This window comes from Pseudomonas sp. CC6-YY-74 (assembly GCF_002025205.1).
In the GTDB taxonomy this organism is placed as follows: domain Bacteria; phylum Pseudomonadota; class Gammaproteobacteria; order Pseudomonadales; family Pseudomonadaceae; genus Aquipseudomonas; species Aquipseudomonas paeninsulae.
This window is the reverse complement of record NZ_CP019947.1, coordinates 1,559,892-1,616,121: the sequence shown is the minus strand read 5'-3', so window position 1 is coordinate 1,616,121 and position 56,230 is coordinate 1,559,892. Positions and strand designations below refer to the sequence as shown.

49 protein-coding genes, 1 tRNA gene and 6 pseudogenes (2 of these 56 only partly in view) are annotated in these 56,230 nt (G+C 61.1%); 33 read left to right on the top strand and 23 right to left on the bottom strand.

Annotated elements, in window-relative coordinates:
- Positions 1 to 1,919, top strand: partial view of a 3-hydroxyacyl-CoA dehydrogenase NAD-binding domain-containing protein gene (locus B2D37_RS07520; RefSeq protein WP_079202123.1) — the 3' portion only. It extends 226 nt beyond the left edge of the window; 1,919 of the gene's 2,145 nt are visible here — the last part of the coding sequence; the start codon falls outside the window, past its left edge; it ends in the stop codon at positions 1,917 to 1,919.
- Positions 1,920 to 2,334: 415 nt separating this feature from the next.
- Here B2D37_RS07520 and ptrC read toward each other — a convergent pair whose 3' ends face one another.
- Positions 2,335 to 2,532, bottom strand: coding sequence for a type III secretion system co-regulatory protein PtrC (ptrC, locus tag B2D37_RS07515; protein ID WP_079202122.1), 198 nt, complete (start codon positions 2,530 to 2,532; stop codon positions 2,335 to 2,337).
- 368 nt (positions 2,533 to 2,900) lie between these two features.
- Between ptrC and B2D37_RS07510 the strand changes: the two genes are divergently transcribed.
- Positions 2,901 to 3,629 (top strand): amidotransferase, encoded by a 729-nt coding sequence (locus B2D37_RS07510; RefSeq protein ID WP_079202121.1) that lies wholly within the window; start codon positions 2,901 to 2,903, stop codon positions 3,627 to 3,629.
- A 67-nt stretch (positions 3,630 to 3,696) separates the two neighbouring features.
- Here B2D37_RS07510 and B2D37_RS07505 read toward each other — a convergent pair whose 3' ends face one another.
- The 4 genes and pseudogenes from B2D37_RS07505 to B2D37_RS07490 form a co-directional block, all read right to left on the bottom strand.
- Entirely contained in the window at positions 3,697 to 4,422 is a 726-nt protein-coding gene (locus tag B2D37_RS07505) for a 1-acylglycerol-3-phosphate O-acyltransferase (protein WP_079202120.1), read from the bottom strand.
- A 185-nt stretch (positions 4,423 to 4,607) separates the two neighbouring features.
- Entirely contained in the window at positions 4,608 to 5,435 is an 828-nt protein-coding gene (locus tag B2D37_RS24115; RefSeq protein ID WP_371915445.1) for a methyl-accepting chemotaxis protein, read from the bottom strand.
- A gap of 30 nt (positions 5,436 to 5,465) precedes the next feature.
- Positions 5,466 to 6,488 (bottom strand): annotated as a pseudogene (locus tag B2D37_RS24110) (cache domain-containing protein); the annotation flags it as partial.
- Between the two features lie 687 nt (positions 6,489 to 7,175).
- Positions 7,176 to 7,865, bottom strand: coding sequence for a crotonase/enoyl-CoA hydratase family protein (locus tag B2D37_RS07490; RefSeq protein ID WP_079202117.1), 690 nt, complete (start codon positions 7,863 to 7,865; stop codon positions 7,176 to 7,178).
- A 505-nt stretch (positions 7,866 to 8,370) separates the two neighbouring features.
- Here B2D37_RS07490 and B2D37_RS07485 point away from each other — a divergent pair.
- Positions 8,371 to 8,460, top strand: a tRNA-Ser gene (locus tag B2D37_RS07485).
- 100 nt (positions 8,461 to 8,560) lie between these two features.
- On the opposite strand, the gene B2D37_RS07480 is transcribed toward B2D37_RS07485, so the two are convergent.
- Entirely contained in the window at positions 8,561 to 9,106 is a 546-nt protein-coding gene (locus tag B2D37_RS07480) for an ATP-dependent zinc protease (protein ID WP_079202116.1), read from the bottom strand.
- Positions 9,107 to 9,372: 266 nt separating this feature from the next.
- On the opposite strand from B2D37_RS07480, the gene B2D37_RS07475 reads away from it, so the two are divergent.
- From B2D37_RS07475 to efp, 3 genes are all read left to right on the top strand, one after another.
- On the top strand, positions 9,373 to 9,582 hold the full coding sequence (locus B2D37_RS07475) for a hypothetical protein (RefSeq protein ID WP_079202115.1): 210 nt from the start codon (positions 9,373 to 9,375) through the stop codon (positions 9,580 to 9,582).
- Positions 9,583 to 9,764: 182 nt separating this feature from the next.
- Positions 9,765 to 10,892, top strand: a complete 1,128-nt coding sequence (earP, locus tag B2D37_RS07470) for an elongation factor P maturation arginine rhamnosyltransferase EarP (RefSeq protein WP_371915432.1) — start codon at positions 9,765 to 9,767, stop codon at positions 10,890 to 10,892.
- A gap of 46 nt (positions 10,893 to 10,938) precedes the next feature.
- On the top strand, positions 10,939 to 11,511 hold the full coding sequence (efp, locus tag B2D37_RS07465; RefSeq protein WP_079202113.1) for an elongation factor P: 573 nt from the start codon (positions 10,939 to 10,941) through the stop codon (positions 11,509 to 11,511).
- Between the two features lie 267 nt (positions 11,512 to 11,778).
- On the opposite strand, the gene B2D37_RS07460 is transcribed toward efp, so the two are convergent.
- Entirely contained in the window at positions 11,779 to 12,735 is a 957-nt protein-coding gene (locus B2D37_RS07460; RefSeq protein ID WP_079202112.1) for a LysR family transcriptional regulator, read from the bottom strand.
- Positions 12,736 to 12,839: 104 nt separating this feature from the next.
- On the opposite strand from B2D37_RS07460, the gene B2D37_RS07455 reads away from it, so the two are divergent.
- Positions 12,840 to 13,595 (top strand): sulfite exporter TauE/SafE family protein, encoded by a 756-nt coding sequence (locus tag B2D37_RS07455; RefSeq protein WP_079202111.1) that lies wholly within the window; start codon positions 12,840 to 12,842, stop codon positions 13,593 to 13,595.
- Here B2D37_RS07455 and B2D37_RS07450 read toward each other — a convergent pair.
- A complete protein-coding gene (locus B2D37_RS07450; protein ID WP_079202110.1) occupies positions 13,585 to 14,439 on the bottom strand; it encodes a LysR substrate-binding domain-containing protein in 855 nt (284 codons plus the stop codon). The two genes, B2D37_RS07455 and B2D37_RS07450, sit on opposite strands and share 11 nt — an antisense overlap.
- Before the next feature lie 96 nt (positions 14,440 to 14,535).
- Between B2D37_RS07450 and B2D37_RS07445 the strand changes: the two genes are divergently transcribed.
- The 4 genes from B2D37_RS07445 (at position 14,536) to queF (ending at position 17,474) form a co-directional block, all read left to right on the top strand.
- Entirely contained in the window at positions 14,536 to 14,796 is a 261-nt protein-coding gene (locus B2D37_RS07445; RefSeq protein WP_079202109.1) for a DUF1127 domain-containing protein, read from the top strand.
- Position 14,797: 1 nt separating this feature from the next.
- Positions 14,798 to 15,676, top strand: coding sequence for a PhzF family phenazine biosynthesis protein (locus tag B2D37_RS07440; protein ID WP_079202108.1), 879 nt, complete (start codon positions 14,798 to 14,800; stop codon positions 15,674 to 15,676).
- Between the two features lie 166 nt (positions 15,677 to 15,842).
- A complete protein-coding gene (pyrF, locus tag B2D37_RS07435; protein ID WP_079204928.1) occupies positions 15,843 to 16,541 on the top strand; it encodes an orotidine-5'-phosphate decarboxylase in 699 nt (232 codons plus the stop codon).
- Between the two features lie 102 nt (positions 16,542 to 16,643).
- Complete coding sequence (queF, locus tag B2D37_RS07430; RefSeq protein ID WP_079202107.1) at positions 16,644 to 17,474, top strand: NADPH-dependent 7-cyano-7-deazaguanine reductase QueF; 831 nt, start codon at positions 16,644 to 16,646, stop codon at positions 17,472 to 17,474.
- Between the two features lie 62 nt (positions 17,475 to 17,536).
- Here the strand turns inward: queF and B2D37_RS07425 are convergent, their stop codons facing one another.
- Positions 17,537 to 17,803, bottom strand: coding sequence for a DUF4404 family protein (locus B2D37_RS07425; protein WP_079202106.1), 267 nt, complete (start codon positions 17,801 to 17,803; stop codon positions 17,537 to 17,539).
- Positions 17,804 to 18,035: 232 nt separating this feature from the next.
- Positions 18,036 to 18,758: a phosphatase gene (locus B2D37_RS07420; protein WP_079202105.1), complete on the bottom strand. Its 723-nt coding sequence runs from the start codon at positions 18,756 to 18,758 to the stop codon at positions 18,036 to 18,038.
- Positions 18,759 to 19,060: 302 nt separating this feature from the next.
- On the opposite strand from B2D37_RS07420, the gene B2D37_RS07415 reads away from it, so the two are divergent.
- Positions 19,061 to 19,762, top strand: a complete 702-nt coding sequence (locus B2D37_RS07415) for a VacJ family lipoprotein (protein ID WP_079202104.1) — start codon at positions 19,061 to 19,063, stop codon at positions 19,760 to 19,762.
- 75 nt (positions 19,763 to 19,837) lie between these two features.
- On the opposite strand, the gene B2D37_RS07410 is transcribed toward B2D37_RS07415, so the two are convergent.
- Positions 19,838 to 20,137 (bottom strand): PilZ domain-containing protein, encoded by a 300-nt coding sequence (locus tag B2D37_RS07410; RefSeq protein ID WP_079202103.1) that lies wholly within the window; start codon positions 20,135 to 20,137, stop codon positions 19,838 to 19,840.
- A 217-nt stretch (positions 20,138 to 20,354) separates the two neighbouring features.
- On the opposite strand from B2D37_RS07410, the gene rssB reads away from it, so the two are divergent.
- Together rssB and rssC are read left to right on the top strand one after the other, a co-directional pair.
- Positions 20,355 to 21,539 (top strand): two-component system response regulator RssB, encoded by a 1,185-nt coding sequence (gene rssB / locus B2D37_RS07405; protein ID WP_079202102.1) that lies wholly within the window; start codon positions 20,355 to 20,357, stop codon positions 21,537 to 21,539.
- 8 nt (positions 21,540 to 21,547) lie between these two features.
- Positions 21,548 to 22,030 carry an anti-sigma factor antagonist RssC gene (gene rssC, locus B2D37_RS07400; protein WP_079204927.1) on the top strand — a complete coding sequence of 161 codons (483 nt, stop codon included), beginning with the start codon at positions 21,548 to 21,550 and terminating at the stop codon, positions 22,028 to 22,030.
- A 60-nt stretch (positions 22,031 to 22,090) separates the two neighbouring features.
- On the opposite strand, the gene tal is transcribed toward rssC, so the two are convergent.
- Both tal and dusA read right to left on the bottom strand, forming a co-directional pair.
- Positions 22,091 to 23,017, bottom strand: coding sequence for a transaldolase (tal, locus tag B2D37_RS07395; RefSeq protein WP_079202101.1), 927 nt, complete (start codon positions 23,015 to 23,017; stop codon positions 22,091 to 22,093).
- Positions 23,018 to 23,058: 41 nt separating this feature from the next.
- Positions 23,059 to 24,063 (bottom strand): tRNA dihydrouridine(20/20a) synthase DusA, encoded by a 1,005-nt coding sequence (gene dusA, locus B2D37_RS07390; RefSeq protein WP_079202100.1) that lies wholly within the window; start codon positions 24,061 to 24,063, stop codon positions 23,059 to 23,061.
- Positions 24,064 to 24,186: 123 nt separating this feature from the next.
- On the opposite strand from dusA, the pseudogene B2D37_RS23310 reads away from it, so the two are divergent.
- Positions 24,187 to 24,631: pseudogene (locus B2D37_RS23310) on the top strand (site-specific integrase); the annotation flags it as partial.
- A 144-nt stretch (positions 24,632 to 24,775) separates the two neighbouring features.
- On the opposite strand, the gene B2D37_RS07380 reads toward B2D37_RS23310, so the two are convergent.
- Positions 24,776 to 25,732: a LysR family transcriptional regulator gene (locus B2D37_RS07380; RefSeq protein WP_079202099.1), complete on the bottom strand. Its 957-nt coding sequence runs from the start codon at positions 25,730 to 25,732 to the stop codon at positions 24,776 to 24,778.
- Between the two features lie 151 nt (positions 25,733 to 25,883).
- Between B2D37_RS07380 and B2D37_RS07375 the strand changes: the two genes are divergently transcribed.
- The 8 genes from B2D37_RS07375 to B2D37_RS07340 all read left to right on the top strand — a co-directional run bounded on the left by B2D37_RS07375 (position 25,884) and on the right by B2D37_RS07340 (position 33,392).
- Positions 25,884 to 26,447: a TRAP transporter small permease gene (locus tag B2D37_RS07375; protein WP_079202098.1), complete on the top strand. Its 564-nt coding sequence runs from the start codon at positions 25,884 to 25,886 to the stop codon at positions 26,445 to 26,447.
- Positions 26,440 to 27,738: a TRAP transporter large permease gene (locus B2D37_RS07370; protein WP_079202097.1), complete on the top strand. Its 1,299-nt coding sequence runs from the start codon at positions 26,440 to 26,442 to the stop codon at positions 27,736 to 27,738. The genes B2D37_RS07375 and B2D37_RS07370 overlap by 8 nt, the downstream gene beginning before the upstream one ends.
- A gap of 45 nt (positions 27,739 to 27,783) precedes the next feature.
- The gene (gene dctP / locus B2D37_RS07365; RefSeq protein ID WP_079202096.1) at positions 27,784 to 28,785 is read left to right on the top strand and encodes a TRAP transporter substrate-binding protein DctP; all 1,002 of its coding nucleotides are present in this window, start codon (positions 27,784 to 27,786) and stop codon (positions 28,783 to 28,785) included.
- 107 nt (positions 28,786 to 28,892) lie between these two features.
- The gene (locus B2D37_RS07360; RefSeq protein WP_079202095.1) at positions 28,893 to 30,017 is read left to right on the top strand and encodes an FAD-binding oxidoreductase; all 1,125 of its coding nucleotides are present in this window, start codon (positions 28,893 to 28,895) and stop codon (positions 30,015 to 30,017) included.
- Positions 29,995 to 30,327 (top strand): (2Fe-2S)-binding protein, encoded by a 333-nt coding sequence (locus B2D37_RS07355; RefSeq protein ID WP_218190377.1) that lies wholly within the window; start codon positions 29,995 to 29,997, stop codon positions 30,325 to 30,327. Before B2D37_RS07360 ends, B2D37_RS07355 begins: the two co-directional genes overlap by 23 nt.
- Positions 30,324 to 31,727, top strand: a complete 1,404-nt coding sequence (locus B2D37_RS07350; protein ID WP_079202093.1) for an NAD(P)/FAD-dependent oxidoreductase — start codon at positions 30,324 to 30,326, stop codon at positions 31,725 to 31,727. The genes B2D37_RS07355 and B2D37_RS07350 overlap by 4 nt, the downstream gene beginning before the upstream one ends.
- Positions 31,728 to 31,764: 37 nt before the next feature.
- On the top strand, positions 31,765 to 32,118 hold the full coding sequence (locus B2D37_RS07345) for a RidA family protein (RefSeq protein ID WP_079202092.1): 354 nt from the start codon (positions 31,765 to 31,767) through the stop codon (positions 32,116 to 32,118).
- Between the two features lie 695 nt (positions 32,119 to 32,813).
- Positions 32,814 to 33,392 (top strand): NAD(P)H-dependent oxidoreductase, encoded by a 579-nt coding sequence (locus tag B2D37_RS07340; protein ID WP_079202091.1) that lies wholly within the window; start codon positions 32,814 to 32,816, stop codon positions 33,390 to 33,392.
- Positions 33,393 to 33,546: 154 nt separating this feature from the next.
- Here the strand turns inward: B2D37_RS07340 and B2D37_RS07335 are convergent.
- Positions 33,547 to 33,959: pseudogene (locus B2D37_RS07335) on the bottom strand (IS3 family transposase); the annotation flags it as partial.
- Between the two features lie 162 nt (positions 33,960 to 34,121).
- Between B2D37_RS07335 and pqqF the strand changes: the two are divergent.
- The 4 genes from pqqF (at position 34,122) to nahK (ending at position 42,416) form a co-directional block, all read left to right on the top strand.
- Positions 34,122 to 36,680, top strand: a complete 2,559-nt coding sequence (pqqF, locus tag B2D37_RS07330) for a pyrroloquinoline quinone biosynthesis protein PqqF (RefSeq protein ID WP_177345190.1) — start codon at positions 34,122 to 34,124, stop codon at positions 36,678 to 36,680.
- A gap of 269 nt (positions 36,681 to 36,949) precedes the next feature.
- On the top strand, positions 36,950 to 38,131 hold the full coding sequence (locus B2D37_RS07325; protein ID WP_079202088.1) for a porin: 1,182 nt from the start codon (positions 36,950 to 36,952) through the stop codon (positions 38,129 to 38,131).
- Positions 38,132 to 38,683: 552 nt separating this feature from the next.
- Entirely contained in the window at positions 38,684 to 39,838 is a 1,155-nt protein-coding gene (nosP, locus tag B2D37_RS07320; protein WP_079202087.1) for a nitric oxide-sensing protein NosP, read from the top strand.
- Entirely contained in the window at positions 39,777 to 42,416 is a 2,640-nt protein-coding gene (nahK, locus tag B2D37_RS07315; protein ID WP_079202086.1) for a hybrid sensor histidine kinase/response regulator NahK/ErcS', read from the top strand. The genes nosP and nahK overlap by 62 nt, the downstream gene beginning before the upstream one ends.
- A gap of 152 nt (positions 42,417 to 42,568) precedes the next feature.
- Here nahK and B2D37_RS07310 read toward each other — a convergent pair whose 3' ends face one another.
- The 6 genes and pseudogenes from B2D37_RS07310 to B2D37_RS07290 all read right to left on the bottom strand — a co-directional run bounded on the left by B2D37_RS07310 (position 42,569) and on the right by B2D37_RS07290 (position 47,826).
- Entirely contained in the window at positions 42,569 to 43,234 is a 666-nt protein-coding gene (locus tag B2D37_RS07310) for a response regulator transcription factor (RefSeq protein WP_079202085.1), read from the bottom strand.
- A 62-nt stretch (positions 43,235 to 43,296) separates the two neighbouring features.
- Positions 43,297 to 43,715: pseudogene (locus B2D37_RS24105) on the bottom strand (PQQ-dependent catabolism-associated CXXCW motif protein).
- A 217-nt stretch (positions 43,716 to 43,932) separates the two neighbouring features.
- A pseudogene (locus tag B2D37_RS07305) lies at positions 43,933 to 44,723 on the bottom strand (ABC transporter permease).
- A gap of 265 nt (positions 44,724 to 44,988) precedes the next feature.
- Positions 44,989 to 45,717 (bottom strand): ABC transporter ATP-binding protein, encoded by a 729-nt coding sequence (locus B2D37_RS07300; protein ID WP_079202084.1) that lies wholly within the window; start codon positions 45,715 to 45,717, stop codon positions 44,989 to 44,991.
- Complete coding sequence (locus B2D37_RS07295) at positions 45,714 to 46,679, bottom strand: YVTN family beta-propeller repeat protein (RefSeq protein WP_079202083.1); 966 nt, start codon at positions 46,677 to 46,679, stop codon at positions 45,714 to 45,716. The genes B2D37_RS07300 and B2D37_RS07295 overlap by 4 nt, the downstream gene beginning before the upstream one ends.
- A 19-nt stretch (positions 46,680 to 46,698) precedes the next feature.
- On the bottom strand, positions 46,699 to 47,826 hold the full coding sequence (locus tag B2D37_RS07290; protein ID WP_371915444.1) for an ABC transporter substrate-binding protein: 1,128 nt from the start codon (positions 47,824 to 47,826) through the stop codon (positions 46,699 to 46,701).
- Positions 47,827 to 48,043: 217 nt separating this feature from the next.
- On the opposite strand from B2D37_RS07290, the gene B2D37_RS07285 reads away from it, so the two are divergent.
- The 6 genes and pseudogenes from B2D37_RS07285 (at position 48,044) to B2D37_RS07255 (ending at position 55,067) form a co-directional block, all read left to right on the top strand.
- Complete coding sequence (locus B2D37_RS07285; protein WP_079202081.1) at positions 48,044 to 48,481, top strand: copper-binding protein; 438 nt, start codon at positions 48,044 to 48,046, stop codon at positions 48,479 to 48,481.
- A gap of 385 nt (positions 48,482 to 48,866) precedes the next feature.
- Entirely contained in the window at positions 48,867 to 49,286 is a 420-nt protein-coding gene (gene pedF / locus B2D37_RS07280; protein WP_079202080.1) for a cytochrome c-550 PedF, read from the top strand.
- 5 nt (positions 49,287 to 49,291) lie between these two features.
- Positions 49,292 to 50,194, top strand: a complete 903-nt coding sequence (locus B2D37_RS07275) for an ABC transporter substrate-binding protein (protein ID WP_079204926.1) — start codon at positions 49,292 to 49,294, stop codon at positions 50,192 to 50,194.
- A 440-nt stretch (positions 50,195 to 50,634) separates the two neighbouring features.
- A complete protein-coding gene (locus B2D37_RS07270; RefSeq protein WP_079202079.1) occupies positions 50,635 to 50,952 on the top strand; it encodes an EthD family reductase in 318 nt (105 codons plus the stop codon).
- Between the two features lie 549 nt (positions 50,953 to 51,501).
- A complete protein-coding gene (locus B2D37_RS07260; protein WP_079202077.1) occupies positions 51,502 to 53,277 on the top strand; it encodes a methanol/ethanol family PQQ-dependent dehydrogenase in 1,776 nt (591 codons plus the stop codon).
- A gap of 270 nt (positions 53,278 to 53,547) precedes the next feature.
- Positions 53,548 to 55,067, top strand: a pseudogene (locus B2D37_RS07255) (aldehyde dehydrogenase family protein).
- Positions 55,068 to 55,484: 417 nt separating this feature from the next.
- Here B2D37_RS07255 and B2D37_RS07250 read toward each other — a convergent pair.
- Together B2D37_RS07250 and B2D37_RS07245 are read right to left on the bottom strand one after the other, a co-directional pair.
- Positions 55,485 to 55,982 carry a DUF934 domain-containing protein gene (locus B2D37_RS07250; RefSeq protein WP_079202076.1) on the bottom strand — a complete coding sequence of 166 codons (498 nt, stop codon included), beginning with the start codon at positions 55,980 to 55,982 and terminating at the stop codon, positions 55,485 to 55,487.
- On the bottom strand, positions 55,966 to 56,230 hold the final stretch of the coding sequence (locus tag B2D37_RS07245) for a nitrite/sulfite reductase (RefSeq protein WP_079202075.1). The gene runs 1,394 nt beyond the window's last position; only the last 265 of its 1,659 coding nucleotides appear in the window; its start codon lies beyond the right edge, outside the window; it ends in the stop codon at positions 55,966 to 55,968. Before B2D37_RS07245 ends, B2D37_RS07250 begins: the two co-directional genes overlap by 17 nt.

Sequence of the window (56,230 nt, the reverse complement as noted above, 5' to 3'; positions counted from 1 at the left end):
CCAAGGCCGACGCCCAAGCCTTCTACGCGATGATCCTGAATATCAAAGGCCAACTGCGCCGCCTGGAAACCCTGGGCAAACCGGTGGTGGCGGCGATCAATGGCGCGGCCCTGGGTGGTGGTTGGGAAATCTGCCTGGCCTGTCATCACCGCATTGCCCTGGACAGTTCCAGCGTGCAACTCGGGCTGCCGGAAGTGACCCTCGGCCTGCTGCCCGGCGGCGGCGGGGTGGTGCGCATGGTGCGCCTGCTGGGGCTGGAAAAGGCCCTGCCGTATCTGCTCGAAGGCAAGAAGGTACGCCCGGATGCCGCGCTCAAGGCTGGCCTGATCCATGAGTTGGCCTCCGACAAGGAGGACCTGCTGGCCAAGGCCCGCGCCTGGATTGTCGCTAACCCGGCACCCAAGCAGCCATGGGATGTGACCGGCTACAAGATCCCCGGCGGCACGCCATCAAGCCCCTACGTGGCGCAGATGCTCGCCATCGCCCCGAGCGTGCTACGCGACAAGACCAAGGGCTGCTTCCCCGCACCGGAGAAGATCATGTGCGCCGCGGTCGAGGGCGCCCAGGTTGACTTCGACACCGCACAGATCATCGAGGCGCGCTACTTCACCGAGCTGACCACCGGGCAAGTGGCGAAGAACATGATTGGCACCTTCTGGTTCCAGCTCAATGAAATCAACGCCGGCGGTTCACGCCCGCAAGGCTTCGCGCCCTATGTGACCAAGAAGGTCGGCGTGCTCGGTGCCGGCATGATGGGGGCGGGCATCGCCTATGTGTCTGCTGCCGCTGGCATCGAGGTGGTGCTCAAGGACGTCTCGCTGGAAGCCGCAGAGAAGGGTAAGGCCTACTCGGCCAAGCTGCTGGAGAAGAAGGTCGGCCGTGGCCAGATGAGCGCCGAGAAACGCGACGCTTTTCTCGCGCGGATCACCCCGAGCGCCCGCGAGGCGGACTTCGAGGGCTGCGACCTGATCATCGAGGCGGTATTCGAGGACCGCGACCTCAAGGCTAAGGTCACCTCGGCGGCCGAAGCCGCGGCGCTGCCCGGTGCGCTGATCGCCTCGAACACCTCGACCCTGCCGATCACCGGCCTGGCCAGCGCGGTGCAGAACCAGGACAAGTTTATCGGCCTGCATTTCTTCAGCCCGGTGGAGAAGATGCCGCTGGTGGAAATCATCAAAGGCGAGCGCACCAGCGACGAAACCCTGGCCCGCGGTTTCGACTACGTCATGCAGATCAACAAGACCCCGATAGTGGTCAACGACAGCCGGGGTTTTTTCACCTCGCGGGTGTTCGGCACCTTCACCAATGAAGGCATTGCCATGCTCGGCGAGGGCGTGTCGGCGGCGATGATCGAAAACGAAGCGCGCAAGGCCGGCATGCCGGTCGGCCCGCTGGCGATCAGTGACGAAGTGTCCATGAGCCTGATGAACCACATTCGTCAGCAGACCCTCAAGGATCTGGCCGAAGAGGGCAAGAGCAGCGCGCAGCACCCGGCCTTCGCGGTGATCGAGCTGATGCTCAATGAATACAAACGTCCGGGCAAAGCGGCCGGTGCGGGTTTCTACGAGTACCCGGTCGGTGGCAAGAAGCACCTGTGGCCGAATCTCAAGGCTCGTTTCGAAAAACCTGACGCACAGATATCGCAGCAGGATGTGCGCGACCGTATCCTGTTCATCCAGGCCATCGAGACCGTGCGCTGCGTGGAGGAGGGTGTGCTCACGTCGGTGTCGGATGCCAACATCGGTTCGATCTTCGGCATCGGCTTCGCCGCCTGGACCGGTGGGGCGCTGCAGTTCATCAACCAGTACGGCATCCGCGATTTCGTTGGCCGCGCTCAGTACCTGGCCGAGCAGTATGGCGAGCGCTTCCTACCACCGGCCTTGCTGTTGGAGAAAGCTGCGAGGAACGAAAACTTCTGACCCTGTCAGTCGATGTGGAGATTCTGCTCGCGTAGCAACGTCGTAGCGAAATATGGGCTGCTGCGCGAGCTAGTTTCGCGCAAGCGTTCTGCTGCACGGCGCTGGCTTGGCTCTGTGCTTTCGCGTGGTTCAGACTCAGCAAGGGGATGGCGATCATCAGGTACAGCCCGATACTGGCCAGGGCGCCATTGCGTGTGTACTTGATGGTCAAACTGCTCATATCCCTGCTCCGTGATGCCGACGTTTGCTTGCGCTCAGTTGATTAGAGATTAAATTGATTTAAAAAAGCATTAATCACGCTTTAGTGATTAATGATTTAGATGTATCTGTGTGTAGAAACAGACCAAAAAACTGACATCACGCTGGGTAATGAGGTGCCGTTACCAACTCGGGTGTGCGCCCCGCCAATCGCTGCTCAGCATTCCTGGCGGCCGCATACCAGCCGCTGAATGGCCTGGCGCTCGCTTAACTGGGTCGGCATCTTCAGGGTGGTCAGGGTGCCGTCGCTCAAATGGATGACCAGTTCGCTCTCGAAGTGAATGACGCTTTGATCGACGCTGGCGTAGGTGATGGCGTACACGTTCTGCTCCGAGACCAGTTTGCTGTTACTCATGGCGGCAATTCTTGGATGTCGGCGCTGCCCTGCGGCAACGTCGGCTGGCTTAGTTATGGGTGGTTTTTTTGGCACTGCCGACAAAGGCGGAGGCGGCAAGCAAGCTGGCAATAGCGGCGAAATTGTTCATGGCGATTATCCTTCTGCGATGGTTGGGCGATGCCCGATGAACAGATCATCCTCGCGTGGTGTCAGCGGCAGAAGTGAATGGGCGTTATGGTGACTATCGAACGCGCTGATACAGGCGCAGACTGGGTTATCGGTCGATTTTGTGCCTGGTTGACGACTCGCCCTCTTGCCTTGCCGTCTTGTCGCAGGCAGGCTTTATCACCGTACGAACCATTACTCGCGTTTCAGGTATTTGCCCCATGCCGTTGCAGATTTGCATTCTGGAAACTGACATTCTTCGCCCCGAACTGGTCGGCCAGTATCAGGGTTATGGCCGGATGTTCGAGCGGCTGTTCGCTAGCCAGCCGCTCGCCGCCGAGTTCGCCGTATACAACGTGATGGAAGGCAGCTACCCGCCGGACAGCGAACACTACGACGCCTATCTGGTTACCGGCAGCAAGGCCGATTCGTTCGGCAGCGATCCCTGGATCGAAACCCTCAAGACCTATTTACTCGAGCGTTATGCCCGTGGCGACAAGCTGCTCGGCATCTGCTTCGGTCACCAATTGCTGGCGTTGCTGCTCGGCGGCAAGGCAGGGCGCGCCGAGCAGGGCTGGGGCGTGGGCACCCATCGCTACCGCCTGGCCCACCAGCCAGCTTGGATGACCCCGGTGCTGGAGGAACTGACCCTGCTGATCAGCCACCAGGACCAGGTCACCAAGCTGCCGGAAAATGCCACCCTGCTGGCATCCAGCGACTTCTGCCCGATCGCCGCCTACTGCATCGACGACCAGGTGCTGTGCTTCCAGGGCCACCCGGAGTTCATCCACGACTACTCCAAGGAGCTGCTGGAGATTCGCCAGCAGCACATTGGCGAAGAGGCTTATCTGAAAGGTGTGGACAGCCTGCAGCATGAGCACCAGGGCCATACGGTGGCCGAGTGGATGATGCGTTTCGTCGCCCACGGCAAGCAGGGCCTGGAGCTTTAGGTTAGGCCCAACAAAAAGCCCGGCATTGCAGCGATATTGCCCGGGCTTTTTCTGCCTCTCAGATTTTTCAGGCGCCTCGCGCCAGCTCCTCATCCATGGCGTTGATGCACTGTTGCATCTGCGCGCGGCAATCGAGCATCAGTTGGGGCAGGTCGTCCAGTTTCAGGCCGGCGGTGGGAATCGCCGGTAATGAACGAATCAGGATGTTGCCGCTGTTCCAGCGGTTCAAACGCATGCGCTTGGCGTAACTGCTGGCGCACACTGGGATGATCGGTACACCGGCGGCAAGCGCCATCTGAAAGGCGCCCTTCTTGAAGGACAACAGATCCTCGCCGAGGTTGCGGGTGCCCTCCGGGAACACCCAGATCGAGGTGTTCTTATGCTTGAGGGTGTCGGTGGTGGTGAGCATGGCGCGTTTGGCCTTGAGCGCATTGCTGCGGTCGAGCAACACGTTGCCGGCCAACCAGTAGAGCTGGCCGAAAAAGGGCACCCATTTCAGGCTTTTCTTGCCGATGCTGACGGTGCGCGGTGGTACCACGCGGCCAAGGATATACAGATCGTAATTGGATTGATGGTTGGCGACGATGACACAGGGGCTATTGTGCTCCAGCAGCGTTTTGACGTCGGTCTTCAGTTTCAGGCGTAACAACCACAGTGCCGGCAATGAATAGAGGCGGGCGCACAGGCGGCTGTTATCGGGGTTGAACGGACGGCTCAGGCCGAGGAGTAGGCCGAGGATACCCGCGAGGATAAAGTGCATGACCATCGCCAGCATGCGCAGAAGAAAAAGCATTGGTTACGACCGCCAGAACAAAGGGCGCGCAGTGTACGGGGGGGCAAGGGTTACGGCAAATGGCACTGATCGGAGGCCATTGCCGGCGATTCTGCAGCGTTTCACCGGGGTGGATCGAACGAGCGGTCAGCCACTCGCCCGTTCGATCCCGTGAAGGGTGGCCGCCAGCCAGGGCGGCCACGGGATCACACCTTGAAGCGGCTCAGCAGGCGGTCCTGATGACTCACCTGGTCGACCATCACGGCGCATTGCTGCACCTGCTGCTCGGCCCCGCTGGCGACTTCATGGCTGATGTCGCGGATGTTGGTGGTGTTGCGATTGATCTCTTCGGTGGTGGCGCTCTGTTCTTCTGCCGCGGTGGCAATCTGCAGATTCATGTCGTTGATGCGGGTGATCGCCTCGCGAATACGCCCCAGCATGTCATTGGCGGCGCTGGCCTCGTCAGCCGTTTTGCTGGCAGTGTCGCGGCTCTGCTGCATGCGCGTCTCGGCCTGTTTTACTCCGGTCTGCAGCTGATCGATCATCTGGCGGATTTCCTGGGTCGACTGTTGGGTGCGCGAGGCCAGCGAGCGCACTTCATCGGCCACCACAGCGAAACCTCGACCCGACTCGCCGGCGCGAGCCGCCTCGATCGCGGCATTGAGTGCGAGCAGGTTGGTCTGGTCGGCGATGCTGGTGATTACCGACAGGATCGACTCGATACTGTGGCTGAGCTTGGCCAGCTCGTTGATCGACTGGCTGGTGTCGTCCATCTCAGCGGCCAGGCGCTTGATCGCGGCGGTGGACTGCGAAACCACGGCGACGCCGTTCTCGGTTTCCTGGTCGGCGGCGATGGCCGCTTGAGCGGCGGCCTGGGCATTGCGTGCAACTTCTTCGGCGGTGGAAGCCATTTCCTGCATGGCAGTGGCCAGCTGGTCCAGTTCCAACAGCTGTTGTTGCAGGCGATTAGCCGATTGGTCGGCTTCGTTAGAGGTCAGCGTAGTGCTTGCTCTGACCTGACGAGAGCTGCTCATCACATCGCCAATCAGGCTCTGCAGGTTCTCCAGAAAGCTATTGAACTCGCGCTCGACCAAGGCGATTTCATCATTACCCTGGGCCGGCAGGCGGCGAGTGAGGTCGCCTTCGCCGCGGTTGATTTCGTTAAGCGAGCTGTGCAAGTTGGCCAGGGGTTTAAGCAGTCGGTTCATCAGCGCGGCCAGCAGCAGCAAGCTCAGTGCCACGCCGATCAAGGTACCTACCGCCGCACGCCAGCTCAGGGTGTTGGCTTCGCTCATCACTTTAGCTTCATCGAGCACCACGCCGATGTACCAATCCATGCCGTTGAGGTTGCTCAGCGGGGTAAAGGACACCAGCAGATCCTTGTCGCCGCCTGTAATGGCAGTCAGGGTTTGGTTTAGCGCCGGACTCTTGCCGTCGAACAGGGCGCTGAAGGATTTGCCGTTCAGGTTGGTATCCGGGTGCGAGATGATGTTGCCGTTGCGCGCGAGGAGAAACGCGTAGCCAGCGTCGTTGAAGTTCAGGGTATTGATGGTGTCGGAGATGGTCTTAAGGCTGATGTCACCGCCGAAGGCACCCTTGAACTGGCCTTGATCGCTGAGCTTGGCCACCGCAGAGATCAAAATTTCACCGGTGGCGGCGTCAGGGTAGGGCTCGGTCAGCATTGCATGACTGGCGGACTTCGCCACTGGGTACCAGGGCCGTTGCCGCGCATCCCAGCCAGTCGGGTTCCAGCTAGGGTCATTGGTGATGCGATTACCGTCGCTATCCAGGCCACCGAAAATCAGCAGGAATTGCTGCTTGAGGAGGGGTTGGTTGAATACGCGCTGGATCTGCTCATCGCCGAACTGGCTGTCGATATTTTGCGCCATCATGTCGATTAACTGCAGTTTGCCGTTCAGCCAGTTCTCAATCTGCCGGGCCAGAGCCCCGCTCGCATCATTAATGCTCGAGGCCGCTTGGTCGCTCAAGCTGGAGCGCACCTGGCTGACTTGGACAAACGAAAGCAGGCTGGTGGTGATAAACAACACCGTTGCTGCTGCCAGGCCCACTTTATGAGCAATCTTCATACGCGCATGTTCCTTGTAATTAGGTCGGCCAGCCTACTGTTGGCGGCGCGAGTCTATACGACTAAAGGCTTCGGTCATGATTTGATCGGCAGGCGACACGCTTTCTTGATGATCCGTCGATCGGTTGTTCGACGAGTGGCGTAGCGCAAGCCTGACATGCCTAAGCATCTGCGCAGAGAAGGCGTATCAATAGAGCCAGTAGCAGGGCCCGATGGGGCGAACATCTGGCATTGACCAGCGGTCTGAGGAGCGCGGTGGGACGGCACTGCGCCTGAGGCACACGCTACTGCATATTTTTTGCGCTTGCGGGCTTCACGGCGTGGCCCACTTGACGAGGCTAGCATGTCGACAATTAGCCGCGGGCGGAGGGCTATGGTCGTTTGCGTTTGGGAGGCATGAAGTCTTTTGTGTTGCCTGGTTTCCAGCGCTTATGCCAAAGAAGGCGGTGGTGGTCATGGCCGTGGCGAGGGTGGTGACCATGCCGGCCGGGAGGCTGAGCATGACGGCGGCCGAACATGTGGGCCGGGAAGGCGATCACAGGGGTGTCGAGTTTGGCGACGACAGAGGCGGAATGCACGCAGGCGTTATCAGTAACCGAGATAAGGCTGTAGTCCGCCCATCTGGGGTGCCTTCTCTAATAATGAAAAGCCCGGCATCGGGCCGGGCTTTTCATTATGCAGCGGAGACTTAGACCAGCTGCTGCTGATCCAGCTCAATGGCTTTGTCGAGGGTCTCCAGCAAGGCCTTGCGCACTTTCAGCTTGGTGTTCTTGTGCGCAGTCATGTTGATCTTCTTCATCTGCTGGGCGACTGCCTGAGCAGTGGCCAGCAGTTGCTCGGCAGGCACCACCTTATCGAGGAAGCCAGCATCCACCGCGCCTTGCGGATCGAACATCTCGCCATTGATCACCGAGCGGTGGAACGCCGATTTGCGCAGGCGGTCGCGCGCCAGTTCGATGCCGACATGGTGCATGGTCATACCGATCTGCACTTCATTCAGGCCAATGCTGAACGGGCCCTCGACGCCGATGCGGTAGTCGGCCGAGAGCAGGATAAAGGCCCCCTTGGCCACGGCATGGCCAGGGCAGGCGACGATGATCGGGAAGGGGTGGGCGAGCATGCGCCGAGCCAGGGTCGAACCCGCAGCAACCAGGTTGACCGCGTTCTGTGGGCCGGAGGTCATCACCTTGAGGTCGTAACCGCCGGACAGGATGCCCGGCTGGCCGGTGACGATGACGATCGCCTTGTCCTGTTCGGCACGATCCAATGCGGCATTGAAGGCGGCGATTACGTCTGGCGAGATGGCGTTAACCTTGCCGTTGCACAGGGTCAGGGTGGCAATACCGTCTTCGAATTGGTAGCTGATCAGGTCGCTCATTGCAGGTTCCTTGTACTGAAGTACCACAGACGTTACCCACCCGCACCGCCCAGGTAAAGCACCGCGGCTGACTGGTGAGTCAGCTGTGGCGGGCGATTGCAGCCTTTCGGCCTGATTGATACGGCAATTGGCGCCATGGGCGTGCGCTGCCTTAGCGTAGCGGCAGACTTGAGAGCTAGGCTGTGATGATGAGAAACGACAATTTGGCCATTAGCTGGTGTGCCGGGTTGCGGGCAGTATCTGCGTTGGCGCTGATACTGCGGGCTAGCAGCACACGCAGCTAAAGCCCGCAGGGCGTGATTGCCATGTTCTTGTTCAACCTGTTTATTTCCCTTAACGTCCTGCCGTTCGGCCACCTACGTTTCGAAGCCACGCCTCTGGCTTGCCGAGTGGATGCCGAATATTTGTTATAAGCGCATGAATCTTCTGAAAAAACCTTTGCCTTTGGCGAGCTGTTCGGCTAGATTAGCGCGCCTCGACAGACACCTAGTGTCAGTCGAGATCCGGTGAAGTGTCCGAGCGGTTGAAGGAGCACGCCTGGAAAGTGTGTATACGAGAAATCGTATCGTGGGTTCGAATCCCACCTTCACCGCCACTTTCGCAAAACCCCTGAGAGAGCAATCTTTCAGGGGTTTTTTGCTTTATGGATTCGCAGGTGTCGCAGGCGGTATCGGATGGCGCCCGCTGTCGGAAAATTAGGCGCTGGATGCGGACTTCGAGCAATCAGGTTCCACGGTGAAGGTCTTGTTGGAGTCCACCAGTCCAATCTTCTCTAGGGTGCGCCGACCGACAAGCACTGGATAGTTCATCCTGTCCCGGTCGTTCAGTGAGAACTGCTCTTCATATACCCGGTCGCCAAGGCATACCTTCATCAATACGACAGGGCGTCTTTCTGCCCCGCCGGCGCCACGGACTTTTATAGCTCGTTCTACCTTGCGTTCGAGCTGGGAGTTCACTTGCTTGTTGGTATCGATGTCTTCCAGCTCGATGTTGAAGCGCACCCAGTCGTCGCCATCCTTCTTGAAGCGTTCGACATCTTCGGCATGCATCGAGGAGGTCAGAGCGCCGGTGTCGAGCTTGAACTTTACTGCGACGTTCTCAGGCAGGATCACGCCTTCTTCAACCCAGCCAAGCACTTGCTGGGATTCGGCGAAAGCAGGTGCTGCGCATAGCGAAAGCAGTATTGCAGCCTGCACCAGGCCGCCGGATAAGCGGACGGGGGATAGTTGTTTATCGATCATCGACTACCTCTTTCAGTAGCTTACTAAGAGATAAGTAGAGTCGCCAGCCAGTGATACGTTCATAAAACCGTTACCGAGAGGCTGCCAGTACTTGGGTTTTTGTTGCTTTGCGTCTCGCTTCGGCGCCGGTTTCAGGCGCGTCTGTGCTTGGTGATGAGGCGTCCTGATCCATGCCACGCATAGGCACTATTAAGCCGACTGATTTCAGCTGTGGTGCGTGAAGGCATAGGGTGACCCCAAGTCCAAGCAAGGTTCTGGAGGTGACTATGCCGCACATCAACATCATGTCCATGGTCGGAACTGCAGTTCCGAGCGCTCTCAGGCTCGAAGGACATCTGGCCTGCTGGTATGTGGCGGTGGATGGCGTGCCGAAGTCCGGACCTTTTACCTCTCTGGATGCTGCGGTTGCCAGCAAGTCGATCTGGGAGCTTGAGTGGGTCATGCGCCAGAACGGCTTTCAGGTGCTGGCCGCGTAACGGTTTCCTGCGCTTCCCCTGGCGCACTTTGGCAGCGTGGACTGCCTGTTTTCTCCGTGTGCTTGCTCCGCACTCTTTGCCCGCCATTTGGCGGGTTTTTTTATATTGCCTCCTCCTCGCGCGCTGCTGTTCGGGCCTGCTAAGGCGCTAAACTGCGTGTTTTTATGGTGGGAAGCCCAAGCGTGAAGTGGGACATTTTCTGTAGCGTTGTCGATAACTACGGCGATATCGGGGTGACCTGGCGCCTGGCGCGGCAGTTGGCGGCCGAGCATGGGGTGGAGGTACGCCTGTGGCTGGATGACCTCGACGCCTTCGTTCGCCTGTGCCCACAGGCCGACAGGCATGCGGCGCAGCAATCCCGGCAGGGCGTGGAGGTTCGCCAGTGGCCGCTGTCTTGGCAACCGGTGCAGCCGGCGGATGTGGTGATCGAGGCGTTTGCCTGTGAATTGCCGCCGGCTTATGTTGCGGCGATGGCCGCGCGGCCGAGCAAGGTGTTGTGGCTCAATCTGGAGTACCTCAGCGCCGAGGACTGGGTCGAGGGCTGCCATGGCTTGCCGTCCTTGCAGTCGAATGGGCTACAGAAGTTTTTCTTCTTTCCCGGCTTCACCTCGGGCAGCGGTGGCTTGTTGCGCGAGCGTGAGCTACTGGCGCAGCGCCGTGCGTTTCAGGCCGATCCGCTGGTACGTGCGGCTTTTCTCCAGGGGCTGGGGGTGGCGTCGATCGCGGGCGCGCGGCTGGTCTCGTTGTTCGCCTACGAGAACCGCGGCCTGGCCAGTTGGCTGGAGGTCCTGGCGGCGGACACCCGGGTTACTCAGTTGCTGGTGCCGGAAGGGCGCATTCTCGCCGATCTGCAAGCCTGGCTCGGTTGCGCGGCGCTGGTTGCTGGCGATCGTCAGCAGCGCGGTCAGTTGCACGTCCAGGTACTGCCTTTCGTCGAGCAGGAGCAGTACGACCGCCTGCTCTGGAGTTGCGACTTCAATGCGGTGCGCGGTGAGGACTCGTTCGTCCGCGCGCAGTGGGCCGGGCGACCGTTGCTCTGGCATATCTATGAGCAAGGGGAGGGCGCTCACTGGGACAAGCTCGAGGCGTTTCTGGCACTTTACGTCAAGGGCCTGTCGCCTGCCGCGAGTGCGGCGCTGGAGGGGCTGTGGCGGGCGTGGAATGCCGGTGAAGGCATGGGCGCGAGTTGGAATGCGCTGTTGCAGGTGTGGCCAGAACTGGCCGAGCATGCCGAACGCTGGTGTCTACAACGGGCTTCTCAGGCTGATCTTGCAGAGACGCTGGTAGAGTTTTACTTAAATTGGCTATGATACGCGGCCTAGAATTCCGTATCTCCATCCAAATCCGGATATTAGTATGAAAACCGCACAAGAAATGAAGCCCAACAGTGTGGCCCTGATTGACGGCCAGCCTTGGCTTATCCAGAAGGCCGAGTTCACCAAGTCCGGTCGTAACAGCGCTATCGTTAAAATGAAACTGCGCAACCTGCTGACTGGTTCCTCGACCGAGACCGTGTACAAGGCCGACGACAAGCTCGAGCCGGTCATCCTCGATCGCGTCGCTGTGACCTACTCCTATTACAGCGAGCCGAACTACGTCTTCATGGACGATGAGTTCAACCAGTACGAGCTCAACCAGGATGACCTGGAAAGCGTTATGCCGTTCATCGTCGACGGCATGAGCGATATCTGCGAAGCCGTGTTCTTCGAGGGCAAAGTGGTTTCGGTCGATCTGCCGACTACCATCGTGCGTCAGATCACCTACACCGAAGGTTCCGCCCGTGGCGACACTTCCGGCAAGGTGATGAAGACTGCCAAGCTGAGCAACGGCACTGAAGTTCGGGTTGCAGACTTCTGCAATATCGACGACTGGATCGAAATCGATACTCGCTCCGGCGAATACAAGTCCCGCGCAAAAGCCCCAGTCTAAATACTGGCTTTACCCGCGAGCAGAAAAAAGCCCGGCCTGGTGTCGGGCTTTTTTCTGCCTGGGATTTGTCGATAGGCCAGGAGGTTGTTGCGGGCCGCGCAGGCTGGACGGGGCAAAGTCTGACATGGCGTCGGTGAGTCGTGTAAACAGCGGAACGCCGCCTGGCCCACCAATCTGGCTGGTATTGGTGTTGTCTGATGGTGGGTTGCGGTACGGCAAATTTTGCGGTTGGCCGTGCTGTTGTGCGTTGCGTCTAACCTACTCTGGTTAGTGACGGTTCAGGCCGCTTTGCAGGGTCAAGTCCCAGGGCGGTATTGGACCGAAGCGGGCTTTGAGAAATTCCAGCAGCAGGCGGCTGCGCGAGGCGCTTTCGCGTTCCAGGCGCAGGGCGTAGATGCCGCTCGGTTCCGGCGCCGGCAGACCGGTTTCGCAGAACAGTGGCAGCAATTCGCCGCGCAGCAGGTAATCGCTGATCAGCCAGGTCGGCAGGTGAGCGATGCCGAGGCCGGCGAGGGCGCCGAACAGTAGGGTTTCGGCGTTGTTGGCGATCATGCGCAGGCGTTTCGGCCGGCAGATCTGCAGCTTGCCGTCGACGTCGAAGCGCCAGGCGTAGGGTGGCGCCAGGCTGTCCCAGTCGAGGCCGTCGTGCTCGACCAGTTCGCAGGGCGAGCGCGGCACGCCGTGTCGTGCCAGGTAATCCGGGCTGGCGCAGACCACCCGCACCAGTGGCGAGAGAGCGGTTGCGACCAGGCGGGTGTCGGCCAGCGGGCCGATGCGCAGCACCAGGTCGACTTCGCCGAGGTGCGCGCCATGCAGGTCGATGAAGCTGTCGATCAGGCGCAGTTGCACATCCAGCCCCGGATAGGCGACGAGAAACTCGGCAATCGCTGGTGCCAGGTGGCGCCTGCCAAAGGGCGCTGGCGCATCGATGCGGATCAGTCCCTCCGGCGCGCTGCTCAGCGATACGGCTTCTGCGCGGGCCAGGTGCAGTTCCGCAATGATGCGCCGGGCACGCTCGGCAAAGGCCAGTCCCGCCGGGGTGGCACGTACCGCGTGAGTGCTGCGGCTGAACAGGCTGCTACCGAGCGAGTGTTCCAGCGTATCAATGCGCCGGGCCACGGCGGAGGGGGTGAGCGGATGGCGCCTGGCGGCGGCGGAGAAGCTGCCAGTGTCCAGCACGTCGAGAAACAGGCTGAGTTGGTCGGTAAGGGCGTCGGGGTTCATGTGTGGCTCGCTTATGCGTAATCAGCACAGCGATTGTGCGCTGCTGTGCGTTTCCGGGCCAGTACTGGCTGGTTAGCATGCGCAGGACGCCAATGGAGCCACTGATGAACCTGATCGACTTTGCCCTGAATCTGCTCCTCGGTGTGTTGCTGGGTACGCTAGGCGGCCTGCTCGGCATCGGCGGTGGTTTGATCGCGATCCCCGCTTTGGGCGTGCTGTTCAGCCTCGACCAACAGTTGGCCCAGGGCACGGCCCTGGTAATGGTGGTGCCAAATGTGCTGCTGGCGCTGTGGCGCTATCACCAGCGCAACCGCATCGACCTGCGCCACGCGTTGACCCTGGCACTCAGCGGCTTCTTGTGTGCCTTGCTCGGGGCGGATTGGGCGGTGACATTGGATGCCGAACGCATGCGCTCGGCCTTTGTCGGTTTTCTGTTGGCGCTGGCGCTCTACAACCTGTCGCGGGTGTATTGGCGCCCTGCTGCGGGCAACAGTGAGCTACGCCACCCCTGGCCCTGGCTGGCGGCGCTGGGCAGTGGCGCTGGTTTGCTCGGCGGCCTGTTTGGGGTCGGTGGCGCGGTGTTGGCCGCGCCGGTATTGACCAGCGTGTTCGGCACTACTCAGGTCGTCGCCCAGGGCCTAGCATTGGCGCTGGCGGCGCCCAGTACCGCAGTGACCTTGGTGACCTATGCGTTGCACGACCATGTCGACTGGGCGCTGGCGCCTCCCTTGGCAATTGGCGGGCTGCTCAGCATCAGTTGGGGAGTGAGGCTTGCCCACGCCTTGCCCGAACGGCTGTTGCGCGCGCTGTTCGCCGCTTTCCTGCTGCTCTGTGCGCTGCTGCTCGGTCTTAGAGCCTGAAGCCTTCGACGATGTGCTCGGCCAGGGTTTCGGTTACCGGCGACTGGCTGTGCGAGTTACGCAGCAGCACGATGCTGGCCGAGGGCATGGCCGGTAGGCCTTCCGCCTCACCGATGATGCGCATATCCGGGGTGATCAGGCTCTGCAACTGCGCGGTGATCGCCAGGCCGGCGCTGACCACCGCCATGATCGCCGAGAGGCTGGGGCTGGTGTAGGCGATGCGGTATGGGCGCTCCATGGCATCCAGCGCATTGCAGGCCCAGGAGCGGCAGAAGCACTGGGCATTGAACATCGCCAGCGGCAGCGGCTCCAGTTCGTGCGGGCTGAAACCCTGAGCCTCGGCCCAGACCACGCGCTCCTGGCGTAACAGTTGGCCGATTTCGGTGCCCGGTTCGCGGGTGACGATGGTCAGGTCCAGGTCTTGGCGTTGCAGCAGCTGGAACGACGGTTCGCAGTGCAACTCCACCTGCACCAGCGGATAGGCCTGGGCGAAGCGCGAGAGAATCCCCGGCATAAAGCGCATCACATAGTCATCCGGGGTGCCGATGCGCACCGAGCCGACCATATGTGGCTCGCGCAGGGTGTTCATCACTTCGCCGTGCAGCTTTAGGATGCGGCGGGCGTAGCCGAGCAGCACCTGTCCTTCGGCGGTCAGGCTGAGCTGGCGTCCGTCGCGCTGGAACAGCGGACGCTGCACCACGTCTTCCTCCAGGCGTTTCATCTGCATGCTGACCGCAGACTGGGTACGGTTGACCATCTCAGCTGCTCGGGTAAAGCCGCCGTTGTCGGCGATGGCGACGAAGGTACGCAGCAGCTCGCTGTCGATGCTCGGGTAGCTGGCCATTCATCAATCTCCGAGATGGAAGGCATAAGAAACATTCGTTGGATTGATCATAAGCCCAGCGCGAGACTGTCGCCAACCCCACAGGAGGGCGACGAGATGAAAGGTCAAAAAGGTTATGCGCTAGTTAATCGGGTGCCTCGCAGTGGCATCAGTCTGAGTGCTCTTGCCCGAGCTGCATGGCTGCAGCTTATGCGTTGGCAGCAATTGGCAAAACAGCGTCGGCAGTTGGCTACGCTTAACGATGCGGCGCTCAAGGATATGGGGCTCAATCGCGGCGATGTGTTTCGCGAGACCGAGCGGCCGTTCTGGGATGATCCATTAGCGAAAGCAGCGGGCTGCGATAAATCGGAGTATTGAGATGCAAGTAAAGGTGCGGATCGTCAACGCTTTTGTCGATGGCGGAGCAGGCGGCAATCCTGCCGGCGTGGTGCTGCAGGCCGACGCATTGGATAGCCGGCACAAGCAGGCGATCGCTGCTCAGGTGGGGCTGTCGGAAACCGCCTTCGTTTCCAGCTCAACGAGTGCGGCGTTTAAACTGGAGTTTTTCACCCCCGCCCTGCAGATCGCGCATTGTGGCCACGCGACGGTGGCCACGTTTTCTCTGCTGCGCCAGTTGGGCATGGTCGCAGAGGGCTGGACCAGTAAGGAAACCATCGACGGCAACCGCGACATCCTGATCCAGGCGGACATGGCGTTCATGGAGCAGCGCGCGCCGGACTACCTCGACCTGGGCGATGACCCGGCCCTGCTCGCCGAGGTGCTGGCAGCCTTGGGTAGCGATCCCGCGCAGCTGTTACCTGGCGTTTGGCCGGCGCGAGTGAGTACCGGTGGCGCTTTTGTTGTCATTGCGCTGGTGGATGAGGCGCAGGTGCATGCCCTGCATCCCGATCAGGCGGCATTGACGCGACTCAGCGAGCGACTCGATCTTATCGGCTTCTATGCCTTTTCCCGACAGACGCAGCATCCGGGCCGGGCGGCGGGTGCGCGCATGTTCGCGCCGCGCTACGGCATCGACGAAGAGTCTGCCACTGGCATGGCGGCAGGGCCGTTGGCCTGTTTCCTCCATGACCGCATGCAGCTGCCGGGGTCACGCCTGCTGATCGAGCAGGGTTACCTGATGCAACCACCATCGCCCAGTGTGATCACCGTCGACCTGCAATTGGCGCAGGGGCGCATTGAGCGGCTGCTGGCTGGCGGCAAGGCGCAGACGATGCATGAGCTGACCCTCGATCTATGAATCTGGGGCATTGTCCGCCGAGATGACAGGGCATAGCTGTCTGTGTTCATTGCGCGGCGCAGCGCGATGTACTGGGTTTGGCGAGGGTAGTGGATCGGTGGATCGGCAACCGGCTGTGGGTTCCGCTACAATGCGCGCCGAATTCGATTTGCCTGAGAGCTTGCCCATGTCCGCTTGCCAGACCCCGATCATCGTTGCCTTGGATTTCCCGACCCGTGATGCCGCCCTGGCGCTGGCCGAACGGCTCGATCCCAAGCAGTGCCGGGTCAAGGTCGGCAAGGAGCTGTTCACCCGTTGTGGTCCGGAGATCGTCACGGCCCTGGGCGACAAGGGTTTTGAGGTGTTCCTCGACTTGAAATTCCACGATATTCCCAACACCACGGCGATGGCGGTCAAAGCGGCCGCCGAACTGGGCGTGTGGATGGTCAACGTGCACTGCTCGGGTGGCCTACGCATGATGGCGGCCTGCCGTGAAACCCTCGATGCCCTGAGCGGCGCTAAGCCGCTGTTGATCGGTGTAACCGTGCTGACCAGCATGGAGCGCGAGGATCTGGCCGGCATTGGCCTGGATATCGAACCCCAGGCGCAAGTCTTGCGTCTGGCGGGGCTGGCCGCGCAAGCCGGGATGGATGGCCTGGTGTGTTCCGCCCAGGAAGCCCAAGCGCTCAAGACCGCTTATCCGGGGTTACAGTTGGTCACTCCCGGCATTCGTCCGGCGGGCAGCGCCCAAGACGATCAACGGCGTATTCTGACTCCGCGCCAGGCGCTGGATGTCGGCTCCGATTATTTGGTCATCGGCCGGCCGATCAGTCAGGCCATCGACCCTGCGCAGGCCTTGGCTGCGGTCGTGGCCGAGCTGACCTGAACGCGTGTGAAATAGCCCGTTTGCGGCGCTCGATATTTTCACAACCACTAAGCGCCGCCACGCGCTTATGCACTGTTCTTTTTGACTAACCAGGTTTTTGCCATGCATCCCGCCGCCGAAGATTCGCCACTGGGTAAATCCAGCGAATACATCGCAACCTACACGCCATCGTTGCTGTTCCCGATTGCGCGCGCAGCCAAGTGGGCCGAACTGGGCCTGACGGCCGAGACGCTGCCTTACCAGGGTGTGGACTTCTGGAACTGCTTCGAGTTGTCCTGGCTGTTGCCTTCCGGTAAGCCGGTGGTGGCCATTGGCGAGTTCGCCATACCGGCGGATTCGCCGAATATCATCGAGTCGAAATCCTTCAAGTTGTACCTCAACTCGCTGAATCAGACGGTTTTCAATGATCTGAGTGAATTGCTCACGCTGCTGCAGCAGGATTTGTCAGCCGCGGCGGGCAAGCCGGTGGGTGTGCGCGTGCGCAGTTTGGCCGAGGTGACTGCCGAAGGCGTGGCGACGTTGCCAGGGCCGTGCATCGATGAGCTGGATGTGCTCATCAGCAACTATGCGCAGCCGCAGCCTGAGTTGCTGCGTTGCGAGCCGCAGTTGTTAGTCGAGGAAAGCCTGCACAGCCACCTGTTGAAATCCAACTGCCCGGTCACCGGCCAGCCGGATTGGGGTAGCGTGGTGGTGCAGTACCGCGGTGCGGCGCTGGATCACGCCAGCTTGCTGGCCTATCTGGTGAGCTTTCGCCAGCATGCAGATTTCCACGAGCAGTGCGTGGAACGCATTTTTCTCGACTTGCAACACCTGCTCCAACCCGAGTACCTGACGGTGTATGCCCGTTACGTACGTCGCGGCGGACTGGACATCAATCCCTATCGCAGTACGGCCGCAATAGCGCCGGACAACCGGCGGTTGGTGCGGCAGTAAGCGGAGAAGGGCGGCCAGCTTGGGAAGCGGTTTAACGCATCAGGGCAGCTTGCCGCAGTCGCTTAGATCCCCATGTTGGCCAGGCTCTGCAGGATGTTGCGCAAGGTGCCGGCCAGGGTCGGGTGACTGGCTTCGAAGCGTTCCACGGCCAGGTTGACGCCATCGACCAGGGTTGCATCTGGTGCCGCCGCCGCTTGGCGGGCCAGTTGGAGCTCGATTTCCTGGGTCAGGACAAATAGCGACGCCCGTTCTTCTTCAGTCAGTGGCGGATCCTGAGCCAACTGATCGCGCAGCTCTTGCAACTGTTGCTGCAGGCGGTTTGCAGGCATAAAACTCTCCCTTTATTAATAGGCAAAACATTGGCCACGCGCCTTCGCGAAGGCCCTTGCATGCCTGCTAGGGTAATCCAAGCGGCGCTGCTTTGCTTGCCCGGGATCAAATCTTCAGCGGCTGTGGGCGAGCGATCGCCAGTTCGGTTCGCGGCATTTTGCTTCGATAGATAGCCCGCCACTGACGCCTGGGCGCGCGGCCCGGATAGAAACGAGCATTTTTACTAAACGTTCAGGGTTTTTCGCCTTTTTGTCGGCGTGAGCCGAGGTCGACCAGGCAGGGTCCGAGTTCGCTCAATTGATCGATTACCGCATGCACGCCGAGGCGATACAGGGTCAAGGTCGCCTGGGTGCGTAAACGGTCGCGCTCGGCTGCTGCGAGGGCTTGCCAGTCTGCTGGTGCCTGGTTACAGAGTGATCCACAGGCCGCCAGGCCGATGGTCCACAGCCCGGCATTGAGGCCCGCCTGGAGCAGGCGCGGTTCGCCGCTGATCAGCACGCAGCCATCGAGCTGCGCGACCTGCAAGTCCACCAGCGCCTGCCAGCAGGCGTCCGGCGCGGGCCAGGCGCGACCGGCTCGGCTCGGGGCGGCGCGGAGCCAGTCGGGCAATGGGGTTGCCAGGGCGATGCTGGCATCGCGCGGCAGCTCATCGAGCCAGGCACAGGGCACATTCTGCAGATGCAGTTGTTGCAACTGCTCCAGGGCGCCCGGAGTGACTTCGGCATGCTCGCCGGCTGCTGCGCTCAACGCCTGCTCGAAGGTCTGTCGCTCGCCGGCGTTGGGCGTGCGGCCAAGTCGTTGTTCCAGGGCAGTATGGCCAGCGTTGCTCTGTTCCTCGCCGTGTCGTGGATACAAACGCTGCATGGCCGTGGGTAATGTGCGTGCACCAAAGTCCACCAGACAACCGGATAAACCGAAGAGCACCGCACTGAAGGCGGGTGGGGCGGTTGGCATACGGGTCATCCTTGAATTGATAAGGTCCAGTCTGCAGCCTGTTTGTGACGATGGGATGAAGCTGTCGTGACGGTCACCGCCAGCGGCGCCCGATTCCTATGGTGGGTATTTACTACCTGATAAACGGCGCCATGACTATTGTCCATGTCTCGCCTAACGAGGCTGTGAGCACTATCGAATAAGTGTTTTTTCCTGCGCTTGCTGGCCCCCTGCTGCCTATTTGGTTGCGTCAGGCTTTATACTGCCGGCCTCAATGGCTGCCTTGGGCCGGCCTACAACTTTTTCTCAAGGAGAGACCCCTAATGCCTGTATTCGGTGCGAGTTGGATCGATCGTCTGGGCCGATTGTTTGCCTGTGCCAGCCTGGTGCTGCTGCCATTGGTGGCTCAGGCCGCCGAAGAGGATCCTTGGGAAGGCGTCAATCGGCTGATCTTTCGCTTCAACGACACCCTCGATACCTATGCGCTGAAGCCTTTGGCGCAGGGCTATCAGGCGGTAACCCCGCAGTTCCTCGAAGACGGCGTGCATAACGTCTTCGGCAATATCGGTGACGTCGGCAACCTGGCCAACAACGTGCTGCAAGGCAAGCTGCACGATGCCGGTGTGGACACCAGTCGGGTGATCTTCAACACCACTTTTGGCGTGCTGGGTTTCTTCGATGTGGCCAAGAAAATGGGCCTGCAACGCAGCGACGAAGACTTCGGTCAGACGTTCGGCGCCTGGGGCCTGGGCAGCGGACCCTATGTGGTGCTGCCGCTGCTAGGCCCGAGTACGGTGCGCGACACTTTCAGCAAAGCGCCGGACAGCCTGCTCCAGCCTTACCGCTATATGGGCCATGTGCCGACCCGTAACCTCACGCGCGGAGTGGATGTCATCGATACCCGCGCCAGTCTGCTGTCGGCTGAGCGGTTGATCAGTGGCGATAAGTACATCTTCATCCGCAACGCCTACCTGCAGAATCGTGAGTTCAAGGTGCGCGACGGTGATGTCGAGGACGACTTCTAACATTCTTGCTTTCACGCTCATGTAAAAAAGGCGGCCAGCTCGGGCCGCCTTTTTGCGTCTTGAGTCCTGCGGGTCTCAACTCATCGACAGAATCGCCAGGCCCAGGGTCTGGCGGCCATTGTCCAGGTCGCTGACGCGGACCACCTCGGCCTCGGCAATCAGCCCTTTGAGTTGGTTATGGTCGGAGGCGATATGCACCTTGATCTTGTCGCCCATCTTCAGCGCACACTCGACTTCGAGCTGCATGCCGGTACTCGACAAGTCGAGGCACAGTGCGGGAATTTCCTTTCCGGCATGTTGCAGGGTGACTGGTGCTTCCAGTCGCATACGGATGTAATCGCGCTTTTCACTGTAATCGTGATTACTTTGGCTCATGGACGCTATCCTCTTTAGTTGTAGGGTTCTCCTGTGGTCCTTATAACCTTCGCCGATTTGAGGTGTAAAGTCGCGTAGTGATGGCCGGTGCATGCTTGAATCGAGGTGCGTATGGGAGTACCGTCAGCGCCTTGAGATGAACCGAGTATGCGCGCGCAGGCTGACGGCCTGGTGCTCACGCCTAGCCTTGCCCCGGCGCAGTTTGCCTGGATACCCAATGCACAAAACCAGTGCCACGCTGCTGATTATCGATGACGACGAAGTGGTGCGTGCGAGTCTCGCGGCCTACTTGGAAGACAGCGGATTCAGCGTTCTGCAAGCCTGTAATGGCCTGGAAGGCTTCGACCTCTTCCAGCGTGAACAGCCGGATGTAGTGATTTGCGATCTGCGTATGCCGCAGGTCGATGGTCTCGAGCTGATTCGCCGGATCAACCAACTGCAGGTAGCGGCCCCGGTTATCGTGGTATCGGGCGCCGGTGTGATGAGTGACGCGGTCGAAGCCTTGCGCCTGGGTGCCGCCGATTACCTGATCAAACCCTTGGAAGACCTCGCGGTGCTCGAGCATTCGGTGCGCCGTGTGTTGGATCGTGCGCATCTGCGTCTGGAGAACCAGCGCTATCGGGAGCAACTGGAAGCAGCCAACCGCGAGCTGCAAGCCAGCCTGCATCTGTTGCAGGAAGACCAGAACGCCGGTCGGCAGGTACAGATGAACATGCTGCCGGTCACGCCCTGGCAAGCCGATGGCCTGCAGTTCGCCCACCAGATCATTCCGTCGCTCTACCTGTCCGGGGATTTCGTCGACTACTTTCGCGTCGATGAGCGCCGCATCGCCTTTTACCTAGCGGATGTGTCCGGGCATGGCGCTTCTTCGGCATTCGTCACTGTGCTGCTGAAGTTCATGACCACTCGTTTGCTCTATGAGTTGCGGCGCAATGGTAGTTTTCCCGAGTTCAAGCCTTCGGAAGTCCTCGGTCATATCAATCGCGGCTTGATCAATTGCAAGCTGGGCAAGCATGTGACCATGCTCGGTGGGGTCATCGATGAGCAGTTGGGTCAGCTGACTTACAGCATCGGTGGTCATCTGCCGCTGCCAGTGCTGTACAGCGAAGGCGAGGCGCACTACCTGACGGGTCGTGGTTTACCGGTTGGCTTGTTCGATGAGGCGCAATACACGGATCATGTGCTGCAGTTGCCCGAGTCGTTCAGTTTGACGCTGCTGTCCGACGGTATTCTCGACCTGCTGCCAGGCGATACCTTGCAGGAAAAAGAGCTCGCGCTACCGCAGTTAGTCAGCTCGGCAGGCGGAACCCTGGATGGGTTGCGTCAAGTGTTGGGCCTGGCCAATCTGGCGGATATGCCGGATGATATTGCCTTGCTGGTGTTAAGCAGGAACCTTGCATGAATCCTGGTATGAGCCCCGGTAGAATCCAGTTCGCCGAACAAGACGGTACCTTCGTCCTGAAGTTTGTCGGTGAAGTGCGCCTGACCCTGTGTTCGGCGCTGGATTCCACCATTGAAAAGATTTTTACTGCGCTGAATTTCTCCGCCATCGTCATCGACCTGACCGAGACGCGCAGTATCGACAGCACCACCTTGGGCCTGCTGGCCAAGTTGTCGATTCTCTCGCGGCAGAAGATTGGTCTGCTGCCAACCGTAGTGACCACCCACCCCGACATCACCCGACTGTTGCAGTCGATGGGCTTCGATCAGGTGTTCAACATCGTCGATACGCCGATTCCCTGTCCAGAGTGTCTGGACGATCTGCCATCGCAGGATCAATCGGAAGAAGTGGTACGGGCCAAGGTGCTGGAAGCTCACCGCATTTTGATGGACCTGAACGACTCCAATCGCGAAGCCTTCCATGACCTGGTCAGTGCGCTAGAGCATTACTGATAGATTACTGTGTTTCACACGTGCGGGGCGTTCGATGAAAATCGGCGCCCCGCATTGCATTCAGGTGATGTCGGCGAGCAGCTTTTCCAGCTTTTCCTGATCGCGAGCGAATTGACGAATGCCTTCGGCAAGTTTCTCCGTGGCCATCGGGTCCTCGTTCATCGCCCAGCGGAACTGGCTTTGCTCGAGGTTTTGCCGTGCTTCGGCGGGCTGGCCGCTGCTCAGCATGCGCTCGAGCGGGGACTGGTCATCGGCCAGTTGCTGCAACAGATCCGGGCTGATGGTCAGGCGGTCGCAACCGGCCAACTGCTCGATCTGGCCAATATTGCGGAAGCTGGCGCCCATCACTACGGTCGCGTAGCCATTGGCCTTGTAGTAGTTGTAGATGCGCGTCACCGACTGCACACCCGGATCCTCTGCGCCAACGAAATCACGCCCTTCGGCCTTCTTGTACCAGTCATAGATCCTGCCCACGAACGGTGAGATCAGGAACGCCCCGGCATCGGCGCAGACCTGGGCCTGGGCGAAGGAGAACAGCAGCGTGAGGTTGCACTGGACACCGGCTTTTTCCAGTTGCTCGGCGGCGCGGATGCCTTCCCAGGTCGCGGCGATCTTGATCAGTACCCGCTCGCGGCCAATGCCAGCCTGGTCATACAGGTCGATCAGACGCTCGGCGCGGCGCAAGGTGGCCTGAGTATCGAAGGACAGACGCGCATCGACTTCGGTGGAAATGCGCCCCGGGATGATCTTGAGAATTTCCTGACCGACCGTCACGCCGAAGCGGTCGCAGGCCAGGCCCAGGTCACCCTGGCTGGCGTTGACTGCATTTTTCAGCAATTGAGCGTAGCCCGGCATGGCGGCGGCTTTAAGCAGCAGTGACGGATTGGTGGTGGCGTCGACCGGTTGCATGCGGGCGATGGCATCGAGGTCGCCGGTATCGGCGACCACAGTGGTGAATTGTTTGAGTTGATCCAGCTTGGAAGTCATGGCGTTGCCTTGTCGTTACTGATGCCATGACCTTACCCGAGTCAGCGCCCTTGCAGCAATTGCGCCGCCTGGTCGAATAGCGCCAGGGGCTCGGCAGTCTTGTGAATATCCACCGACAAGAGCTGGCGGAAGCGCCGGGCGCCGTTGAAACCCTGGGCCAGGCCGAGCATGTGGCGGGTGATGTGGTGCATGCTGCCGCCATCGGCCAGGTGCTCGGCGATATAGCCGCGCATCGATTGCATCGCCTCGAAGCGGCTGAGTACCGCTTCCGTCGAGCCGAATAGCTGTTGATCGACCTGGGCCAGCAGGTAGGGATTGTGATACGCCTCGCGGCCGAGCATCACGCCATCGAAGCTCTGCAGGTGCGTCTGGCATTCCTCCAGGGTCTTGATGCCGCCGTTGAGGATGATCTGCAGATCCGGGAAGTCGCGTTTGACCAGCGCCGCCAGGTCATAGCGCAGCGGCGGTACTTCGCGATTTTCCTTGGGTGACAGCCCGGAAAGAATGGCAATACGCGCATGCACGGTGAAGCTCTGGCAGCCGGCATCGCGTACCTGACCGATGAAATCGCACAGCTCTGCGTAGCTGTCGCGGCCGTCGATGCCGATACGGTGCTTGACCGTCACTGGAATGCTCACCGCATCGCGCATGGCCTTGACGCACTCGGCGACCAGCGCCGGGTGGGCCATCAGGCAGGCGCCGATCATATTGTTCTGCACCCGGTCGCTGGGACAGCCGACATTCAGGTTGACCTCGCCGTAGCCCGCCGCTTCAGCCAACTTGGCGCAGGCCGCCAGCTCGGCCGGCACGCTGCCGCCTAACTGCAGGGCCAGCGGGTATTCCGCTGCGCTGTGACGCAGAAAGCGCGCGCTATCACCATGCAGCAGGGCGCCGGTAGTGACCATCTCGGTATAGAGCAGTGCCTGCCGCGACAGTTGACGCAGGAAATAACGGCAGTGACGATCTGTCCAATCCATCATGGGCGCAACGGAGAAGCGGCGGGACACTGTAGGCAGCGTAGTTATTGGGCTTAAGGCTTCTAGCATGGGGCTCTCTGGTGTGCGCGTTTGCAACGTATTCCGGGGCTTGCAGGGCATTTTAAAAACTTGGTTGGTACGCTGTACCACCCCAAAGCCCGCTTCTACCACCCCGTTTGAGGGTGTATCAGCATGGCTACGATCAGGCCGCGAAAGAAGGCTGACGGCTCGGTTAGTTACACGGCGCAGCTTCGAATCATAAAAGATGGGGTGCAAGTTTACACTGAGAGGCAAACCTTCGCGCAGTCAGAAGGCTGCAGAGGCCTGGGCCAAGCGTCGTGAAAACGAGCTGAGTGAGCCAGGTGCAATCGAGCGAGCGCAGGAGGATGGGTTACTGCTTAAAGACGTGATCGCCCAATACCTGCAGGAAGTAGCCCAAGCCACACCCCTGGGTAAAACCAAAGAGGCCACCCTTAAAGCCATTTCACGCTGCTACCTGGGCGAGTTAGGTGCACATGAACTCACCAGCCAGGTGCCGGTCGACCACACCCTGTAGCGCATGAGTGCGGAGGGCGGCAACGGACAGCCGCAAACCGCAGGTAATGATCTAGCGAACCACGGGGCCGTGCAGGGAGTATGACGTGTGGTACCACCTGCCAGATTACCTAGCGCCTCTCATTCTGGAGACGTTCTAACCTGCGTCAGCGAAGACTACAGGCCACTCGCCATACAGCAGTTTGTCGACCCGAGTCACGTCGAATCGAGTGACGCTTATGACGCTTCAAGTGTGCTCAGCGTGGTCGTGAGGCGGCGCTTCGAAATCCAATAAGCCGGACGAAGACACTGCCAATTGCGTTAGCTTGCGGCGCAGCGTGTCGGTAAATTCAAGGGTCAGCCGCGATTTGGCGCGTTGGGCCGGATAGAGGATGTTGTAGACGAAACTGATCCTCGGTTCGAATCGTTTCACCACCAGCCCTTGCGGCGCGAAGTGCAAGGCCGTCAGCGGGTCGACCAGGGTGACGCCGCTACCGGCCAGCACGAATGAACAGGCTACATAGCACAGCTGCGTATCGACGATCAGCTGACGGCTGACGCCCGCCCGCTCGAAGACCTCGTCGACCTTATAGCGCACGCTTTGCTCGGTGCCGAGGGAGATAAACGACTCGCCCTTGAGGTCCTCGGGCGTGATCACCGACTTATTTGCCAGCCGATGGCCAGCTGGCAAGACACAGACCATACGGCTGTCGGCCAACGGCTGGACATCGATGGCCGGGTCGGAAACGTTGGTGGCGACAATGCCAACATCGTAGTGCTGAGTGGCAATCCAGTCGGCGACCTGCTGCGAGCTCCTGACCTGCAAGGTCACGGAGACGCCGCGATGATCGCTGATGAAGTCCTGCACTACATTTGGCAGGAAGCCGATGGACACCGCAGGCATGGTTGCGATCCGCAGCGTGCCGCGGTGATAGCCGCGCAACTCATCCGCGGTTCTGGCCAGTTTCTCGATGCCGACAAAGGATTTCTCTACCTCCTCGAACAAGATCAAGGCCTCGGGCGTCGGCGTCAGACGTTTCTTGTGACGCTCGAACAGCCTGAGTTGAACGGCATCCTCGAAGTCCGCCAGCAGTCGGCTCACTGCCGGTTGCGACACGCAGAGAATCTCCGCAGCGCCGGTAATGGTGCCGGCAATCATCACCGCACGGAAGGCCTCGGCCTGCCGATGACTTAGTTTCGCCACATGCCCTCCAGCTGGCCCTAGGCCGCAAAAATACAATGGGTGCAGAGCAAGGTCATAACATTTGGTTATCTAATGCTAACAATAAACGATTTGATGTTATCAAGTGCGCCGAGCAAAATCTGCCCCATAAACGTCCAACAAGAGAGAAAAAATGGAGACGTTCTTCAGGTATACGCTGGCTTTGTTGATCAGCATCGTGGCGGGCTTTCAGTTCGTTCAAGTGATCACCCGCTATGTCTTCGAGACCCCGGTAATGGGCCTGGAAGAGGTGTCGATCATCCCCATCATGTGGCTGTACATCCTCGGCAGCGTCAATGCGTCGCGGGAAGACACGCAGATCCGCGCCAACGTATTGGAAATTTTCCTCAGCACCGAAAAAGCCCAGCGCCTGCTGATGGTGGTATCGGAGTCGCTCAGCATCATTATTTCGGCCTGGCTTACCTGGTGGGCATGGGACTACTTCAAGTACGCCTTAAAGGTGTGGAAGGAAACCCCGACCCTCTATCTGCCCACCTTCATCTATGAGTGCTCGCTGTTCCTCGGCCTGTCGGTGATGACGCTCTACGTCTGCTGGCACCTCTACAAAAATCTCCGCGTGCTGTTCAAGGGCGGCGCCGCGCTGAACGCGCCCCTCGACCATGACTTTCCGGAAACGACTGAAGTCGCCGAATTCCAAGTGCTGACAGAAAAACAACAAGGAAAATCCCATGATTGAAGTCGCGCTGATGGGCTTTGCGCTGCTGATAGTCTTGCTGAGCATCGGCGTGCCGCTGCCGTACTGCTTCGGGGCCGGACTAATGGTCATGGTGCTCGTCGGCGATGCCACCATGAAGGGCACCATGCTCTGGGGCTTCAGCCAATTGACCAACCCCATATTGCTGGCCATTCCGTTATTCGTGTTCGCCGGCACCATCATGAGTGTCAGCGGCATTGCCGCCAGCCTGCTGAAATTCGTCAACATCTTCGTTGGCCGCATTCGTGGTGGCCTGGGCGTGGTCGCCACTGTCAGCTGCGCGATTATCGGCGCGATATCCGGCAGCGGTCTCACCGGTATTGCGGCGATCGGCCCGTTGCTGATCCCGGAGATGGAGCGCAAAGGCTATCCACGTGCCTATGCCACCGCCCTGATTGCCAACTCGTCGGTCCTCGGCCTGCTGATTCCGCCCAGCGTCACTATGATCGTCTACGGCTGGGTCACCGAGACCTCGATCCTCGCCAGCTTTCTGGCCACGCTGGGTCCAGGCCTGCTGATCATGTTCAATATTGCTGCGGTCAACCTGGTGATGTCGCGCAAGTTCCCATTGGTGCTGGATGAGACGCTGTCCATGCCCGAACTGTTGAAAGAGGGCATGTCACGCACGGTGAATGCCCTGCCGGCGCTGATCATGCCGGTCATCATCCTCGGCGGTATCTACGGCGGCATCATGACCCCCACCGAAGCGGCGGCCGTGGCGGTGATCTACGCCTTGCCGGTCGGCTTCATGATCTACAAGGGGCTGACCTGGCGCACCTTCCTGGAGTCGGGCAAAGAATCGGCCACCGCCGTGGGCTCGATCATGATCATGATCCTGTTCAGCCTGATGCTCAGCCAGATCTACGTAATGGAAGACATTCCCCAGGCGCTGGTGGCGGCGATTTTCGAGATCACCTCGGACAAGACTACGTTGCTGATTCTGGTGACCTTGTTCCTGTTCGTTATCGGCATGGTGGTTAACGACATCACCGCCATCATTCTGACCGCGCCCTTGCTGTTGCCATTGATGTCCGCACTGGGTGTCAGCCCCATCCAATTCGCCGCAATTGTGGGTGTGAACACGGCGATGGGAGGGGTCACGCCCCCGTATGCCAGCATCCTTTATTTGGGCGCGCGCATTGGCAAGGTCAAATTCACCGAAGTCGTCAAACCGGCCATGTTGATTTTAGTGTTCGGCTACTTACCGGCAGTGGTTCTAGTGGCCGCATGGCCCGACCTCTCTGAATACATCCCGAATCTGTTCGGCTACTGATCTACCCCCGCACTCTTGCCTCCAACAACAACAAGGAAACGTGCAATGAATCTGTCATTTGCCAAGAAAGCCGCCCTGGGGCTGGCCCTCGCACTCTCGACTGCCGGCCTGGTGCAAGCCGAGACCCTCAAGCTGTCCCACGTCCGCCCGCAAGGCACGGCCATCGACAATGACGTTAAGTGGTTCGCCGAGCATGTGCAGAGCGCGACCGACGACAAGCTCAAGGTCAAGATCTATGCCGCCAACGCCCTGGGCGACTACACCGTGGTGCAGGAGCGCGTCGGCCTGGGCGCCATCGACATGGCCGTGCAACCGCCGGCCTCCGGCGCCGATAAGCGTTTCCAGATCATCTACATGCCCTACATGGTTAAAAACTGGCAAGAGGCGCAGCGGGTGTTTGGCCCAGGCACGCCCCTGCGTGACACCGTCGCCGAGCTGTACCAGGCGCAAGGCATCAAGGTGCTGGCGGCCTGGCCAGTCTATTTCGGTGGCATCGCGCTGAATAAAGAAGTGCAGGGCGCTGGCAATCCCGATGTCGCCAAAGGCATCAAGCTGCGGGTACCGCCGATCAAGACCTTCCAGCTGCTGGCCGATCAGATTGGTTACATCCCCTCGCCGCTGCCGTTCTCCGAAGCCTTTACTGCAGTGCAGACCGGTGTGGTCGACGGGGTCATGGGCTCCGGCGCCGAGGGTTACTACTCCTCCTTCCGCGACGTCACCAAGTTCTATGTGCCGTCCAACACGCACTTCGAGGTGTGGTACCTGCTGCTCAATCAGGAGCGCTACGACGAGCTGGAGCCTGAGCAACAAACGGCGCTGGACACGGTTGCGCTGGAGTTCGAGAACCGTCGCTGGAAAACCGCCCAGGCTGACCAGGCCGCCAATGAGCAGCTGCTGGCCAAGGCTGGCGCCACTATCGTCGCAGTCTCCGACGCCGATATAGAAGCCACCGCGCAGAAAGTCCGCGCCAATGTCTGGCCGGAAATCATCGACGACATCGGTAAGGAATGGGCCGAGCAGGTGCTCAAGTCCGCCCTCAAAGACTGAACCCGGACGAGCAGGGCGCCCGGAGCGTTTGCCGCCAGGGCGGCCCTGCCGCTTTCGTATAACAGGCGCTAAGCCTGTGTCCCGATCATTTTTAAAAGGAGTAGGCCATGTCGGTTCGCTTACGGGCAGGCTGTCGCCAGACGGATGTCACCGTGATCGGCGGCGGGCTGGTCGGCCTGGCCATTGCGCTAGGCCTTATGCGCAATGGCCTGAAGGTCACCGTTCTGGATGAGGGCGACATTGCCCCGCGCGCCTCGCGGGGTAACTTCGGCCTGGTCTGGGTGCAGGGCAAGGGTGATACCTGCCCCGAGTATGCCCAGCTATCGCGCCTGTCGGCGCGCTTGTGGGGCGACTTTGCTCAGCAGCTGCAATCGAGCACCGGCATCGATGTCCAACTTGCTCAGCGAGGCGGGCTGTTTGTCTGCCTGGAAGACGCCGAACTAGAACAGCGCCAGCGGCTGCTCACCAACATGCGCGAGCAGGCCGGTGGCGATTACCCGTTCGAAGTCCTCGACCATGCCCAACTCAAAGCCCTGGTGCCCGAGATCGGTTCGCGAGTGGCCGGCGCCACCCTGGGCCTTGAAGACGGCCACCTGAATCCGTTGCTGCTGTTGCGGGCCTTGGTCGAGGCCTTTGTCGCCCAGGGTGGTCAGTTGATCAGCAATGCCTCAATCGGCGAGATTCGCAGCGAGGACGGAGGTTTCAGCGTAGTGGCCGGCCATGACACCTGGAGCTCTGCAAAGCTGGTACTGGCTGCCGGCCTCGGCAATAAGACACTGGCCCCCTTGGTGGGATTGTCGGCCCCGGTTCAACCCAATCGCGGCCAGGTGTTGATCACCGAGCGCGTGCAGCCGTTTCTCCACTACCCCACCGGCCATGTGCGCCAGACCGGGGACGGCACCTTGCAGTTGGGCGACTCCAAAGAGGACGTCGGCTTCGACAGCGGCACCACCACCGAGGTGATGGCGCAGATCGCACAACGGGCGATCCGCATGTTTCCACTGCTGGAGCACGTGCGCATGGTCCGCGCCTGGGGTGCATTGCGAGTGATGACCCCGGATGGCTACCCGATTTATGAAGAGTCCAGCGCCTGCCCTGGGGCATTTCTAGTGACCTGCCACAGTGGCGTCACCCTGGGGGCCGCCCATTCGGGGCCGATTGCCGACTGGATTGCAGGGAAACCACAAACCTTTTCTTTGGAGGTGTTTCGTGCAGCACGATTCGATGTTTAAACGCCTGGCTAGCGAAGACCGAGGGACAGTGCTGGTAGAAATCGACGGCGCTGCATTCCATGCCCGAACGGGCGAGACCGTGGCCGCCGCCGTGCTAGCTGCGGGCATGATTCCGTCACGTAGCAGCGCGCTGTCCGGCAGTTCGCGCGCGCCCTATTGCATGATGGGAGCTTGCTTCGAATGCCTGGTGGAGATCGATGGCGTGCCTAACGTGCAAGGCTGCATGACCCTGGTGGCGCAAGGCATGAAGATTCACCCGCAGCTAGGCGCCAGGGCTGTCCCTATAGCTGAGCAGGAGTCGTACTCGTGAGCGAGCGGATCTATGACCTGATAGTGGTCGGCGCCGGTCCCGCCGGCATGGCCGCCGCGACTACTGCGTGCCAGCATGGCCTGGATGTCGCCTTGCTGGACGAGCAAGCCGCCCCGGGTGGGCAAATCTACCGTAGCGTGAGCAACCCGGCACCGGCGGATAGGCAAATACTGGGGCCCGACTACTATTACGGGCGCACGCTGGTAGATGCGCTGGAGCATTCGCGGGTCGATTACTTCCATTCGACCACGGTGTGGGATATCAGCCCAGAGCGCGTACTCAGTGTGTCCGTTGCTGGGCAGAGCCGCACCCTGCGCGCAGCCAAGATACTGCTGGCGACCGGCGCCCAGGAGCGGCCGGTGCCTTTCCCGGGTTGGACCCTACCTGGGGTGATGACCTGCGGCGCGGCGCAGATCCTGTTGAAGAGTAGCGGTCTGACCCCTTCGGGCCCGCTGGTGCTGGCCGGCAGCGGCCCGCTGCTGCTGCTGATTGCCTGGCAGCTACACAAGGCCGGTGTGCCGATCAGTGCGGTGCTGGATACCACTCCGCCAGGCAACTACTGCAAGGCACTGCGCTATGGGCTCGGCGCGCTGCGCGGCTGGCGCATGCTGCTCAAGGGGCTGGGCTATCTGGTCTCATTGCGCAAAGCCGGAATCAAGCTGCTCGGCGGGGTGACGCAACTGCGCGCCGATGCTGCCAGCAGCGGTTGTCTGGCACAGCTGCATTTTCAGCACAAAGGCCATGACCGCGTGATCGACTGCCAGACACTCCTGGTGCATCAGGGCGTCGTGCCCAATGTGCAGCTGACCCGCGCCCTGGATGCCAAGCATCTATGGCACGAGCAACAGCAGTGCTGGCATCCGCAGACCGATGCCTGGGGCGAAACGTCGATCGACGGTTTCTTCGTCGCTGGCGACTCCGCAGGGATAGGTGGTGCGCTAGCCGCGGAGCACTTCGGCCGTCTGACGGCCTGGCAAGTAGCCTGCCAGCAGGGCCGCATCGACAGCATTGAACGGGACAAGCTGGCACGGCCGGTGCTTCAGACCCTGGACAGGCTGATGGTTATCCGGCCGTTTCTGGATGTGCTCTATCAACCAGCTGCCGAGTTCCTGCTGCCGGTCGATGAAACCATCGTCTGTCGTTGCGAGGAGGTCAGCGCCGGTGATATCCGCCGCTTCGTGGGGCTTGGCTGTAGCGGTCCGAATCAGGCCAAAGCCTTTAGTCGCGCTGGTATGGGCCCCTGTCAGGGCCGCATGTGCGGTCTCACCGTGGCGAAAATCATCGCCGCCGAGCGCAATGTTCCCATCGATCAGGTGGGTTATTACACCATCCGCGCGCCGATCAAACCGCTTTCCCTGGGTGAACTGGCTTCGCTGGTGAGCCGTGGGGAAAAGCACTAGCCAGTCATTTCAACATGGAACTCCAAAAGGAAAAGCGATGAGCATTAGCCGATATGAAACAGCTGCGCGGATGAGCCGAGTCGTGGTGCATAACCAGACCGCCTATTTGTGCGGGCAGGTGGCAGAAGACCGCAGTGCGGGCATTCAGGAGCAAACCCGGACCATGCTGGCCAAGGTCGATACGCTGCTGGCGTCGGTCGGCAGCAATCGTGAACAGCTGCTGTCCGCCACCATCTACCTGAAAGATATGAGCCTGTTTGCCGAGATGAACGGCGTATGGGACAGCTGGGTTCCGCCAGGCTTCGCCCCTGCGCGAGCCTGTGTCGAGGCCAAGATGGCCAGCCCCGAGCTGCTGGTAGAAATTTCGGTGATCGCTGCCATTTCTCAGTAGTTCAATTTGCTGCGCGCAGGTTCTTATGCAGTTTCTGGCCTGCTCAACTTTCAGAGTAAGGCAAGCGCCGAACAAAAGAAGAAGCACTGCTTACTCGTAGACGAGGCGAAGCAGTGCTACGAGTCCGCGCCTGTTTGCGTAGAGAATTTCGAATGCCTACTCCGGGCCGGTACCTGCCTGTCGTCATAGGCAGCTATTGGGTCGGCAGCCGCCGGTCACGAACGTCCAGACCCGAGCCAGAGCCGACGTTGGTAAACGTCTAGGAAACTAGGGGCGATCCAGTGCCGCGCTTGGGTTCGTATAGAGTTTATGCGGCCAATGAGCTGTTGCTGATTCAGTTGATTAAGCGGACGCAAGGCCTGGGCTTTCGCTTGGCCGAACTTGCGCCGCTATTGGCCGGGCGCACGGGGGAGCCGGACTGACTAGCGTTCGCAGCGGCGATCGACGCTAAGCGGTTGAGTGTGAGTGTGAGTGTGAGTGTGAGTGTGAGTGCCGAGATTGCGCGCTTGCAGGCGCTGGATGGCAAATTTCTGCTGGTCGCAGGTGAGATTGTCAGTTGTTTGGCCGCTGCCGACGCGGCGCAGTCGTTAACTCAGCAGTGCTCTGTAGTGCCGGTGAGTGCCCGCTAAAGTCTGCTTGACTCTGCCATTAGGGGCAGACTTTACACTCTGGACTTATGTTTTGGAGTGAGCGAGATGGCGAAGCAAGTACTGGTAATTTTAGGTCATTCGGCAGCAAGCAGTTTGTGTGCAGGGCTGAGTGACAGCTATGCGGCAGCGGCCACTGAGGCTGGGCATAACGTGCGCATCTTGCGGTTAGCAGACGTGGCCTTCGAGCCAATCCTGCATGAGGGTTATCAGCGTATTCAGGAGTTGGAGCCAGATTTACTGGCTGCGCAGGAGTCGATCCTGTGGGCCGAGCATCTGGTATTGGTTTATCCGATTTGGTGGGGCAGTGTACCTGCCCTATTGAAGGGCTTTCTCGATCGCATCCTGTTACCTGGCTTTGCATTTAAATACCGTGCCGGTTCAGCCTTCCCTGACAAACTGCTAGTGGGCCGCACGGCGCAGTTGCTGGTCACGATGGACACGCCTCCTTGGTATTTTCGCTGGGTCTATCGGATGCCCGGTATTGTGCAAATGAAGAAGACCACATTGGAGTTCTGCGGTATTAGCCCGGTTAAGGTCGCCACTTTTGGTCCGGTGATTGGTTCGACAGCAGCCGAGCAGCAACGCTGGCTGAGCAGTGCCGCCAGATTGGCGACGGCGCTTTGAAGGATGCTAGTTAGCCTGCTGTGCGCTGCGCTGCACCGGGGCATACGGCTAAAGCGAAGCCGGTCGAGCAGCAGCCAAAATGTCGGCTAGGCCTGCAGGAAAATGGGGCCTGATTTACTTCTCATGCATCTCGAAAGGCTACTGTGGGTCGATTTGGCACGATCTGGCTGGGTGGCGAATTGGCAAAAGGCGCGCTGTTGCAGACATCCAGGATGGCACGGCGCGCGTCCTCACTCAGGGCATTGAGCCGTCGTGGGCGTAGCGTGGTGGTGCGCTCATTGGCTTGTATGGCCGGCGTTAGTGCCCAGCGTTGCAGGCTGCGCAGCGACAGTCCGATCCCTGCGCCGGCCACCGCCTTGCGCGCACCAGAAGCGACAGCATGGTTAAACCGTTCAACGAATTGTTGCCGTTCCGGCAGCGCGGTCAAACGTCCTCGTTGTCGTTCCCCCAGAAGGCATTCATGTTTTTTCGCAGCACCAAGATCGCAGCGGTTTCCGCCAGTGCCTTGCCTTTGCGCCGCAGCTCGCGCTCAAGTTCTGCTATGTGCTTCTTGTCGACACGCGCCTCCTATAGACCCGCTCGGTGCCTGACAATTTGGCCAATCGTTGAGTTCGCGAGGCAATTCGCTTGGACTTTGTCCGGATACAGCTACTTCCAAAGCACTATTGCCCTTCAGTTAGCTGGTGATTGATGCTGAAGTGCCGAAACCTGCCAGAGTCGAGTCTTGCTATGCCTGCCGTCTGTAACTTGCCGTCGCTCAATGTTACCCAGCCCGAATGTCGGCAGTTGGCTAACGGGCTGCAGGTGGCCATCCTCAGCTTGCCGGATACGGCCAAGGCAGCGATCAGCGTGCGGGTTGCGGCCGGCAGCCATGATGAGCCGGAGGATTACCCCGGCATGGCGCATTTTCTCGAGCACCTGCTGTTTCTCGGCAGCAGTGCTTATGCCGTCGAGCAGAGTCTGATGGCGTTCGTGCAGGCCTGCGGCGGGCAGGTCAATGCTTCGACCCAGGCGCGTCACACCGATTATTTCTGCGAGGTGCCGGCGGATCGGCTCGACGAGGCCTTGGCCCGCTTGCTCGATATGCTGGCCCATCCGCTGCTGGATCAGGCGGCGCAGTTGCGCGAGCGTGAGGTGGTGCATGCCGAGTTCCTCGCCCGCGGCCAGGATCCCGACACCCTGGTGGCGGTGGCGCTGGGTCAGGCGTTGCCGGTCGGGCACCGGTTCGCGGCTTTCCAGGCCGGTAATCGTGACAGCTTGGCCGTCGAGCAGGCCGCCTTCCAGCAGGCGCTGCAAGCGTTTCACCAGCGTTTCTACCAGGCCGGACAACTGTCGCTGATGGTGGTTGGTCCGCAGACATTCGATGAGTTGGATGAACTGGTTCAGCGCCACGCTGCAGCCTTGCCGGGGCGGGGCCAGCAGCGGCAATCGTCCCCGGCACCGTTATTACCGCTGAGCGTGCAGCAGTTGCGCATGACCCTGCCTGGCGGTGCGCCATCCCTGCAGTTGGGCTTCGTCCTTGAGTGGACAGAGCCTGGCTTGGATCAAGCTCTGGATTATCTGCAGACCTGGCTGCGCTCAGAGGCGCCGGCGGGTTTGCTCGCTGGCTTGCGCGAGGCGCAACTGTGCCAAGGGCTGCAGGTGCGGGTGGTGTATCGCTACGCCGATCAGGCCATGTTGCTGCTGAGCTTTGCTGGCGGCGCTGAGGCGGCCGCAACCCAGGCCGCAGTTGTGGCTGCCGTGCTGGGCTGGTTGGGCTTCTTTGCGGGTGCCGATCAGGGTGGGTTTTTGTACGAGCGCTATCGGGCGATCCAGGGACAGCGCCTGCACAGCATGCAGGCGCTGGCCCTGGCGCGTCATTGGCAGGATTGTCTGGCGGCGGGTTGGACCCCGGACGCTGGCTTGAGCGGGGCAGGGCAGGCCGCGCTGGCGGGGCTGTTGGCGCAGATGCAGGACGCCCGGCGTCTGCTGCAACTGTTCGCCAGCACCCGGCCAATGCCCAGTTGGCCGGCTCCTGGCTTTGCCTTGCAGATGCAGGAGACGCCGCCGGTCAGCGCAGCGCCTTGCACCTGGGCGTGGCAGTTGCCGCCGGCCAATCCATTTTTCGATCCTGCAACTGTGGCAATGCCAGCCCTTGGCATTGCGCTCCGGATGCGCTGGTTGCCAGTTCCCGCCACAGGGGAGGGCGCTCCGGGTGTTGCTGGGCAAGCCAGGCTCTATTGGCGCTGCTGGCTGGCCGAGCGGGTCGACGCTGGCGAGTTGCAGGCGCTGTTGCGGGTGGCATTGCGAACCCTCGAAGCCGATGCGGCGGAGGTCGGGGTCGCAGTGCAATTGACCGCTCGCGACGATGGCTGGCAACTGTCGCTGCAAGGATCTGCCGGTTTGTTGCCTGCGGTCGTGCAGCAGGTGCTGGCGGCGCTGCTTTGTCCTGCCCTCGTGGCCTGGCAACAAGGGCCGCGCGAGGCTCGGCAGGCTGCCATTCAGGCGCAAGCCGAGATGCCATTTAGGCAGCTGCTCGAACGTTTGCCCGAGTTGATCGCTGCGCCCGGGCGCGAGTGCGCCGCGTTGACCGCGCAACGCCTGCATGAGTGCTACCGACTGGCGCGCTTTGACGGCCTGGGCGTGGGGATGGCTGCTGCCGACCAAGCCGAGATCGAACGATTGTTCAGCTCGGTAGCGCCGCTGAATCCGCCAGAGCCGCCTGCAATGGGCCCCGCTGGGCGTTACTGGCAGGACGCCGCCATCGATTGCAGCGAAGCGGCGTTGCTGCTGTTCTGCCCGTTACCGGCCGCGGATGCAGCGACCGAGGCCGCGTGGCGATTGCTCGCGCAGTTCTGCCAGGGCGCGTTTTACCAGCGGCTGCGCAGCGAGTTGCAACTGGGCTATGCGGTGTATTGCGGATTCCGTCAGGTGCAGGCGCATCGCGGCATTGTGTTTGTCGTGCAGTCGCCGCATGCGTCGGCGGAGCAAATTCTCGGGCATATCGAGGCGTTTCTCCAGACCCAGGGCGAGCGTCTGGCCGCCCTGGACGATCAGGATCTGGCGCTGACGGCCGCCGAGCTCAGTCGGCAGGCGCCCAGTAGCCCGCAGGATCTGGCCGAACAGCACTGGCAGGCGCATCTGGCCGGTTTGTCCGCGGCGCACGAGACGGCCGTGTTGCAGGGCCTGGCCGTGCTCGAACGGCCGCAGTTACTGGCCGCGCATCGTCAACTGAGCCAGGCCCAGGGCAGTTGGCGAGTGCTGGCCACCGCCGCCAAACCGGCGGTCGGCTGGTCATCGCCTAGCTGATCAACTGCGCCGCTTCTCCTCTCTCTTCGCCACTATCAGGCCGGTCGTCGATCCGCCGGCAGGTCCGCGTGCGCCGCGGCGTAAAGGCCTACGACCTTTGGCTTGCTCCGTGGTCTGGCCAGGTCTTACGTCTAATTGTGTGCGCCGTTGCGCCCGGCCAAAGCAGCAGTTATTCAGCGCCATAGCAGCGTATGGCCGAGCGCCATGCTTTTCGATAATCGCCTCCGACACGACTGACCTCGCGGTCATCCCCCCAAGCGGAGAGCGTTATGCACAACAAGAAGATCGCCAACACCCGATTCCTGCCTCTGGCTCTGACTGCCGCCGTCGCCCTGGCAACAGCCCAGCAAGCGGCCGCGGAAATCGTCCTGTATGACCAGGACGGCACCACCTTCTCCACTGACGGTTACGTCAACGCCTTCTATGTGAACAGCGATGTCGATCGCGATGGTGAGCAGTTTGACCGCCGCCAGGCGCGGGTGAAGATGGGCTTCCTGCCGAACTGGATAGGCTTCAACTTCGGCAAGCAGATCGACGACCTCAAGCTCGGTGGCCGTTCTTCGTTCTGGGTGACGATCAACGACAGTGAAACCAATGGCACCGCCACCGCCATCGACGTACGCCAGTTCTACGGTACCGTCGCCAGTCCTGAGTGGGGCGAAGTGCTGGTGGGTAAGGACTTCGGTCTGTTCTCACGCTCGAACATCTTCCGCGACGAGATGCTGGCGGGTTACGGCAACGTCAGCGATACCCTGGGCCTGGTCGATGGCGGCGGCGTATCGTTCGGCAATATCGGCACCGGCTACCCGTACCCGTTCCCGACCGCGCAGATCACCTACCGCAACAACGGTCTGGCCGAAGGTCTGAATCTTGCCGTTGGCATCATGGACCCGGTGGACACCAGTGACGATGGCGCCGGCAAGTCCTATCAGGATCAGCCACGCTTCGAGTCGGAAGTCAGCTACCAGTTCGATCTTGCCGGCGCGACCATCTATTCCTGGCTCAACGGTGCCTACCAGTCCTCGGAAAGCACCGACAACAGCGTCGATACCGTGACTTCACAGGGCGTCGGCTATGGCGTGCAGGCCAAGATGGGCGGCGTTTCCCTGACCGCTTCGGGCTTCCAGGCCGAAGGCATGAACCCCTTCTTCACCAACAACGCCGGTGAGCCGACCCTGCGTGAAATCGACAGCGACGGCTACTTGCTGCAGGGCTCCTACACCTTCGGTAAGAACCGCGTGGCGCTGTCCTATGGCAAGACCGAGGATGACGGCAACGGTCTGGGTACTGCGGCCGACTACGAAACCCGTGGCGTCGCCTACTTTCGCACCATCAATGACAACCTCATGCTGGTCGCCGAGTACAACCAGTACCAGATCGATGCCGCCACCGGCAGCGGTCTGAATGAAGACACCAACACCTTAGCCGTCGGTGCCGTGCTGAACTGGTAAGACCTGGGGACGAGCCGGGCAGGGGAGACCCTGCCCGGCATTTTTGTGGAGGTGTGCATGCTCATCTACAGCCTGGAACTGTTGCTGATCCTGCTGATCCTGCTGATCGTGACCACGTTGTTCGTGGTGCTGCCGGTCATTCTCAGGCGTTGTATCTAGAACGCGGACCGAGCATCGTTCGCGGGCATGCGGCGTCCTCCGTCCGTAGGAGCGGGCCATGCCCGCGATGGACTGTCTGTCGGACGATTTTTCCCGGACACCGCTTGCAGCGGTTCGCGGGCATGGCCCGCTCCTACAGGTACCCACAAGCCGACAGACACCATTGCCTCCAGTTTGCTGCGCGACGGAGGATCTCCTACGAAGGCAGCGAACGTGAGCGACGTGATAGTCACGCCTGCGATGACTTGACTGTCGAACGACTTCCCGGCACCCGTGCGCTGGGATGGACCGCTACTTAGGAAGTAGGCCGGCGCGACTCAAGTTGCATGGGGCTAAACCTGAGAGCTTCGTAGAATAACCCTATGCCAGGTGGTTTTTTTATTGGGGCAAGCTATGCAGCAGGAACGGACTGAAGGCGTCGTCACCGCTACCTCGAGTGCCACCGATGTGGAACTGGTGGCGCAGGAGTTGGCACGCCAGCTGATTCACCCGCACCTGGGCTTCGTGCTGTTCTTCTGTTCGGCGCAATACGACCTGGCAAGCCTCGGTGAGGCGCTGGATCAGTACTTCGGCGGCATCAACCTGATCGGCTGCACCAGCGCCGGGGAAATCACCCCGCATGGCTACGGCCGTGGCTGTGTTAGTGCGGTGGGTTTCGATCACCGCAGCTTCTCGATTGCCAGTGCGTTGATCGACGAAATGGAGCGTTTCAGCCTGATCGACGCCCAGCAGTTGGTCGAACGTCTGGCCAAGGATTGCCGCAACAACGAGCTGGCTTCGATCAAGGGCCACAGCTTCGCCCTGACCCTGCTCGATGGTTTGTCCAGCCGCGAGGAGGTGGTGCTCGGCGCACTCAGCGCGGCGTTCGGCAGCATCCCGCATTTCGGCGGTTCGGCCGGCGACGACAACCACCTGACCCATACCCATGTCTACTATGGCGGCCAGTTCCACACCGGTGCGGCGGTGGTGGTGCTGTTCAACACCTGGCTGGATTTCGAGGTGTTCAGCACCCATCACATCCAACCTTGCGGCGAGAAACTGGTGGTGACCCGGGCCGACAGCGCCAGCCGGCGCGTATTCGAGCTGAACGCGGCGCCGGCCGCGCAGGAATACGCCGAGTTGATCGGCGTGCCACTGGAGGCCCTCGATCACCGGGTGTTCGCCGCCAATCCCCTGGCCGTGCGCATCAGCGACCAGTACTACGTGCGCTCGATCCAGCGGGTCAATGAAGACCTCAGCTTGAGTTTCTATTGTGCGGTGGAGAACGGCATCGTCCTTACCGCCATGCGCCCTGGGCCACTATTGCCCAACCTGGAAAGCCTGTTCGACGGTCTGCGCGAGCGTCTCGGCCCCTTGCTGCTGACCATCGGCTGCGACTGTTTTCTGCGGCGCCTGGAGATCGAGGACGACGGCGGTGTCGAGCCGGTCTCGGCGTTCCTGCGCAGCCAGCAAGTCATAGGGTTCAATACCTACGGGGAGCAGTTCAATGGCATGCACATCAACCAAACCTTCACCGGAGTCGCCATTGGCCGTCCCGGTCGGGGCTGATGTCGCCGAGCTGCAAGCCCGCTGTGCGGCGCTGGAACGGGATAACCACAAGCTCAAGCGGATCAACAGCGCGCTGATCGAGCGGGTCGAGTCGGTCCATTCGCACGGTGACGATGCCTATGCGGCCTTCCAGCACTCGGTGGTACTGGCCGAACAGGTGCGCGAGCGCACCGATGCATTGAACCAGGCCATGGCCGAGCTGAAATCCAGCAACCAACTGCTCAGCGATGCGCGTTTGCGTGCGGAAACCGCCCACCAGCACCTGATCGATGCCATCGAGAGTATTTCCGATGCCTTCGTGCTGTTCGACAGCGAACAACGCATCGTCCTGTTCAACAGCCGCTTCAAATCGTTATGGGCGCACAGCCGCGCGCGCATCGGTGCCGGTACCCGGCTGGCGGAGATCAAGCGCCTGAGCAAGAGTACTGGCCTGGTGGTCGAGGAACAGCGCGGCAACCGCGACGAGCACATGCTCTACCGCCTGCGCGACGGCCGTTGGGTGCAGGTCAGCGAGCGGCCGACCCGTGAGGGCGGCCTGGTAATCCTCTACACCGACATTACCGAGGTCAAACTCAACGAAACCCTGCGCCGTGAGCAGGCCCTGGCGCAAAAATCGCGGCTGCTGCAGCGTGTCATGGACAACCTGTCGCAAGGCATGGCCATGGTCAATGCCGAGGGTCAGCTGGAACTGTGGAATCACCGCTTTCTCGACCTCTGCGGCCTGGCACCGATCAACGCCCACCGGCCGTTCGCCGAGGTGATGGCCGACAGCGAGTTGCAACTGCTGAGCCCCGACAGTCGCGATGCCAACGGCAAGCCTATCGAAGAGCTGGAGCTGCGCCTGTTCGACGGGCGCATGCTCGAGGTGCGCACCCATCCACTGCCCACCGGCGGTTTCGTCAACACCTTCACCGACATCACCGAGCGCTATCGGCATGCCGAAGCCCTTAGCGAAAGCGAACGCTGGATCCGCCTGATCACCGACCATGTGCCGGCGCTGATCGCCTACCTTAACGCCGATCTGGTCTACGACTTCACCAACAAGGTCTACGAGGAATGGTACTGCTGGCCGCGTGGCGCGATGCTTGGCCAGAGCCTGCGCGAGGTGCACAACGAAGAACATTGTCGGCGCCTGGAGCCCTATATCGAGCGGGCGCTGTCCGGCGAGAGCGTGACCTTCGAGGTGGCGGAAACCAACCACCAGGGCCAGGAGCGCTACATGCTGCGCTCCTATGTACCCAATCGCCAGGCCAGCGGCGAGGTGACCGGGATCTTTGTGTTGATCCGCGACATTACCGAGCGCCGCCGCACCGCCGAGGCGTTGCATCAGGCCTACCAGCACCTGGAGCAGCGGGTGCGCGAACGCACCGCCGAACTGACCGATCTGAATGCCCAGCTACGCAGCGAAATCGACGAGCGTACGCAGATGGAAGCGCGCCTGCGCGAAGCCAAGGGCGAGGCCGAACAGGCCAACCTGTCGAAAACCAAATTCCTCGCTGCGGTCAGCCACGACCTGCTGCAACCCTTGAACGCCGCGCGGCTGTTCACCAGCGCGTTGCTGGAAAAACGCGATCTGGTCGAAAGCGCGGCCCTGGTGCGCAACGTCAGCAACTCCCTGGAAGATGTGGAAAGCCTGCTCGGCACCCTGGTCGACATCTCCAAGCTGGATGCCGGGGTGATCAAGCCGGATATCGCCCCGTTCGCGGTCAGCGAACTGCTGGAAAACCTCGCCGCCGAATACCACCAGATCGCCGGCAGTGAAGGCCTGCGCCTGGATTTCATCGCCAGCTCGGCGCTGGTGCGCAGCGATATCCAGTTGCTTGCGCGAATCCTGCGTAACCTGCTCAGCAACGCCATCCGCTACACCACCAGCGGGCGTATTCTGCTCGGCTGCCGCCGGCACCGGCAGAGCCTGTCGATCGAAGTCTGGGACACCGGCATCGGTATCGCCGAGGACAAACTTGGCGAGATTTTCCAGGAATTCAAGCGCGGTGACGTTAGCCACCGCAAACAGGATCGCGGCCTCGGCCTGGGGCTGGCCATCGTCGACAAGATCGCGGGCATGCTCGGCCACCGTATCCGTGTGTCCTCGAAATTGGGCAAGGGCTCGATGTTCGCCATCGACGTCCCCCTGACCACCCTCGCGCCCAGGGCTCGGGTGATGCATGACGCACCTGATCTGCTGATCGAGCGCCTGAGCGGTTCGCGCATCTGGGTGCTGGATAACGACGCGGCGATCTGCGCGGGCATGCGCACCCTGCTGGAAGCCTGGGGCTGCCAGGTGGTCACCGCGCTCTGCGAAGAAGACCTGGCGCGCCAGGTCGACAACTACCACGCCGAGGCCGACCTGCTGATCGCCGACTACCACCTCGACGACGGCCACAACGGCGTCGACGCCGTGGCCCTGATCAACGCCAGGCGCAGCACGCCGTTACCGGCGCTGATGATCACGGCCAACTACAGCAACGAGCTCAAGCTGCAGATGCGCGAACTCGGCCACACCCTGATGCACAAGCCGGTACGGCCGATGAAGCTGAAGACTGCGATGAGTCATTTGCTGGAGCGGGGTGCAGGCTGAGAGCGCCTTTGCAGGAGGGGCGGGCAGCGATAGCCATCCAACGATTTACACCTGTGCCCGATTGTCGTGGCTGACATCGATGATGGGTTACGGCGCGTTTATTCAGGCAGCAGACGTAGGGCGGGTTGCACCCGCCCTACGGGGTAGTGCTCTCAACGGCGCAGATAAGCTGCAAAATCAATATCACCGGCCGACAGGATCGCCTGCACCCGGTTGTGCACATTGAGTTTGCGCAGGATGGCGGAGACGTGGGCTTTGACCGTGGTTTCGGCGATATCCAGGTTGTAGGCGATCTGTTTGTTCGACTCGCCTTTGGTCATGCGCTCCAGCACCAGCAGTTGTTTGCGGGTCAGGGCTTGCAGCAGCTCCTGGGGGAAGCCGTGGTGATCCGAGAACGTGCGGTGGGAGGTGGTTTTTTGCGAGCGGATGATGTCCGGCGGCAGGTAGACATTACCGTTGAGAATCTGCTGGATGGCCTCGGTCATCTGTGCGCGCGGCGAGGACTTGGTGATGAAGCCGACCGCACCATAGGTGATGGCCTGGAGCACGATTTGCTTGTCCTGCTCGGCGGAAACGATCACCACCGGGATGGTCGGCGCCTCGTTACGCAGGTTGATCAAACCGTTCAGGCCGTGCATGCCGGGCATGTTCAGGTCGAGCAGGATCAGGTCGAGGTCGTCGTTTTCCAGGGTCATGGCCAGGGCGCTGTCGAGGTCAGCGGTTTCCATGATTTCGCATCCAGGAAAGCCGTCACTGATGACGTTGTGAATGGCTTCGCGAAACAGCGGATGGTCGTCGGCAATCAGAATCTTGTACATGGCCTTTCACCTCATTATTTTGATTATGGTGCGGCTACAGCCTTGGGGAAATGCTTGCACGGTTACGGCAGGACCAGCGGTTGGGCCGGGATCAAGGACAGGTCGGCCTGCTGCCAGCCAGCGATGCCGAAGCGGTAGAGGTTGTGGTAACCCGGGGTGTGGGCGCGCTTGAGCGCGATCCAGCCGAGCCAGCAGTCGGAGCGGCAGTAGAACACCAGCCGCCAGCCTTTGTCGCCAGGACTGTCAGCTCGCGGTTGCCGGTATTGGCCAGCCACTGGTGCCGGTATACGTCGATCAACGGCGTCTGCGGGGACTCGTCGAGGGCGCGTGCGTGCTCAGTGTGTGCCGGAGTAGGGCTGCGGTGATGGCTGAGACGACAGCCTTCGGCAGCAACCCGCGCAGTTGCCGCCTGGCGCGGGGCGGCCAGCGGCAGGCTTGCGATCAGTGAAGGACCTGTGGATAGGGTTAGGCAGTGCTTCATCGCCTTAAGTCTCGGTTCTTTTTGTATGCGTATTACAGAGCAATACCCCCTGCTTTGGGAATTCTACATTGGAGAGGGAAAGCAGTACCAAAGTAGTAGAAGGCTGATCGTAAGTGGTTGTTTTATCGAGGCGCAGGTGATTGACGATGGAGTTCGCCCAGGTTGCTTGTGGAGGGGTGACCGGGCGGCGCGCCGCATCAGCCGCGAGCGGGTGGGGTTAGTTGGCCCGGCGCAAGGCGGCGTGTTGCGGGTTGAAGGTGACTACGGCGAGCACGGCGAACAGCGCGGTCAGGCCCAGGCAGATCAGCAGGGCGCTGAGGCTCAGGCGCTGGTAGAGGGCGAAGCGCACCAGTTCGACCGCGTGAGTGAAGGGGTTGAGCGCACAGAGCCAGTACAGCCATTCGTTGGCTTCGCGCATCTTCCATAGCGGGTAGAGCGCCGATGAGAGAAAGAACAGCGGGAAAATCACAAAATTCATCACCCCGGCGAAGTTCTCCAGTTGGCGGATGCCGTTGGACAGCAGCAAGCCCAGGGCGCTGAGCAACAGCGCCACCAGCAGCAGGGCGGGTAGGGCGCTGAGCAGGCCCCAGATGGCGGCTGTACGCCATACAGCCAGGCGATGGCGAGGAAGGCATAGACCTGCAGCAATGAGATCAGGGCAATGGCCAACAGTTTGCTGGCGAGCAGGAAAGCGCGCGGCAATGGACTGGTCAGCAGCACCCGCATGCTGCCCATCTCCCGGTCGTAAACCATCGACAGCGAGCCCTGCATGCCGTTGAACAGCAGGACCATGCAGGCCAGCCCCGGCACGATATAGGTCTCGTAGGTGATGTAGGTGTCATAGGGGGCGATGATGGCGATGCCCAGGGCCGCACGAAAACCGGCGGCGAACACCAGCAACCACAGCAGTGGGCGCACCAGGGCGCTGAAGAAGCGCGAACGCTGCAGCACAAAGCGCAGCCATTCGCGCTGCACGATACCTTGCAGGCAGTACCAGTAGGCATTCATGGGTGCGGCTCCGTTAGGTGACGAGTGCGGCTAGGGTGCGCCCTGCGCACCAGGAATGCAGATGCCAGCTGGGGCTCTTGGTATGAGCAATGGAAGCGCGACGCGGTAGAGATCGCTGCCGCGTTGCGAGGCATTTGTCGGAGCGGCCCATGGCCGCGATCCGGCCGACTATTCGATGCCCATTCGCGGGCATGGCCCGCTCCTACGTGATTGCGCTTGACCCATGGCAGCGGTTGGGCAGCGCTGTGCACTGGTGGAAAACTGTTCATGCTCCCGCCTCGCTGCTGGTCAGGCGGGCGAAGGTGGCGGCCAGGCTGGCGTCGTCGGCACCGATCTGGCTGGCCAGGCCCTGGGCGACCAGGCGACCGCGGTTGAGGATCAGTAGCTCGTCGCTCGCTTGCACTTCATCGAGCAGGTGGGTGGTCCACAGCACGGCCAGTCCGTCATCACGACAGAGCTGACGTACATGCTGGTTGAGCGCCAGGCGGCTGGCCGGGTCGAGGCCGGCGCTGGCTTCGTCAAGCAACAGCAGGCGCGGCCGATGGAGCAGGGCGCGAGCGATTTCCACGCGGCGTCGGTGGCCGCCGTTGAGGTCGCGGACCTTTTCATGACGCCGTTCAGCAAGCTGCTGGCGGGCCAGTTCCTCGTCGATCCGCGCGCACGCCAATGGCTTGGCCAGGCCATGCAGGGCGGCGTGGTAGCGCAGGTTCTGCTCGACGCTAAGATCCAGATCCAGGGTGCTCTGCTGGAACACCACGCCGAGTTGGCGCAGGGCCTGACGCGGCTGCTGGCGCAGGCTGCAGCCCATCACCTGAATATCGCCCTGCTGCAGGTCATAAAGCCGGGTGAGCAGGGCGATCAGGGTCGACTTACCGGCGCCGTTCGGCCCCAGCAACGCGGCGAAGGTGCCGGGCGCAACACTGAAGCCGATGCCCTGCAAGGCTTGGCGTGCGCCATAGGCGAAGCCTAGCGCGCTGACTTCCAAGGCGTTCATGGGGTGACCACCACGCCCCAGGGATAGCGGCCGACTTTGATCGACTTGGTCACCTTGAGGGTTTTCATGTCGATTACCGAAACGTCGCCGCTGACGCCGTTGGTGGTCAGCAGTTGTTGCTGGTCCGGGGTGAATGCCATGTGCCAGACACGCCGGCCGACCAGCAGGTACTCGAGCACTGCATAGGTGTTGGCGTCGACCACTGCCACATGGTTGGCCGGGCCGAGGGCAACGAAGGCTAGTTTGCCGTCGGCGCTGAGGCGAACCCCGACTGGCTGCACCTTGTCCGGGTGCACTCCCTTGATCTTGAAGGTCAGGACTTTCTCGATTTTTCGGCTGGCGACATCGATCACGCTGACCGTGCCGCCGATTTCCGCCGAAGCCCACAGGCGTTTGCCTTGTGGGTCGAATTCGACATGCCGCGGGCGCTGGTCGACCAGGGTGTTATCCACCAGCTGCTGAGTACTGGTGTCGATCCAGTGCAGCATGTTGGTGGTTTCGCTGGTATTGACCGCCCATTTGCCATCCGGGCTGACGGCCATGCCCTCGGGTTCGACGCCGACATCAATCTGCGCCAGCACTTGATCGCTTTGCACATCGACCACGGTGACCAGCGCATCGTCTTCGTTGGAGATATATAGCCAGCGGTCGTTGGGGTGCAGGGCGAACTGCTCGGGGTCGGCGCCGGAGGGCAGTTGCTTGATGATCTTGCGCGTCGCCAGGTCCATCACCTGGACACGGTCGGAGTCGCTGGCGCAGATGTATAGCAGCTTGTTGTCGCTGGACAGCAGCAGGCCGCGCGGGCGCATGCCGACGTCCAGGGTGGCGCTGACCTCCATGCTGTCGAGGTCGATCACGCTGATACTGTCGTCTTTCTCGTTGGACACATAGGCGGTGGCGGCGAGGCTCGAGGTGCTGGCCAGGGCCAGGCTGATGCTCGCGGCGAGCAAGGCGAAACGCATGGGATTATTCCTCTTGTTGTCAGTTGGCAGTCAGCGTGCAGCTGACTTCGGGTGCGTCGTAGCCGAGGCTGTCCAGCTCGCTGGTGGGGTGCAGGAAGCCCTCCTGCGGCGAGTTGCTGACCAGGGCGCGGGGATGCACCAGGGGGATGGGTTGGCGCAGTTGGCCGTTCCAGCTGCGGAAACTCAGCTTGCGGCCCTTGAAGCCGTCCAGCGGTAGTTGATCGCTTAGGGCCAGCGTGCGGATCGCACTGGCGTCGGCCTGGCCCAGTTTGCTCACCGCGCTGGCGATGCTGCGCACGGCGATCCAGGCGGCGTAGTCGCGCTCGTTCATCCAGCGCTTGGCGTGGGCCTCGAAGCGCTTCTGCAATTGCGCGGCGCCGTAGGTCTCCACCGTCTTGTGCCAGCCGGTGGGGGTCAGGCCCTGAGTGCCGGCGACCGGGCGCGGGTACCAGGTCTGGTAGGGCAGGTATTCGCCGAAGTCGCCGCGTTCGTCGGCGACCAGCACCACGTCGTATTCCTTGGTCTGGGTGAACAGCGGCATCTCGGCCTGGGCGCTGCGGCGCTGGTCGTTGTCGAAGCTCCAGGCCTTCTCTGCGACTAGGCTGTGACCGAAGCGCTTAGCCGCCCGGCGCAGGGCCGCAGCATAGGCCTGATCGTCCTCGGTGGGGCCGCTGATCAGCAGCCAGCGCGACCATTTGCGCACCGCCAGAAACTGAGCCAGGGCGTCGGCGAGCATGGCTCGGCTGGGCAGGGTGTGCAGCACGTTAGGCAAACACTCGCTCTGGCGCAGGCTGTCGTCGCGGCTGCCGGCATTGATCAGCAGGCTGTCGGCGAGTGCCTGGCTGAGCTTGCGCAGGGTCGCCGCGGGGGCGTTGACCACGAACAGGTGTACGCCTTGGTCATGTAGCGCGCTGGCGGCCTCGAGCAGAGTTGCGCTGTCGTCATGCTCGGCGACGTCGAGGCTATAGGCGTGCTTGAGAAAGCGACCGGTACTGTTGCTGTCGGCAATCGCCAGTTCGGCGCCGCGCAGGCCGGCGTCCGCAGGTTCGCCAATTACATTGGACAGTAGCGGTCCGGTTGCCGGGGTGTAGGCCAGGTAGCCGATGCGCACCTGCAGCTCAGCTGCCGGGCTGTCGGCTTGGCTCATGGCCGCATAAGCGAGAGTGACGGCGACACAGAGCAAGAGATGACGACTGATCTGGCGCATGGGCAACTCCTGAGTAGGTGTTGCCAGCATAGGAACAGTGAGCCGCTGGGGAAATATGCCCAAAGTACCAGTCGGGCACTACCAAGGTAGTAACTTCGCATGCCGCAAGGGGTTCTAGCATGGCTGTATCGACCCATAACAATAATAGGTGTTCGCCATGCGTATTCTCAAAGCGCTGTTTCTCCCCGTGCTACTGATTTGCAGCCTGATCGGTTTCGACACTATCTATGCCGCCGGCGATCTGACCCGTCGCGGCACCGCGCTGGCGGACTTGCGCCTGGGCAGCGAAGAGAGCGACTACAGCATGTCGCAGAGGGAGTACCAACTGGAAACCGGCAAGGCCTACCAGTTGAAAATCATCGCCAGCGGGCAGAAGGAGTACGCGTTCCAGGCGCCGGAATTCGCCACTTCAATCTTCCTGCGCAAGGTCGAAGCCGGTGGGGTGGAGATCAAGGCAATCACCCTTACCGAACTCGAGTTCGAGGACGCCGGCGAGGCGGAAATCTTCTTCGTGCCGATCAAACCCGGCAAGTTCCGCTTCTTCGCCAAGGGCCTGGAAGGCAAGGGCATGCTCGGCTACTTCGTGGTCAAGTAAGGCCGCGCGCAAATAGGCGGCTTCGCTGTTGAGCTTCGCCGCTCCCTGGCGTTGGCGCTTTACCGGCGGACAGCGGGTTCAACCGACGGCGCTCTCGCAACGTTGTTTGCTTGGCAGCGACACCATGCGACTGGCCGGCTCCTGCACACAGCAATGACCTGGTCTCACGACGCCGCGCTGAAGCCCAGCTGTTTGCCGCCAGATAGCCGTCGATACCCGCAGCCTTGCTGCGCAAGCCCTGCCTGACGGCCGCCACAAGCCCTACTACCAAGGGACTAGGCACGGGCCACCAAAGCAGCATTCGGTGCGCGCCCAGGTCTTTCTAAGATGGTTACAAGCAAGCTCAATAACGCCTGTCCTGCGTGTATTCGAAGAGGTCTCGATCATGAAAATCAAACAAAAAACCGGTGCCGCCCTGCTGCTGTTGGCTTTCTCGGCCACGCTCTGGGCGCATGGCGATGTGGTCCCGCAAGACGTCAAGACCCCCGGACTGGAACCGTTGGGCGAAGAGTGGCTGGAAGAGAACCCCTACCGCGACAACCCCAAGGCGATTGAAATTGGCGCCTCGGCATACAACCAGAATTGCGCGGCCTGCCACGGCCTGGAAGCCAAGTCTGGCGGCATCGCCCCGGATCTGCGCCTGCTCGAAATCGGCGCCATGGGCGATGAGTGGTTCAAGGAGCGGGTGATCAACGGTGCGGTGCGTGACGGCCGGGTGTATATGCCGAAGATGGCCGATTACCTTAGCCAGGAAGCACTGTGGGCCGTACGCAGCTACTTGGAGAGCGTGCACGTCGAGGAGTAATGGCCATGCGCCTGACTGTCCTGCTGTTGAGTGCGTTGCTCTGTACGTTGGGCCTGGTAGCTGCACCGGCCCAAGCCCAGGCGCCAATACGCAGCTATGACTCGATCATCGAGTCCGGTGTGCTCAAGGTCGCCCTCTATGAGGATTTCCCGCCTTACAGCTTCCTGCAGGATGGTCAGCCGCGCGGCGTCGATTACGAGTTGGCCCAGGCTTTGGCCACGGGCCTGGGGCTCAAGCTGCAACTGATCTGGGCGCCACCGGGGGAAAAGCTCGACGACGATCTGCGTGACTACATCTGGCGCGGGCATTACCTGCGCCCAGATGTGCTGGCCGACGTGATGCTGCGCGTGCCTTACGATCGCGAGTTTTCCAACATGAGCAACGAGTTCGGCGAACTGGTCAACGAGCAGGTGGTGATGTTCGGCCCCTATCAGCGCGAGCGCTGGCAGGTCGCCTACGACCGGCGCCGACTCAAGACCGTGCCCAGCGTGGCGGTGTTCCAGCAACATCCGATTGGCGTCGAGGTCGACAGCGTGCCGTCCTTCTACCTGTCCTCGGTGTTCGACGGCATGCTCAGTGGCAAGACCCATCACTTCAGCAATCCCCAGGCCGCCTTTGCCGGGATGAAGAAGGGCGAGGTCGATGCGGTGATGGCCATGCGCGGCGAGATCGACTGGCAGGTAAAGCAGGCCGCAGACAGCAATCTGGCCTTGGCCGAGAACGCCTACCCCAAGATGGGCAAGCAGGTCTGGGATATCGGCATGGCGGTGCATGAAAGCAATCGGCAACTGGCTTACGCTCTGGAGGAAAAGCTCGAAGAGCTGATTCTCTCTGGTGATCTCAAACAACTCTATGGCCGCTATGGTTTGCGTTACGAACTGCCGGGGTTGTATCAGGAAGTCGAATAACGGCTTACCGCTCGCCAGCTTGAGGCCGGCATTTGCTGCCGGTTCGCCAGGCAGGGGGTGTGTGCCGGATAGCCGGTCTTTGCTGCTGTAGGCGTTGCTCGCCTGGCCCAGCATGGGCTGGGGCAGGCGGCGAGGGCGATCCAGTCCTTGGCTGGCTACAACCCGGGCAGATTTCAGTCGTTTGCGACTGCAGATCGCCCATCCAATGGACAGCGGTTTGGTCGGCGGCACTCCCGAGTCCTACCTCATCAGCCCGAGTTGTGCCCCTACGTCAGTGCGAATTCGACCCGCGGCCTGGAGGTGCAGGTGAGGGTGAAACCGAGCTGTAGCTAGGCGATAACAGTGGCAATGAATTCACGGCCGCGTTGTAAGGTGTTGAGTGTGCAGAGGCTTCAGCCTTGCACAAGAACTTGCTAGCCATAACCAGTGAGATAAACCCAATGATCAAAGTCAGCGTGCTCTACCCCAACAACCCCGGCGTGCATTTCGACTTCGGCTACTACTGCAGCCAGCACATGGACATAGTGCGCAAGTGCCTGGGCGATGCCTGCAAGGCCATTGCCGTGGACCAGGGTCTGGCCAGCGCCGACCCCGATAGTCGGGCGCCCTTCGTCGCCATGGGCCACCTGTATTTCGACAGCGTCGAGAGTTTTCAGAACAGCTTTGCGCCGCACGCCGAGCGGATCATGGGCGATCTGTCCAACTTCACCGACAGCCAGCCACTGATACAGATCAGTGAGGTCAAACTCGCGCCCTGACGCCTGACGCCTGACGCGCCGTACCTGCGGCGCGCCTGAACTGCACATGAGGTGCATATGCGCTGGATCCTTGTTCCAGCCATACCGGGTTGCACCCAGGTGGCCGGGCCGACTTAGAGCGGTGGCGGCGCGCCGTTCACTTTCGCTGCTGCGATCCCAGGTGTCGTCGACGATGAGGTAGCGCTGGCGCGGCATGTGCCAGCCGAGATATTTGCCGAGCACGCGGGCACTCATCGAGGCACTGCTGGACTCGCGCAAAAGCTCGCGATGGCCCGCGTGGCCAGTTACCTCCTTGGCATATCTGAGCATGACGCAGTACCGCCGGGCGCGATGGCCAGCGGCGATCCCCTCTTCGCGGCTGGTGCCACTGATATCCATCCGTGCGCCCAGACGGGTGAAATGCTGCTGATAGGTAGGTGAGTATTGCTACCAAGGGAGTAGTTAAATCGGTACTGCGTGCAATTGTTGTGTGAGGCCCTGCGGCGAAGAATTAGCGGCAGACCGGGAAAACTTCCCGGGGATAACAATTAACCCGCAGAGGTAACCGCAATGAAACACTCCGGTCTATGCAAGCCCTTGGTGCTGAGTGCACTGTGCGCCGCCATGCTCCTCCCCGCCGTGTCGGCGTGGGCGGTCACCGATCAGGAAATTCTCGACGATGTGAATTCCACTAACCAGATCGTCACCAACGGCATGGGCCTGCAAGGCCAGCGCTACAGCACCCTGGACATTCTCAATACCGACAATATCAAGGACCTGCGTCCAGTCTGGGCGATGTCCTTCGGTGGTGAAAAGCAGCGCGGCCAGCAAGCCCAGCCGATGATCAAGGACGGCGTGATGTACGTCACTGCCTCCTACTCGCGGGTGTTTGCCGTGGATGCGCGCACCGGCAAGGAACTCTGGCAATACGATGCGCGCCTGCCGGATGACATCCGTCCGTGCTGCGACGTGATCAACCGTGGTGTGGCGTTGTATGGCGACCTGGTGATCTTCGGCACCCTGGACGCCAAACTGGTGGCCTTGAACAAGGACACCGGCAAAGTGGTGTGGCGCAAGAGCGTCGCCGACCACAAGGCCGGTTACTCGATCACCGCGGCACCGCTGGTAATCAATGGCAAGCTGATTACCGGCGTGTCCGGTGGCGAATTCGGCATCGTCGGCAAGATCGAAGCCTATGACCCGAAAAACGGCGAACTGCTGTGGACCCGGCCGACCGTCGAAGGTCACATGGGCTACATCTACAAGGACGGCAAGAAGATCGAGAACGGCATCTCCGGCGGCGAAGCCGGCAAGACCTGGCCGGGCGACCTGTGGAAAACCGGCGGCGCGGCGCCTTGGCTAGGCGGCCTGTACGACCCAGAAACCAACCTGTTGCTGTTCGGTACCGGTAACCCGGCGCCGTGGAACTCGCACCTGCGCCCTGGCGACAACCTCTATTCGTCCTCGCGTCTGGCCCTGAACCCGGACGACGGCACCATCAAGTGGCACTTCCAGACCACCCCGCACGACGGCTGGGACTTCGATGGGGTCAACGAGCTGGTGTCCTTCAACTACCAGGAAGGCGGCAGGACCGTCCAGGCCGCGGCTACCGCCGACCGTAACGGCTTCTTCTACGTGCTCGATCGCACCAATGGCAAGTTCATCCGCGGCTTCCCGTTCGTCGACAAGATCACCTGGGCCAAGGGTCTGGACAAGAACGGCCGTCCGATTTATGACGACAGCAACCGTCCAGGCGCACCGGGCAGTGCCGACAAGGGCAGCAGCGTGTTCTCCGTACCGGCCTTCCTCGGCGCGAAGAACTGGATGCCAATGGCCTACAGCAAGGACACCGGGCTGTTCTACGTGCCGTCCAACGAGTGGGGCATGGATATCTGGAACGAGGAGATCGCCTACAAGAAGGGCGCGGCTTACCTCGGCGCCGGTTTCACCATCCGTCCGCTGAACGAGGATTACATCGGCGTGCTGCGCGCTATCGACCCGAAAACCGGCAAGGAAGTCTGGCGCCAGGAGAACTACGCGCCACTGTGGGGCGGGGTGATGACCACCAAGGGCAACCTGGTGTTTACCGGCACGCCTGAAGGCTTCCTCAAGGCCTTTAACGCCAAGACCGGCGAGAATGTCTGGGAATTCCAGACCGGTTCCGGCGTGCTGGGCTCCCCGGTCACCTGGGAAATGGATGGTGAGCAATATGTCTCGGTACTCTCCGGTTGGGGTGGCGCGGTGCCGCTGTGGGGCGGCGAAGTGGCCAAGCGGGTGAAGAACTTCAACCAGGGCGGCATGCTCTGGACCTTCAAGCTGCCGAAGGACCTGGTGGCCAAACACTAATCCTCGTGTTTCACCCTGTGTGACTCGATGGCCGGTCTTTGACCGGCCATCGTCGTTTTGGACGTAACCGTATGAGGTCGTCTTTACTGTGGTGGTTCCTGCACCTGCAGACAGCAAGTCATGTCGCAGAGTGCTTTCGCACCTACTACCAAATGACGAGGCGATTGGTGCCTTGGGCGCATACCCTTCGCATGGGCGACTTTCTAATATCGAACCATGACCTGTTTCACGTCCACGGGCAGGCTCCGACAAACAAGAGAGGGCACCACCATGATTTACGCTAAACCCGGTACACCAGGCGCAGTTATCAACCTCAAGCCGCGCTACGGCAACTTCATCGGTGGCGAGTTTGTCGCACCGCTCAAGGGGCAGTACTTCAGCAACACCAGCCCGGTCGACGCCTCGCTGATCGGTGAATTCCCCCGCTCCAGCGCCGAAGATATCGAGCTGGCCCTGGACGCCGCCATGCCGCCGCCGATGCCTGGGGCAAGACCTCGGTGCAGAACCGTTCGCTGGTGCTGCTGAAAATTGCCGATCGCATCGAAGCCAACCTCGAACTGCTGGCCGTGGCCGAAACCTGGGACAACGGCAAGGCCGTGCGTGAGACGCTGAACGCCGACGTACCGCTGGCCGCCGACCACTTCCGTTATTACGCCGGTTGCATCCGCGCCCAGGAAGGCAGCGCCGCCGAGATCGACGAACACACCGCCGCCTATCATTTCCACGAGCCGCTGGGCGTGGTCGGGCAGATCATTCCGTGGAACTTCCCGCTGCTGATGGCCGCTTGGAAACTCGCGCCGGCCCTGGCCGCCGGCAACTGCGTGATCTTGAAGCCAGCCGAACAGACGCCGCTGTCGATCAGCGTGCTGATGGAGCTGATCGGCGACCTGCTGCCGCCGGGCGTACTCAACGTGGTCCAGGGTTTCGGCCGCGAAGCCGGTGAGGCCCTGGCCACCAGCAAGCGCATCGCCAAGATCGCCTTCACCGGCTCCACCCCGGTGGGCTCGCACATTCTCAAGTGCGCCGCCGAGAACATCATTCCGAGCACCGTGGAGCTGGGCGGCAAGTCGCCGAACATCTTCTTCGAAGACATCATGAATGCCGAGCCGGCCTTTATCGAAAAGGCCGCCGAAGGCCTGGTGCTGGCGTTCTTCAACCAGGGCGAGGTGTGCACCTGCCCATCTCGTGCGCTGGTGCAGGAGTCGATCTACGACGCCTTCATGGTCGAGGTGATGAAGAAGATCAAGCTGATCAAGCGGGGCGACCCGCTGGACACCGAGACCATGGTCGGCGCCCAGGCCTCCGAGCAGCAGTACGACAAGATCCTCAGCTACCTGCAGATCGCCCAGGAAGAAGGCGCCGAGCTGCTCACCGGCGGCGCGGCGGAACGCCTGGAGGGCGACCTGGCCAGCGGCTACTACATCCAGCCGACCCTGCTCAAGGGCAACAACAAGATGCGCGTGTTCCAGGAAGAGATCTTCGGTCCGGTGGTCGGTATCACCACCTTCAAGGACGAAGCCGAAGCCCTGGCGATTGCCAACGACACCGAGTTCGGTCTCGGTGCCGGTCTGTGGACCCGCGACATCAACCGCGCCTACCGTATGGGCCGGGCGATCAAGGCCGGTCGCGTATGGACCAACTGCTACCACCTGTACCCGGCGCACGCCGCGTTCGGCGGCTACAAGAAGTCCGGCGTCGGCCGCGAGACCCACAAGATGATGCTCGACCACTACCAGCAGACCAAGAACCTGCTGATCAGCTACGACATCAATCCGCTGGGCTTCTTCTGAGTCTGATGATGCTCCTCGGCGCAGGTGCTCCCGTGCGCCGGGTTACCCTGCGATATGCCTTCGGGCGAGATTTGCAACAGGCTGCAGCGGCCTGATATTGACGGCAGCAAATCACTCTCGCAACGCGGCCTCGGCCGCGTTTTTTCATGGAGAGGTCAGGCATTGCGCGTAGGCGCTACCTGATACATCTGGATGTTCGACGCGATGCGCGCCTGGATATCCGCGGTCAGTGCTCGAGATCCATGCTGGCACTCGGGCGCATGCCAGATGAATCAGGCGGCTGGCGAGCAATGGGGTCGACCTGGGTTGGTCTCGATAGCGGATACGATCAATCAACTTAATCGTATGGCCTGAGCCGGCGTATAGCGAATCGTACAGGCGGCGGGAGTCATCCCGCCGCCTACTCGACTTCGCGGATCAGGCGCGGCGGCGAAACAGCGGTTGCGGCTGGTCGCTGGAAGCCTGATAAACCTCCGAGAATTCCTCGAACGCTTTCAGTGCGTCCTGCGGATCCTTGTCTTCGCGCAGGGCGAAGGCATCGAAACCGCAGCGCTGTAACGCGAACAGCTGATCACGCAGCACATCGCCGATGGCGCGCACTTCACCCGTGTAGCCATAACGGGTGCGCAGCAGATAAGCGCTTGAACAATGGCGCCCGTCGGTGAATGCAGGAAAGTTAAGGGCGATCACCTGGAAGTTATCCAGCTGATCGGCGATTTCCTCAATCTCCTCACCGGCTTCCAGCCAAACGCCCAAGCCGCCGTCGCGGGCCTTGAGTGCGCGCGAGTGCTCGACCCACAACGCCAGGGGCACGATCAGGTCATCACAGTTGCTCAGGCCATCGAGGGTCGTGTCCTTGGGCAGTAGATGCCAGGACTCGTCGACCACCTGGCCATTCTTAATGATTCGCTGCATATACGCGCTCCTTGAACGGGGCGACACCGATACGGCGGAAGGTGTCGAGGAAACTTTCTTCATCGGTGCGTTGCTCGATGTAGACCTTGATGATCTTGTCGATCACATCCGGCATGTCGTCCTGGGCAAAGGATGGGCCGAGAATTTGCGCCAGGCTGGCGTCGCGGCCGGAGTTGCCGCCGATCGACACCTGATAGAACTCCTGGCCCTTCTTGTCCACGCCGAGGATGCCAATGTGGCCAACGTGG

Coding starts and splice junctions, on each gene's coding strand:
- pedF (WP_079202080.1), top strand. CDS start 48,867: ATGAAAATCAAACAAAAAACCGGTGCCGCCCTGCTGCTGTTGGCTTTC.
- B2D37_RS07345 (WP_079202092.1), top strand. CDS start 31,765: ATGAGCATTAGCCGATATGAAACAGCTGCGCGGATGAGCCGAGTCGTG.
- B2D37_RS07475 (WP_079202115.1), top strand. CDS start 9,373: ATGCCGCACATCAACATCATGTCCATGGTCGGAACTGCAGTTCCGAGC.
- B2D37_RS07455 (WP_079202111.1), top strand. CDS start 12,840: ATGAACCTGATCGACTTTGCCCTGAATCTGCTCCTCGGTGTGTTGCTG.
- pyrF (WP_079204928.1), top strand. CDS start 15,843: ATGTCCGCTTGCCAGACCCCGATCATCGTTGCCTTGGATTTCCCGACC.
- B2D37_RS07420 (WP_079202105.1), bottom strand. CDS start 18,758: ATGCCAACCGCCCCACCCGCCTTCAGTGCGGTGCTCTTCGGTTTATCC.
- B2D37_RS07295 (WP_079202083.1), bottom strand. CDS start 46,679: ATGCGTTTCGCCTTGCTCGCCGCGAGCATCAGCCTGGCCCTGGCCAGC.
- B2D37_RS07285 (WP_079202081.1), top strand. CDS start 48,044: ATGCGTATTCTCAAAGCGCTGTTTCTCCCCGTGCTACTGATTTGCAGC.
- B2D37_RS07415 (WP_079202104.1), top strand. CDS start 19,061: ATGCCTGTATTCGGTGCGAGTTGGATCGATCGTCTGGGCCGATTGTTT.
- tal (WP_079202101.1), bottom strand. CDS start 23,017: ATGACTTCCAAGCTGGATCAACTCAAACAATTCACCACTGTGGTCGCC.
- B2D37_RS07505 (WP_079202120.1), bottom strand. CDS start 4,422: ATGCTTTTTCTTCTGCGCATGCTGGCGATGGTCATGCACTTTATCCTC.
- B2D37_RS07450 (WP_079202110.1), bottom strand. CDS start 14,439: ATGGCCAGCTACCCGAGCATCGACAGCGAGCTGCTGCGTACCTTCGTC.
- B2D37_RS07360 (WP_079202095.1), top strand. CDS start 28,893: ATGTCGGTTCGCTTACGGGCAGGCTGTCGCCAGACGGATGTCACCGTG.
- B2D37_RS07410 (WP_079202103.1), bottom strand. CDS start 20,137: ATGAGCCAAAGTAATCACGATTACAGTGAAAAGCGCGATTACATCCGT.
- B2D37_RS07490 (WP_079202117.1), bottom strand. CDS start 7,865: ATGAGCGACCTGATCAGCTACCAATTCGAAGACGGTATTGCCACCCTG.
- B2D37_RS07375 (WP_079202098.1), top strand. CDS start 25,884: ATGGAGACGTTCTTCAGGTATACGCTGGCTTTGTTGATCAGCATCGTG.
- B2D37_RS07300 (WP_079202084.1), bottom strand. CDS start 45,717: ATGAACGCCTTGGAAGTCAGCGCGCTAGGCTTCGCCTATGGCGCACGC.
- B2D37_RS07275 (WP_079204926.1), top strand. CDS start 49,292: ATGCGCCTGACTGTCCTGCTGTTGAGTGCGTTGCTCTGTACGTTGGGC.
- B2D37_RS07445 (WP_079202109.1), top strand. CDS start 14,536: ATGAAAGGTCAAAAAGGTTATGCGCTAGTTAATCGGGTGCCTCGCAGT.
- rssC (WP_079204927.1), top strand. CDS start 21,548: ATGAGCCCCGGTAGAATCCAGTTCGCCGAACAAGACGGTACCTTCGTC.
- pqqF (WP_177345190.1), top strand. CDS start 34,122: ATGCCTGCCGTCTGTAACTTGCCGTCGCTCAATGTTACCCAGCCCGAA.
- dusA (WP_079202100.1), bottom strand. CDS start 24,063: ATGCTAGAAGCCTTAAGCCCAATAACTACGCTGCCTACAGTGTCCCGC.
- queF (WP_079202107.1), top strand. CDS start 16,644: ATGCATCCCGCCGCCGAAGATTCGCCACTGGGTAAATCCAGCGAATAC.
- B2D37_RS24115 (WP_371915445.1), bottom strand. CDS start 5,435: ATGAGCAGCTCTCGTCAGGTCAGAGCAAGCACTACGCTGACCTCTAAC.
- efp (WP_079202113.1), top strand. CDS start 10,939: ATGAAAACCGCACAAGAAATGAAGCCCAACAGTGTGGCCCTGATTGAC.
- rssB (WP_079202102.1), top strand. CDS start 20,355: ATGCACAAAACCAGTGCCACGCTGCTGATTATCGATGACGACGAAGTG.
- B2D37_RS07270 (WP_079202079.1), top strand. CDS start 50,635: ATGATCAAAGTCAGCGTGCTCTACCCCAACAACCCCGGCGTGCATTTC.
- B2D37_RS07440 (WP_079202108.1), top strand. CDS start 14,798: ATGCAAGTAAAGGTGCGGATCGTCAACGCTTTTGTCGATGGCGGAGCA.
- B2D37_RS07370 (WP_079202097.1), top strand. CDS start 26,440: ATGATTGAAGTCGCGCTGATGGGCTTTGCGCTGCTGATAGTCTTGCTG.
- B2D37_RS07290 (WP_371915444.1), bottom strand. CDS start 47,826: ATGAGCCAAGCCGACAGCCCGGCAGCTGAGCTGCAGGTGCGCATCGGC.
- B2D37_RS07250 (WP_079202076.1), bottom strand. CDS start 55,982: ATGCAGCGAATCATTAAGAATGGCCAGGTGGTCGACGAGTCCTGGCAT.
- B2D37_RS07310 (WP_079202085.1), bottom strand. CDS start 43,234: ATGTACAAGATTCTGATTGCCGACGACCATCCGCTGTTTCGCGAAGCC.
- nosP (WP_079202087.1), top strand. CDS start 38,684: ATGCAGCAGGAACGGACTGAAGGCGTCGTCACCGCTACCTCGAGTGCC.
- dctP (WP_079202096.1), top strand. CDS start 27,784: ATGAATCTGTCATTTGCCAAGAAAGCCGCCCTGGGGCTGGCCCTCGCA.
- ptrC (WP_079202122.1), bottom strand. CDS start 2,532: ATGAGTAACAGCAAACTGGTCTCGGAGCAGAACGTGTACGCCATCACC.
- B2D37_RS07460 (WP_079202112.1), bottom strand. CDS start 12,735: ATGAACCCCGACGCCCTTACCGACCAACTCAGCCTGTTTCTCGACGTG.
- B2D37_RS07260 (WP_079202077.1), top strand. CDS start 51,502: ATGAAACACTCCGGTCTATGCAAGCCCTTGGTGCTGAGTGCACTGTGC.
- B2D37_RS07480 (WP_079202116.1), bottom strand. CDS start 9,106: ATGATCGATAAACAACTATCCCCCGTCCGCTTATCCGGCGGCCTGGTG.
- nahK (WP_079202086.1), top strand. CDS start 39,777: ATGGCATGCACATCAACCAAACCTTCACCGGAGTCGCCATTGGCCGTC.
- B2D37_RS07325 (WP_079202088.1), top strand. CDS start 36,950: ATGCACAACAAGAAGATCGCCAACACCCGATTCCTGCCTCTGGCTCTG.
- B2D37_RS07425 (WP_079202106.1), bottom strand. CDS start 17,803: ATGCCTGCAAACCGCCTGCAGCAACAGTTGCAAGAGCTGCGCGATCAG.
- B2D37_RS07340 (WP_079202091.1), top strand. CDS start 32,814: ATGGCGAAGCAAGTACTGGTAATTTTAGGTCATTCGGCAGCAAGCAGT.
- B2D37_RS07510 (WP_079202121.1), top strand. CDS start 2,901: ATGCCGTTGCAGATTTGCATTCTGGAAACTGACATTCTTCGCCCCGAA.